General features: G+C 39.2%; 61 protein-coding genes (2 of these 61 running past the window's edge). 42 read left to right on the top strand and 19 right to left on the bottom strand.

Annotated elements, in window-relative coordinates; translation table 11 throughout:
* From TW85_RS23055 to TW85_RS23045, 3 genes are all read left to right on the top strand, one after another.
* Positions 1–869, top strand: partial view of a sphingomyelin phosphodiesterase gene (locus TW85_RS23055; RefSeq protein WP_046019500.1) — the 3' portion only. 481 nt of this gene lie to the left of the window's left edge; only the last 869 of its 1,350 coding nucleotides appear in the window; its start codon lies off the left edge, out of view; its stop codon occupies positions 867–869.
* Positions 870–1,071: 202 nt separating this feature from the next.
* On the top strand, positions 1,072–1,710 hold the full coding sequence (locus TW85_RS23050; RefSeq protein ID WP_046019499.1) for a DUF998 domain-containing protein: 639 nt from the start codon (positions 1,072–1,074) through the stop codon (positions 1,708–1,710).
* A 71-nt stretch (positions 1,711–1,781) separates the two neighbouring features.
* Positions 1,782–2,309, top strand: a complete 528-nt coding sequence (locus TW85_RS23045; protein WP_046019498.1) for a GNAT family N-acetyltransferase — start codon at positions 1,782–1,784, stop codon at positions 2,307–2,309.
* A gap of 169 nt (positions 2,310–2,478) precedes the next feature.
* On the opposite strand, the gene TW85_RS26625 is transcribed toward TW85_RS23045, so the two are convergent.
* Positions 2,479–3,408, bottom strand: coding sequence for a fused MFS/spermidine synthase (locus TW85_RS26625; protein ID WP_272947181.1), 930 nt, complete (start codon positions 3,406–3,408; stop codon positions 2,479–2,481).
* Positions 3,392–4,036, bottom strand: coding sequence for a fused MFS/spermidine synthase (locus TW85_RS26620; RefSeq protein WP_046019497.1), 645 nt, complete (start codon positions 4,034–4,036; stop codon positions 3,392–3,394). Before TW85_RS26620 ends, TW85_RS26625 begins: the two co-directional genes overlap by 17 nt.
* Before the next feature lie 254 nt (positions 4,037–4,290).
* Here TW85_RS26620 and TW85_RS23030 point away from each other — a divergent pair, with 254 nt between their 5' ends.
* The 4 genes from TW85_RS23030 (at position 4,291) to TW85_RS23015 (ending at position 6,369) form a co-directional block, all read left to right on the top strand.
* Entirely contained in the window at positions 4,291–4,638 is a 348-nt protein-coding gene (locus tag TW85_RS23030) for a cupin domain-containing protein (protein WP_046019496.1), read from the top strand.
* 176 nt (positions 4,639–4,814) lie between these two features.
* A complete protein-coding gene (locus tag TW85_RS23025; RefSeq protein WP_046019495.1) occupies positions 4,815–5,486 on the top strand; it encodes an HAD family phosphatase in 672 nt (223 codons plus the stop codon).
* 183 nt (positions 5,487–5,669) lie between these two features.
* Positions 5,670–6,128, top strand: coding sequence for a hypothetical protein (locus TW85_RS23020; protein WP_046019494.1), 459 nt, complete (start codon positions 5,670–5,672; stop codon positions 6,126–6,128).
* Positions 6,129–6,135: 7 nt separating this feature from the next.
* Positions 6,136–6,369, top strand: coding sequence for a hypothetical protein (locus TW85_RS23015; RefSeq protein ID WP_046019493.1), 234 nt, complete (start codon positions 6,136–6,138; stop codon positions 6,367–6,369).
* 162 nt (positions 6,370–6,531) lie between these two features.
* Here TW85_RS23015 and TW85_RS23010 read toward each other — a convergent pair whose 3' ends face one another.
* Both TW85_RS23010 and TW85_RS23005 read right to left on the bottom strand, forming a co-directional pair.
* Entirely contained in the window at positions 6,532–7,098 is a 567-nt protein-coding gene (locus tag TW85_RS23010; protein ID WP_238326283.1) for a type II secretion system protein, read from the bottom strand.
* Positions 7,099–7,168: 70 nt separating this feature from the next.
* Positions 7,169–7,750 carry a TetR/AcrR family transcriptional regulator gene (locus tag TW85_RS23005; RefSeq protein ID WP_046019491.1) on the bottom strand — a complete coding sequence of 194 codons (582 nt, stop codon included), beginning with the start codon at positions 7,748–7,750 and terminating at the stop codon, positions 7,169–7,171.
* Positions 7,751–8,444: 694 nt separating this feature from the next.
* Between TW85_RS23005 and TW85_RS23000 the strand changes: the two genes are divergently transcribed.
* The 4 genes from TW85_RS23000 (at position 8,445) to TW85_RS22980 (ending at position 11,619) form a co-directional block, all read left to right on the top strand.
* Complete coding sequence (locus tag TW85_RS23000) at positions 8,445–9,095, top strand: hypothetical protein (RefSeq protein ID WP_046019490.1); 651 nt, start codon at positions 8,445–8,447, stop codon at positions 9,093–9,095.
* An 813-nt stretch (positions 9,096–9,908) separates the two neighbouring features.
* The gene (locus TW85_RS22990) at positions 9,909–10,238 is read left to right on the top strand and encodes a hypothetical protein (RefSeq protein WP_046019489.1); all 330 of its coding nucleotides are present in this window, start codon (positions 9,909–9,911) and stop codon (positions 10,236–10,238) included.
* Positions 10,239–10,493: 255 nt separating this feature from the next.
* Positions 10,494–10,973 (top strand): GtrA family protein, encoded by a 480-nt coding sequence (locus TW85_RS22985; RefSeq protein WP_046019488.1) that lies wholly within the window; start codon positions 10,494–10,496, stop codon positions 10,971–10,973.
* A 70-nt stretch (positions 10,974–11,043) separates the two neighbouring features.
* A complete protein-coding gene (locus TW85_RS22980; RefSeq protein ID WP_046019487.1) occupies positions 11,044–11,619 on the top strand; it encodes a YdeI/OmpD-associated family protein in 576 nt (191 codons plus the stop codon).
* 35 nt (positions 11,620–11,654) lie between these two features.
* On the opposite strand, the gene TW85_RS22975 is transcribed toward TW85_RS22980, so the two are convergent.
* Complete coding sequence (locus TW85_RS22975; protein ID WP_046019486.1) at positions 11,655–11,939, bottom strand: hypothetical protein; 285 nt, start codon at positions 11,937–11,939, stop codon at positions 11,655–11,657.
* Between the two features lie 141 nt (positions 11,940–12,080).
* On the opposite strand from TW85_RS22975, the gene TW85_RS22970 reads away from it, so the two are divergent.
* Positions 12,081–12,314, top strand: coding sequence for a hypothetical protein (locus tag TW85_RS22970; protein ID WP_046019485.1), 234 nt, complete (start codon positions 12,081–12,083; stop codon positions 12,312–12,314).
* A 163-nt stretch (positions 12,315–12,477) separates the two neighbouring features.
* The gene (locus TW85_RS22965; RefSeq protein ID WP_046019484.1) at positions 12,478–12,885 is read left to right on the top strand and encodes a GFA family protein; all 408 of its coding nucleotides are present in this window, start codon (positions 12,478–12,480) and stop codon (positions 12,883–12,885) included.
* 17 nt (positions 12,886–12,902) lie between these two features.
* Here the strand turns inward: TW85_RS22965 and TW85_RS22960 are convergent, their stop codons facing one another.
* Positions 12,903–13,457 (bottom strand): nuclear transport factor 2 family protein, encoded by a 555-nt coding sequence (locus tag TW85_RS22960; protein WP_046019483.1) that lies wholly within the window; start codon positions 13,455–13,457, stop codon positions 12,903–12,905.
* Positions 13,458–13,591: 134 nt separating this feature from the next.
* Between TW85_RS22960 and TW85_RS22955 the strand changes: the two genes are divergently transcribed.
* From TW85_RS22955 to TW85_RS22935, 5 genes are all read left to right on the top strand, one after another.
* The gene (locus TW85_RS22955; protein ID WP_046019482.1) at positions 13,592–13,975 is read left to right on the top strand and encodes a helix-turn-helix domain-containing protein; all 384 of its coding nucleotides are present in this window, start codon (positions 13,592–13,594) and stop codon (positions 13,973–13,975) included.
* Between the two features lie 32 nt (positions 13,976–14,007).
* Complete coding sequence (locus TW85_RS22950; protein WP_052702383.1) at positions 14,008–14,514, top strand: DUF1566 domain-containing protein; 507 nt, start codon at positions 14,008–14,010, stop codon at positions 14,512–14,514.
* A 429-nt stretch (positions 14,515–14,943) separates the two neighbouring features.
* On the top strand, positions 14,944–15,813 hold the full coding sequence (locus TW85_RS22945) for a nuclear transport factor 2 family protein (RefSeq protein ID WP_046019481.1): 870 nt from the start codon (positions 14,944–14,946) through the stop codon (positions 15,811–15,813).
* A 441-nt stretch (positions 15,814–16,254) separates the two neighbouring features.
* Positions 16,255–17,025 (top strand): class II aldolase/adducin family protein, encoded by a 771-nt coding sequence (locus TW85_RS22940; protein ID WP_046019480.1) that lies wholly within the window; start codon positions 16,255–16,257, stop codon positions 17,023–17,025.
* Positions 17,026–17,140: 115 nt separating this feature from the next.
* A complete protein-coding gene (locus TW85_RS22935) occupies positions 17,141–18,316 on the top strand; it encodes a mandelate racemase/muconate lactonizing enzyme family protein (protein WP_046019479.1) in 1,176 nt (391 codons plus the stop codon).
* A gap of 35 nt (positions 18,317–18,351) precedes the next feature.
* Here TW85_RS22935 and TW85_RS22930 read toward each other — a convergent pair whose 3' ends face one another.
* Together TW85_RS22930 and TW85_RS22925 are read right to left on the bottom strand one after the other, a co-directional pair.
* Entirely contained in the window at positions 18,352–19,299 is a 948-nt protein-coding gene (locus TW85_RS22930; protein WP_046019478.1) for an amidohydrolase family protein, read from the bottom strand.
* A 43-nt stretch (positions 19,300–19,342) separates the two neighbouring features.
* On the bottom strand, positions 19,343–20,068 hold the full coding sequence (locus TW85_RS22925; RefSeq protein WP_046019477.1) for an SDR family oxidoreductase: 726 nt from the start codon (positions 20,066–20,068) through the stop codon (positions 19,343–19,345).
* Between the two features lie 236 nt (positions 20,069–20,304).
* Between TW85_RS22925 and TW85_RS22920 the strand changes: the two genes are divergently transcribed.
* Complete coding sequence (locus tag TW85_RS22920; RefSeq protein WP_046019476.1) at positions 20,305–20,778, top strand: GNAT family N-acetyltransferase; 474 nt, start codon at positions 20,305–20,307, stop codon at positions 20,776–20,778.
* A 90-nt stretch (positions 20,779–20,868) separates the two neighbouring features.
* Here TW85_RS22920 and TW85_RS22915 read toward each other — a convergent pair whose 3' ends face one another.
* The 3 genes from TW85_RS22915 to TW85_RS22905 all read right to left on the bottom strand — a co-directional run bounded on the left by TW85_RS22915 (position 20,869) and on the right by TW85_RS22905 (position 22,983).
* Positions 20,869–21,456 (bottom strand): YceI family protein, encoded by a 588-nt coding sequence (locus TW85_RS22915; protein ID WP_046019475.1) that lies wholly within the window; start codon positions 21,454–21,456, stop codon positions 20,869–20,871.
* 404 nt (positions 21,457–21,860) lie between these two features.
* On the bottom strand, positions 21,861–22,544 hold the full coding sequence (locus TW85_RS22910; protein ID WP_046019474.1) for a glutathione S-transferase family protein: 684 nt from the start codon (positions 22,542–22,544) through the stop codon (positions 21,861–21,863).
* Between the two features lie 67 nt (positions 22,545–22,611).
* On the bottom strand, positions 22,612–22,983 hold the full coding sequence (locus tag TW85_RS22905; protein WP_046019473.1) for a VOC family protein: 372 nt from the start codon (positions 22,981–22,983) through the stop codon (positions 22,612–22,614).
* Positions 22,984–23,130: 147 nt separating this feature from the next.
* On the opposite strand from TW85_RS22905, the gene TW85_RS22900 reads away from it, so the two are divergent.
* Both TW85_RS22900 and TW85_RS22895 read left to right on the top strand, forming a co-directional pair.
* Positions 23,131–23,994 (top strand): LysR family transcriptional regulator, encoded by an 864-nt coding sequence (locus TW85_RS22900; protein WP_046019472.1) that lies wholly within the window; start codon positions 23,131–23,133, stop codon positions 23,992–23,994.
* Positions 23,995–24,077: 83 nt separating this feature from the next.
* The gene (locus TW85_RS22895; RefSeq protein ID WP_046019471.1) at positions 24,078–24,305 is read left to right on the top strand and encodes a DUF1289 domain-containing protein; all 228 of its coding nucleotides are present in this window, start codon (positions 24,078–24,080) and stop codon (positions 24,303–24,305) included.
* A 40-nt stretch (positions 24,306–24,345) separates the two neighbouring features.
* Here TW85_RS22895 and TW85_RS22890 read toward each other — a convergent pair whose 3' ends face one another.
* Both TW85_RS22890 and TW85_RS22885 read right to left on the bottom strand, forming a co-directional pair.
* Entirely contained in the window at positions 24,346–25,605 is a 1,260-nt protein-coding gene (locus TW85_RS22890; RefSeq protein ID WP_046019470.1) for a HAMP domain-containing sensor histidine kinase, read from the bottom strand.
* A gap of 11 nt (positions 25,606–25,616) precedes the next feature.
* Positions 25,617–26,294 (bottom strand): response regulator transcription factor, encoded by a 678-nt coding sequence (locus TW85_RS22885; RefSeq protein WP_046019469.1) that lies wholly within the window; start codon positions 26,292–26,294, stop codon positions 25,617–25,619.
* Between the two features lie 154 nt (positions 26,295–26,448).
* On the opposite strand from TW85_RS22885, the gene TW85_RS22880 reads away from it, so the two are divergent.
* Together TW85_RS22880 and TW85_RS22875 are read left to right on the top strand one after the other, a co-directional pair.
* Entirely contained in the window at positions 26,449–27,474 is a 1,026-nt protein-coding gene (locus tag TW85_RS22880) for a glycosyltransferase family 2 protein (RefSeq protein ID WP_046019468.1), read from the top strand.
* Positions 27,465–28,925 (top strand): glycosyltransferase family 39 protein, encoded by a 1,461-nt coding sequence (locus tag TW85_RS22875; RefSeq protein WP_238326282.1) that lies wholly within the window; start codon positions 27,465–27,467, stop codon positions 28,923–28,925. The genes TW85_RS22880 and TW85_RS22875 overlap by 10 nt, the downstream gene beginning before the upstream one ends.
* A 78-nt stretch (positions 28,926–29,003) precedes the next feature.
* Here TW85_RS22875 and TW85_RS22870 read toward each other — a convergent pair whose 3' ends face one another.
* On the bottom strand, positions 29,004–29,687 hold the full coding sequence (locus TW85_RS22870) for a DNA-3-methyladenine glycosylase I (RefSeq protein ID WP_046019467.1): 684 nt from the start codon (positions 29,685–29,687) through the stop codon (positions 29,004–29,006).
* 23 nt (positions 29,688–29,710) lie between these two features.
* Positions 29,711–30,628 carry an alpha/beta hydrolase gene (locus TW85_RS22865; RefSeq protein ID WP_046019466.1) on the bottom strand — a complete coding sequence of 306 codons (918 nt, stop codon included), beginning with the start codon at positions 30,626–30,628 and terminating at the stop codon, positions 29,711–29,713.
* A gap of 277 nt (positions 30,629–30,905) precedes the next feature.
* On the opposite strand from TW85_RS22865, the gene TW85_RS22860 reads away from it, so the two are divergent.
* The 5 genes from TW85_RS22860 (at position 30,906) to TW85_RS22840 (ending at position 35,297) form a co-directional block, all read left to right on the top strand.
* Entirely contained in the window at positions 30,906–31,631 is a 726-nt protein-coding gene (locus TW85_RS22860; protein ID WP_046019465.1) for a pyridoxine 5'-phosphate synthase, read from the top strand.
* A gap of 23 nt (positions 31,632–31,654) precedes the next feature.
* Positions 31,655–32,233 carry a tRNA-uridine aminocarboxypropyltransferase gene (locus TW85_RS22855; RefSeq protein ID WP_046019464.1) on the top strand — a complete coding sequence of 193 codons (579 nt, stop codon included), beginning with the start codon at positions 31,655–31,657 and terminating at the stop codon, positions 32,231–32,233.
* 25 nt (positions 32,234–32,258) lie between these two features.
* A complete protein-coding gene (locus TW85_RS22850; RefSeq protein WP_046019463.1) occupies positions 32,259–32,555 on the top strand; it encodes a DUF1244 domain-containing protein in 297 nt (98 codons plus the stop codon).
* A gap of 62 nt (positions 32,556–32,617) precedes the next feature.
* Positions 32,618–33,268, top strand: a complete 651-nt coding sequence (locus TW85_RS22845; protein ID WP_052702382.1) for a transglutaminase-like cysteine peptidase — start codon at positions 32,618–32,620, stop codon at positions 33,266–33,268.
* A gap of 76 nt (positions 33,269–33,344) precedes the next feature.
* Positions 33,345–35,297 carry an EAL domain-containing protein gene (locus TW85_RS22840; protein ID WP_046019462.1) on the top strand — a complete coding sequence of 651 codons (1,953 nt, stop codon included), beginning with the start codon at positions 33,345–33,347 and terminating at the stop codon, positions 35,295–35,297.
* A 62-nt stretch (positions 35,298–35,359) separates the two neighbouring features.
* Here the strand turns inward: TW85_RS22840 and TW85_RS22835 are convergent, their stop codons facing one another.
* On the bottom strand, positions 35,360–35,719 hold the full coding sequence (locus TW85_RS22835) for a hypothetical protein (RefSeq protein ID WP_052702381.1): 360 nt from the start codon (positions 35,717–35,719) through the stop codon (positions 35,360–35,362).
* 145 nt (positions 35,720–35,864) lie between these two features.
* Between TW85_RS22835 and TW85_RS22830 the strand changes: the two genes are divergently transcribed.
* The 14 genes from TW85_RS22830 (at position 35,865) to TW85_RS22765 (ending at position 54,894) form a co-directional block, all read left to right on the top strand.
* Complete coding sequence (locus tag TW85_RS22830; RefSeq protein WP_046019461.1) at positions 35,865–38,231, top strand: type I secretion system permease/ATPase; 2,367 nt, start codon at positions 35,865–35,867, stop codon at positions 38,229–38,231.
* Between the two features lie 6 nt (positions 38,232–38,237).
* Entirely contained in the window at positions 38,238–39,566 is a 1,329-nt protein-coding gene (locus tag TW85_RS22825; RefSeq protein WP_046019460.1) for an HlyD family type I secretion periplasmic adaptor subunit, read from the top strand.
* 108 nt (positions 39,567–39,674) lie between these two features.
* Complete coding sequence (locus TW85_RS22820; protein ID WP_231870445.1) at positions 39,675–40,379, top strand: LuxR C-terminal-related transcriptional regulator; 705 nt, start codon at positions 39,675–39,677, stop codon at positions 40,377–40,379.
* A 219-nt stretch (positions 40,380–40,598) separates the two neighbouring features.
* Positions 40,599–41,189 carry an ANTAR domain-containing protein gene (locus TW85_RS22815; RefSeq protein ID WP_331709781.1) on the top strand — a complete coding sequence of 197 codons (591 nt, stop codon included), beginning with the start codon at positions 40,599–40,601 and terminating at the stop codon, positions 41,187–41,189.
* Entirely contained in the window at positions 41,186–42,388 is a 1,203-nt protein-coding gene (locus tag TW85_RS22810) for an ABC transporter substrate-binding protein (protein ID WP_084616479.1), read from the top strand. The genes TW85_RS22815 and TW85_RS22810 overlap by 4 nt, the downstream gene beginning before the upstream one ends.
* 361 nt (positions 42,389–42,749) lie before the next feature.
* Entirely contained in the window at positions 42,750–44,153 is a 1,404-nt protein-coding gene (locus TW85_RS22805) for a CmpA/NrtA family ABC transporter substrate-binding protein (protein WP_046019459.1), read from the top strand.
* 83 nt (positions 44,154–44,236) lie between these two features.
* A complete protein-coding gene (locus tag TW85_RS22800; protein ID WP_157197011.1) occupies positions 44,237–45,229 on the top strand; it encodes an ABC transporter permease in 993 nt (330 codons plus the stop codon).
* Positions 45,230–45,289: 60 nt separating this feature from the next.
* Positions 45,290–46,165 carry an ABC transporter ATP-binding protein gene (locus TW85_RS22795; RefSeq protein ID WP_046019458.1) on the top strand — a complete coding sequence of 292 codons (876 nt, stop codon included), beginning with the start codon at positions 45,290–45,292 and terminating at the stop codon, positions 46,163–46,165.
* A 53-nt stretch (positions 46,166–46,218) separates the two neighbouring features.
* Positions 46,219–47,484 carry an FAD-dependent oxidoreductase gene (locus TW85_RS22790; protein ID WP_052702380.1) on the top strand — a complete coding sequence of 422 codons (1,266 nt, stop codon included), beginning with the start codon at positions 46,219–46,221 and terminating at the stop codon, positions 47,482–47,484.
* A gap of 65 nt (positions 47,485–47,549) precedes the next feature.
* On the top strand, positions 47,550–50,147 hold the full coding sequence (nirB, locus tag TW85_RS22785; RefSeq protein ID WP_046019457.1) for a nitrite reductase large subunit NirB: 2,598 nt from the start codon (positions 47,550–47,552) through the stop codon (positions 50,145–50,147).
* 10 nt (positions 50,148–50,157) lie between these two features.
* Positions 50,158–50,487 (top strand): nitrite reductase small subunit NirD, encoded by a 330-nt coding sequence (nirD, locus tag TW85_RS22780; protein WP_046019456.1) that lies wholly within the window; start codon positions 50,158–50,160, stop codon positions 50,485–50,487.
* 93 nt (positions 50,488–50,580) lie between these two features.
* Positions 50,581–53,286 (top strand): nitrate reductase, encoded by a 2,706-nt coding sequence (locus tag TW85_RS22775; RefSeq protein ID WP_046019455.1) that lies wholly within the window; start codon positions 50,581–50,583, stop codon positions 53,284–53,286.
* A gap of 22 nt (positions 53,287–53,308) precedes the next feature.
* A complete protein-coding gene (locus TW85_RS22770; RefSeq protein ID WP_046019454.1) occupies positions 53,309–54,298 on the top strand; it encodes a glycosyl transferase family protein in 990 nt (329 codons plus the stop codon).
* 17 nt (positions 54,299–54,315) lie between these two features.
* On the top strand, positions 54,316–54,894 hold the full coding sequence (locus TW85_RS22765; protein WP_046019453.1) for a molybdenum cofactor guanylyltransferase: 579 nt from the start codon (positions 54,316–54,318) through the stop codon (positions 54,892–54,894).
* Positions 54,895–54,907: 13 nt separating this feature from the next.
* On the opposite strand, the gene TW85_RS22760 is transcribed toward TW85_RS22765, so the two are convergent.
* The 3 genes in view from TW85_RS22760 to purM are tightly spaced (at most 29 nt apart) and all read right to left on the bottom strand, a layout consistent with a single transcriptional unit that may run on beyond the window.
* Positions 54,908–55,627, bottom strand: a complete 720-nt coding sequence (locus TW85_RS22760) for a DUF3108 domain-containing protein (protein WP_046019452.1) — start codon at positions 55,625–55,627, stop codon at positions 54,908–54,910.
* Between the two features lie 29 nt (positions 55,628–55,656).
* Complete coding sequence (purN, locus tag TW85_RS22755; protein WP_343251991.1) at positions 55,657–56,304, bottom strand: phosphoribosylglycinamide formyltransferase; 648 nt, start codon at positions 56,302–56,304, stop codon at positions 55,657–55,659.
* Positions 56,304–56,901, bottom strand: partial view of a phosphoribosylformylglycinamidine cyclo-ligase gene (gene purM / locus TW85_RS22750; protein WP_046019450.1) — the 3' portion only. Its footprint extends 455 nt past the window's final position; 598 of the gene's 1,053 nt are visible here — the last part of the coding sequence; its start codon lies off the right edge, out of view; it ends in the stop codon at positions 56,304–56,306. Before purM ends, purN begins: the two co-directional genes overlap by 1 nt.

Below are 56,901 nucleotides of genomic sequence, written 5' to 3'. Positions count from 1 at the left end.
ATGTGATCCACGAAAAGTTTAATCAATCAGAAAAGTCTCAATACGCTAATGAGCTAAATGTACTGACTTACAATACCTGGGCATTACTGCCACCGCTTGCCTCAAAAAATACGGGTGATAGGTTAGGCACTATCGCTGAGTATATGACCCATTACGATGTAGTGGTCTTTCAAGAAGTGTTCGACCCCATTTTAACTGCGAAATTTAGAGCAAAAGTTGCTCAGACTTACCCCTATATGACGGAGATCCCATGGCAAGTGGGTAAAATTTTGACGGGAGGTTCATTTATTGCGAGCCGCTGGCCTATCGAAGCTCAAGACGCGGTAGTCTATGACGCGTGTCGAGGAGACGGATGTTTCGCTAGTAAAGGGATGAATTATGCGAAAATAAGAAAAGGCAGTAATGCGTTTCATATTTTTGGGACCCACACACATGCCTATACCAGTGAGCAAGATGTCACGGTGCGTTTTGAGCAATTGGCACAGTTGAAACGCTTTATTGAAAGCAAGCAGATTCCATATCAAGAGCCTGTGATTATGGCGGGTGATTTTAATGTGGATAAAATTAACTATCCGCAAGAGCACTTAGACTTTTTGGCCTTGTTGAATGCCACAGAGCCTGAAGCCACTGGCGCTTATCCATATTCATACGCTGGCCCAGTTAACATTTATGCTGATGAAGCCTTTAATGAATACTTAGATTACGTTTTATATAGTAATGACCATATTGCACCTTACGCTTCAGAAAATAAAATGCTGACACCGCGTAGTATCGACAGCCAGCATTGGCAAAGCTGGGATTTGTCTGACCACTATCCCGTAGAAGGGCGTTTTGCATTTCCATTGGCACCAGAATACATGCTTTTCTAAAAAAGCTGCACAGCACACAGCGGGCTAACTTTTGTGTGGAAACGTGAGGATAAAGGCCGTCAATTTTGGATGGGTGTTATTAAGCGATTAGGTTGAATGAGAATTCTAATCGGGCACCCATTTCAATTCTGCTGAAGTTATTTCTGATCTCTTTTAATATGGATGTCATATTAAAAATTTAGACAAACCATCTGAGGCTCGTATGTTGAATAGACAAAATTTACTTTTAGTTTTCCCAATATTGAGCCTAGTTTGGTTTGCTGGAACAATCATTGTTGCAGGCTTATATTATCCTGAATATAGCCATATAACTCAGTTCATCAGTGAGCTTGGCGCAACTGGCTCTCCACATGGCGGGTATGTTAATTATTTAGGCTTTATTCCTACCGAGATCTTTATACTGGCATTTGTATTTAGTTGTTTTTCAGTCGCTCCTAAAACAAGGAAAAGTATAACAGGGCTTAGCTTTATTGCTGCTTATGCGGTAACTCTTTGTATTTCTGCATTATATCCATGTGATTTTGAATGTAGGCCTGTTGAACCTACGATTTCCCATAATATTCATATGTTGTCTGCTTTCCCTGGTTATTTATGCGGAATAATCTCAATATTTATTTTGTCATCTGGTTCGTCATTTACAGGGCAACTTAACGTTTTTAAATATGTAAGCTTTACCATTGGAGGCGTTTGTATTTACGCATTCTTAAATTTAGATCCTAATTCCCCCCTTGTCGGTGTGTATCAACGATCCTTAGATTTAATGATATATTTATGGTTTATATATTTTGCTTATAGCCTGAATCAAAGTGTGTCTAACAAAGCCATTAAGTCTAACGCGTAACAGTTTATTCAGCTTCGCTTTACGTTTAAGCAAGCTATCGGACGGGGCGTTATAAAGCCTAAGGAGATGTCATGCAATTTTCAGATGAAAGAATCAAACTTCTACCATTTCAAAACTCTGATTTTGAGTGTTTTCTAGAAATTATTACCTGCCCACAAATGATGAAACATGTTTATGACCCTTTGACTTATGATGAGGCTAAATCTTCTTTTGAAAAAAGATTGCCACCTTGGGAGCTTGATAGTGATAAATGGCGCTCTTTTAGTATCAGTGAAATTATAAATGGTGGAAAATTGGGGTTCATATCTATCAGAATTGTTAATCATGAAGCTAAAATTGCTGAAGTAGGCTTTATGATTAAAGCAAGCGCTCAGGGTAAAGGCATAGGTCGTAAAGCGCTTAAACTTATTAAACAGTATGCATTCGATACTTTAATGCTAAATAAATTGGTTGCTTATTGTTCTGTAGATAATGCTGGCTCATCTGGCTTACTAGAGAAAGAAGGTTTTATCCGTGAGAATCGTTTAAAACAAAACACCTTAATAAATCATCAATACAGAGATGATTATGCGTATGGGTTAAGTAAGCCTGCTTTATAGCAAGTTGTTAGGTAAGGAAAAAGAATCGGCTTTGTTAAATTTTATCTACTTTCAATAAAAACAGGTCTCAACTTTAAAGTATTTAGGATTCAAGCAACCCGCTATGCTTCTTAAAGAGCTATAGCGGGTTGTTTAAAAAATGTGTCGCACTTAGAGCTTGGAGTCGAGATTATTTAAGCAGTAAATTAGCGGGTGAATATTGGTCTGTGAGAATACGAGTGTCTGCAGGCCAAAGTGAGTTTAGTGTGGCGAGTTCCATTGCTTTCACTAAGTCTGATACATCGATGCCAAAGGGGCTCAAAGCTTTTATTAATTGGTTAATACGTTGCTCAGAAACATTGAGCTTGGTTAAAGGTTTTTTGCCCGCCAAAATCACTCGATTTTGCTTAAGGTCATTTTTAATACTAAAGAAGTCACCAAATACCGAATGGTAGGTAGCAGATTCATGTAAGAAGAGTTGGCTGCCTATAAAGGTGTTAGAGGACAGGAGGCCGTTAGGTTTTAGTATGTCCTTCGCTTCTGATAAAAACTCTTTCGTCAAAAGGTGTTCCGGAATATATTCGCCATTAAAGGCATCTAGAATTATCCAATCAAAGTGCTGCTTTTTTAAGCGTGCCCGTTTGATATAGAGGCGACCATCTTGGCTGATGGTTTTAACTTTCTCGTTTTCAACTAAATTAAAATGATCTCTTGCCACTTTAATCATAGCTGGGTCAATTTCAATATTGGTGATGTTAGTTTCGGGTAATAATTGATGTAATGCGTTTGAAAGGGAGCCTCCACCAAGACCAATAATGAGTATATCTTTTGGTTGATCGTTAAGTAGTAAAGCACTGAAAAGTAACTTGGTATAGTTAAAAACAAACTTATTGGGCTGGTCCTTAAACATGCAAGATTGGTTGATATTAATGGCCTTAACATTGAACTTTATGCAGCGAATATCATTTTCATCCTCTACTAGAATTGTGTGATACAAGGAAGGCTCTTGATGAATGACTTCTGCACTAAGAGAGGCTGTTGAGGCTACAAGGCAATAGATTAAGAGGTATCGAATTAAAGTCATCATATAGCCTTTCGTTATTTTATTTTTTATAAACATGGGATGCCTCATTTTCAATCCTAGCGCCTTTGCTTACTGCAATATTCATAGTAATGAGGCCAAGGCTTATGAGTACTAAGCTAAAACCTAAAACAATTTGGTTAATATCAAAGAGTAATACGAGATAGAAAGAGGTAATGATGGTTCCTAAAGCACTGCCTAAGGTTGAGACGAAATAGAGTTTGCCTGCTATTTTTCCACTTTCATTGTGGTTATCAACTAATAAGCGAACACTATAGGGAGATATCATGCCTAGAATGATGGTTGGGATTAGAAATAGGCAGGATGAGGCAAGGAGTGAACCATAACGTGTATCTTCAATATTGATGAAAATTAGTTCCATTATATTGTTTGAGTAGAAAACAATAGGCAGCACCCAAAGGCCTGCAAAGATATAAATAAAAGCAAACATTTTGAGGGATCTGGTAGAGACCGACAGCTTTCCACCTAATAAATACCCTATGGATAGACTCACCATAAAGACAGTAATAATGCTGCCCCAAATATGAATACTGGAACCAAAAAAAGGCGCTAGAATTCGTCCACCTAACAGCTCAATCCCCATGATGCTAAAGCCACTACAAAAACAGAGTGTGTAGATGAGGGCGCGCCTACGTAAATCATTCATATGAAAACCTGATTGAATTAGGGTTAATAAGCTAGATGCTTAACGAATAAGCTCTTTTAAAAGTTAGCCTAAAAATAAGTGATTGCTTTATATGATAAAATCAAAAAACGAATTCCAATATTACGCTGCTTAATTTATTTTTAAAAGTGACATAAATGCGAAGTTATTAGAACAGGCACTCCAAAATTAAATGCTTTATCAAGGCTGTCTATTTCAATTAGCATAAAATGTTATATGCACAGGGAAACTTATAGATGATTCGCAACTTTCTTGAAACAGAAAAACAAATTCGATCAGCTCACGATGGAGAGGGGGTTACAGAATTATATGAAATCTGGAGTAAATCAGATTTCATAAGTAGTTGCGACTTTATTGATAGGCAGGTGATACCCCCTAATTCTACCGTTGGTTATCATAAACACGGTAATAACGAAGGAATGTATATTATCCTTGAAGGCACAGGAACAATGACTATTGCTGGCCAACAAGTTAAAGTGAAAAAGGGGGATATGATAAAAAATCCACCTTATGGAGAGCATGGTTTAATTAATGATTCAGGCGCTAATATAGATATTTTAATCATTCAAATGGGCCTTGAGTAACGGGTTTTATCTAGTTTCTATCTATAGTTTCTATCCAGACATCACTCCAATTTTTAATCCTAAAGTGAAACGCTTTATCATGATTGCCCTTTTAATAACTTTTATCTTAACAAGAAGTTTTACGGTTTCTATGCGAGAATGGCGCCTTTAATTTTTGATGATAGACTTAGATAAAAATGAATTTTGACGCTGCTATTTTTGATATGGATGGTTTGCTACTCGATACCGAGCGAGTATGTATGAGGGTGTTTAAGCAGACATGTGCGACACAAAACGTTCCTTTTCTGGAAGATGTCTATTTATCTATTATTGGCTGTAATTCAGCAGGTATTGAGAAAATACTACGCGATGGTTATGGGGCAGGGCTTGATTACCCTGCGCTACATAATGAGTGGAAAGAGCGCTATAAAGCGATAGTGATGCATCAAGCTATCCCAGTTAAAGAGGGTGTTATTGAGCTACTTGAATGGTTTAATCATCACAAAATTGCGTTAGCCGTCGCGACTTCCTCTAATAAAGAAGTGGCATTAACTAAGCTTCGCTTAGCGAAACTTGATCACTACTTTTCAACGATCACAACCGGTTGTGAAGTTAATCATGGCAAACCTGACCCTGAAATCTACCTATTAGCCGCAGAGCGGTTAGCGATTGAACCTTCTCGTTGTCTTGCATTTGAAGATTCAAATAATGGAACCAAGGCTGCGGTCGCAGCAAATATGGAAACTTACCAAGTACCTGATCTTGTTAAGCCTTCAGACGAGATTATCGCCCTTGGACATGAAGTTTATCCTTCGTTGTCCCATGTGCTGCAAAAATTAAAAGGAGCTTTATCCCTCGACCTTGTTTAAATACCTATTCTTATTTATTACGCGCTGCACAGTTTAAAGAAACGATCTCTCTTAGAGTCGTTGTCTTAATTAAAACAGAAGCTTATCCTGATGAATTATTAAAATCGAACATGGATGGTATCCAATGAGCTACGAGCATAAAGGAAAAAAGTTAAAGTAAAGAATGGATGGATGGAAATAACAATGCATTATGAAGATTTGAGCGAATATAAGTATTATCTCACCAAACCATTAAAGAATGTAATAAATATTGGATGGTTAAATAGTGTGAGCAGTCATACAGAAAAGCCATTTTATAAAAGTGAAGGCTTTTTATTAAAACTAAAGGATATTATAATTGGTAATTCTGTTGTCAACGCTCATGTAAACCTTGTTCGATCAACAGAGCCTTGTCTAGTTAGCGGTTGCGAACCCATTTGGATTGAAAATGATGAGTCTAAATGTTGCCTAGGGGCTTCAGAAATTTGGATTCCCACTACTAAGAAAGGATTTTATTTTGCCTCACCATCTATGATCTATCACTATATCTCTGACCACAATTATATTCCGCCTAAGGCTTATATTGATGCGGTAATACGATTTGATTTAGCAAAAAAATATAATGCTCAAAAAATTTACTTAATTGAATCTAATAAAAAGTGATGCCATTTTGAGACAAAATGAAGCAAATAAAAAATTAAAAACTTTAATTGATAGAGTGATTTTACATAAATTTGAGAGAGATAATATACTAAATATTTTAATAAATAGTGATGATGAAAGAGTTCCTATTAGAGTAGTTCATACTAAGATTGTTGAATATAGAAAGAAGTACTCTATATATATCCCATTTACAGATGATGAAAGAGAAATGATTGATATTATTTTTCATTATTGGGGGTGAAAAAATATCAAGACGCATGAAGGAGCTCTGTGTTGTAAAAAATAGCAGCTCAAACAATTATTCTATCTTGAAATTTAATCCTGCTTATATTTAAGCCACGCTTACATTAATAATAGTGTCAAATTATGTTGGTTCTATCACTTTCATTAGCTATGCAAGTTGTTATGGTAACTTGTATTCATTCCCTGTCATGCAAACTATCCATACGAAGCGTCCGCCGTTGTATCTCACCACGCCTTTTGAGTCGATATTAGCTTCGTTGCTCACACCATCAATTTTTTCATTAATGCCTTTGGCCACTTCTTCAGGCACTCTCCATATACAGGCAGCAATTTTGCACGAAGTTGAGTTTGCATTGCAGCCTTCTGGTGTACTGCCTTTGCTCCATTCGGTATCTTCTTTTACAAGTAATTGAGCTGCAGTGTAATCGGGATGGCTCACATACTGTTCAAACCCAAACCAATCATTATTGTATGGCAGGTACGGACCGTTCCAGCCTTTTGTTCCTGGGTCTTCAATGAGATAGTCGATTGCAAGATAACCATATTCAACATTCGTATCTGACGTAATGGGAAGCACGTACCCTGTATCTTGCTCGTATCTATCCGCTGCCTCAAGCATTGCTCGCAATTCATTAATAACCTTGTCTTGCTCAGTATCAAAGTTTTCATTGGCTGTTACTGAAAGTGATAATAAAGCAATCAGAATTGTAGAAAGCGTTTTTGTCATTCTTATTCTCATGGTTCTAATTAGGATATTTGATATGTTTAAAGTCGTCTTGCGGGCTACTTAATTAGGGTTATATGCCACCTAATTTTACACCTGCTTCTCGTCTACAAGCTGAGAGTAAACTCTCAATTGAATCTTGATCCTGAAGCGTTCTGGCTATAGCGACTGAGCCAATCATCATTGCTGTTACTGATAAAATATCTTCTTCGTCACAGTTAATATAACTGCTGGCATGCTCCATAACGGCTGCATTCATGCCATTGTAAACGTCGGCATAGGCTGTTTTGATTGTTTTATCCTGCATATTGATATCTGTGGCCAAGAAGGCTAAGGGACAAGATAAAGAGCTCTCTCCTTGAACGTGTTCCAAACTTAGGTATTTATCTAACAGTAATGACAGCCACTGTTTATTTGATGTTCCCTCTGGTTTAGGGCTGGCAATTTTAGTCTTGCTTGCTCTAAATTTTAATGCCTCACGGTAAAGTTCTGCTTTACTGGTAAAGTGGGCATAAAAAGCGCCTCGAGTAAGCCCACAGTTGCTCATTAGATCGTCGATTGTTACACCTTCAAAGCCTTTTGTTGCAAATAGACTGAATGAGTTATCGAGAATGTTTTCGCGAGTTTTATTTTTGTGTTCTTTTGTATAGGGCATGGAAATAAGCCTTCCTTTTCTTATTTATGTTTTTAATCATATATAAGGTTTATTCTAAGGTGAAGTGTCATTTTTATAAAGGTAATAGACCTAATCAAGGCAAGTTCGTTAATTTAAATACATAAAAACTTTAATATGCTTATCTATTTATTCTTATTTAGTCACTGTAAATCCCCTATTGGTCCTAAACTCATTTCTCAATAAAAATGCACTTTGGTTCATAAAATATTCTTATTTTAAAAAATCCGTCAAAAACTAAGGAAGTGGGTTTTACCTAGGTGAAACTTTAAATCCTATCTCATAGAATGGCGATCTTTAATGATTCCTTAATAATTTGTTAAGAAAACTGTGTTAGGGGCTGCGTTAGATACGGATATCAATGCTGGGCAATGAGTACTTGCTAAAGTCATTTAGCAAGGGCGTTTTGAAATTCGTGATTTGAGATGACTAAGAAAAAAGAGCCTTGTTGTGGAGCAAGCGCGACGAACTAACTTTGGTAATGATACTTGGTTATTCACTTTTATCTTTTTGTATTTCTGACATTAGACACTTTATGAATCTAATCTTAGGGGCATTTGCTCTAGTGCAATGATGTCTGTCTTAAATATTGCGTTTTATACATAGAACGAGCTCATTAACTCATGGGGAGTGTTGGCATTGAAAAATGGACTTTTTAAAATTTTGAGGAATATATATGTTCTTGCTTCGTGGATTAATTTATCTTTTTTTTATTGTAGGGGTTGCTCAAGTCATTTCCCTTGAGGGGTTTGAGTTAGGGCCGAACGCCAAGTATTCGGAAGACTCACTGACGGAAACGCTTCAAGATGCGTTTGCAGGGTTCAGTGCTATCTTGTTTTTCATCAGTGCTTACTTGAGTGTTAAGTTCCGCTATGCAGGCATTTTACTTGGTGCTTTGATGTCTATGATGTTTGTACGTGAGGCGGATGCATTTCTGGATGAATATGCATTTGATGGCGCTTGGCAAATCATTGTAACGGCCATTATCTTAACGGTTTTATTATCACTAAAAGGTAAATTTGGCCAAGCGTATACTTCTCTAAAAGAGTACGCTACGACGGCAAGCTTTGGTTTTATGTCCGCTGGGATTGTGATTATTATTGCTTTCTCTCGCCTAATGGGTAGAGGCTCTCTGTGGCAAGCTGTGATGGATGATGCCTATATGCGTGTAGTAAAAAACATGGTGGAAGAGGGTACTGAACTATTAGGTTACACCATTGTTGTGCTAGCTGCAGTTGAGTTATTAGTCTACGTTTATCAACGCCGCGATCAAAGTGTTAGAGCGATTATCAAGTCGAATTTAGTTAGGCTTCCTAAACTAACTTAATGTTTATCTGCCGAGAAGCACAACTGAATGAGTTGTGCTTCTATATTATTTTATAGATAGGGTATTTATTTTCTTATCTAAATACCTATCAAGAAAACCTTAATTTTTATAACTATCAAATTAAATAAAACACCTTTAAAAAATCGGCTGTTAGAAACCTTTTTTTGTGAAAAATATTTCCGTTAACCTAAGTGTTATGTTTATAATTGCATTCACTTTTTAATTTTTATAAGAGAGTTTGTCGTTAATATGGGTGATAGAAGTAATAATTTACCGGATACGTCTTTTGAATCAGAAAAATCAACTTGTACTAATACAAGTTGTTGTCCGCCGCCACAATCCCCTGTTATGAGAGCGACACCAAAAGTTGGGCGAAATGATCCTTGTATTTGTGGTAATGGTCGCAAGTATAAAAAGTGCTGTGGTAAGAATGTATAAATGTTCATTTATAAAATGACTTTTAGTGTTGTTCTATTCAAAAATTAAATAGGACTAGCACGCTTATCTCTCCCTATGGACTGTGGGTCAGTGTGTAAGTCATGATTGATGATGCTTATATATCATCTAATAGAGAGCGTCCAATAGATAGGGCGCTTCTTACCCTATCTAAAGGCCTATCAATAACGCCTTTATCTTCTTATTTAGCTTCACCTGTGACTGTTTTAGAATTTAATATAGTCAGTAGCAGTTGTCTTATTTTTCCAAATGACAAGTTAAATAGTCGCTTAAATAAGACACTCACTTCAGATTGCTAATCACTTCAGGTTGCAAATATGCGCTATAGTTTTAATCGCCAAATTCTCAGAGGTAAATATGAATCGAAAAATATCTGATTTGCTATTTCGCTCTTTGGGAACTCACGCTCTCAAGGCGCTATCTGTTTCAGAAAGTGAGCTTACATTGATAGTGGCGCCTTGGGATAACCTTGAGAATGAAGCTGTCGCAACCTTTGAAAACGTGAAAATCATTTATATCGAAGGAGACAGTGGTGAAATGGGTGTAACTTCGTATCTCAACCTCCCTTGGGACATCATTAGGTTTGATTCAACTGAGAAAGCTGACTCAATCTGGGAATTTGGTTTGTGTTGTGATGAAGTTAAGCTTGGTTTCAGAGCGCCAATGCCTAAAATATCCTTTGGATAATGTTAAAACATTAAAAAAACCATTTAAGCGCTCTTTAAAATGGCCAATTTAGCTATGGGTATAAGGAGCAACAAGGTGTTTAATGGGTGGACAGTGTGCATTCACGGATGGTGAGAGATCATACTAGAAAACATATTGTCTGAAGACTTAGGTGCTTAATCTTAATAAATGGTTTAGTCACAGGCGCTTACTTAACGCTTTTTTGACAGCGCGTCATTTAGGCTTCAGTTTTTCAGATTGTTTTGGCGTTTTCACATGTCTTCCTTTTTTCGGTTTGCCCTTGTTGGCGGTCTAGGTTTTATTGTTGATCTAAGTATCTATGCTTTGCTTTCGCTTATTATGCCGCCACTTTATGCCAGAGCCATTGCTTTTTGGTGTGCAGTGACATCAAACTGGTATCTGAATCGACACTTCACCTTTGCTACAAAAATAGCAACTGAAAGTAACGAGGCTGATAAGCTCAAACAATGGTCTTTATTCGCTATCTCTTCTTTAATGGCCTTCGTTCCCAATATGGGAATTTATTATCTTATGATGCAATTGGGCCAAGTAGGTAATTTACAAACATTCTTGCCTGCCTCTCTCTTACCTGCATTTGTTGAAACTTCATTGCTTGTTACTATATGGCCTTACTTTGCAATTGTTCCTGGCGTAATTGCAGGAATGTTGGTTAATTTTATTGCGGCTAAGTACTGGGTTTTTAAACCAAAAGCTAAGTATGGGAATGCTATATAAAGACGGTTAATTTATTATGTCGGTATCGGTAAATTAGTTGGCTTGAATCGCCTTAAGGAAAGAGAGCGTCATGACAAAACCTTTTTCATCTAACATGGTGGCTTTTGAGAACTCAGAGGCTCTTTGCCAATGGTTAAAAGCTAACCATGCAACGCAAAGCGAATTATTAGTCAAAATCTACAAAAAAGGATCGGGTGTTCCCAGTGTGACCTGGAATGATCTTGTCGTTGAATGTTTGTGTTGGGGCTGGATTGATGGGGTTAAAAAGTCACTTGATTCAGACGCATATATACAACGCATAACCCCTAGAAAGCCACATAGTAATTGGTCTAAACGAAATACTGAGCACGTTGAGCGCCTAATTAAAGAAGGGCGAATGCAAGAATCTGGCATGCTGCATGTTAGAGCTGCAAAAGCCGATGGAAGATGGGATTCGGCATATACAGTGAGTGATATACAAGTACCAAAAGATTTCATCGAAGCACTAAAAGATAAACCTGAAGCAAAGGCATTCTTTGATACTTTAACTAAATCCAGCCGTTATGTGATTGCTCTTGGGCTAACGTCAGCGAAGAAACCTGAAACAAGACTAAAGCGATTTTCGAAATATTTAGATATGCTCGTGAATAAAGTAAAGCCTGTATAAATTAATTTTTCAGAAATAGTGCTAATGTCTAAAAATCATCTTGCATAATAGTAGGCTCCTTGATTAAGGGATTCGCAGCCAGCTTTTTGCCCAATGCGCCAAACATTGTATTGATCATCACCTTTTTCAAGCCATTGCCAAGATTGCTTTACAATCCCTTTGTATTGTCCGACTAAAGGTAATACTTTTGTTAGAGTTGCATTGTTTTTATGAGCTGTTTTTACTTGATCAAGCGTCGTTTCCATAACTTTACACGGATCACTATTAGCGAGTGCTAAGCTTGGGCACAGTAAAGTAATCACTAATAAGTGTTTATACATCTTGTAAACTCGGTAAAAAATAGAAGAGATTTTTCTGGTATTTTATCCAAATTAAATAACTATTCATTATTATTTAGACTCGTTTTATCTTTCTCGGTGTTACTCTAATCTTAAATTAAAAGGACTTACCAAGGGGTAAAAATGACTCAATATAAAGAAGAGTTAAAAATCGCAGAAGAATACCTTAGAGAAATGCTAAAAGCCGATGATACAAAAGATTTTGAGCTTTATATCAAACGTTATGAGAAAGATCGCATCGCAGGCTTTAGCCAAGAGCGGTTTCATAAGGATATTGAGTGCATGCACCAAGATAATGGTATGAATCTTGGTTATGAATTTTTAAGTTCACTACGGACTCAGCTTTCGATGAATTAGAGGTTTAGTTCAGTTTGGAAAGGTGTATGAAAAGCGAGATGCGGTGATCAAAATTGGCATCTATAAAAAAAGAAGGCATTTGGTATTTGATTCGGTCGGCTGTTTATTAGTTAATCGTTAACAGCTTATTTGAACTCTTGTTTTAATCATTTAGGAAGATTAGATGTACAAAGGCAGCTGCTTGTGTGGCTCTATTCAGTTTGTGTTAAAAGGTGGGGTAGTTGATCCTATTTACTGTCATTGCTCGCTGTGTCGTAAGGCAAGTGGTAGTGCGTTCGCAACGAATGGCTTTATCAATGCCTCAGATCTTGAATTAAGCGATACTAAATCTAGCCTCACTTATTATGAAGCTAACCAAGGTAAGCGAAAGTATTTTTGTTCAATCTGTGGCACTCCGATTTACAGTGCTAATGTGGCTAACCCTGAGAAGCTAAGAATTCGTTTAGGTGTGTTTGATACGGATATTGAAGAACGGCCTATTTCACATAATTTCATTACTTCAAAAGCAAACTGGGAAGAGCTAGATGCAGATCTCCCCATGTATGAAAAACATGAACCTTCACGAAGCTAAGTAGAGGCTAGACTCAATTAAAATACCCCGTTAGCGTTCTCGATATTGCCGCCTACCATTAATGCGTATAAGCGCATAAAGCTATCAAGGGCTTGAATTGAGTCCCAATGCTCGACAATTCTGCCTTGATCCAGACGCCAGGTATCTATGATATTCATTCCTTTTTGATCATTGCCTCTATCTTCTTTTTCTAGAGTGGCATGAGAGTGGAATATGACGTAATTACCGTCAACATAGATGTGCTTAACGTCATAGGTATAATCTGGGTAATCTTCTACAAAATCTTTTAGAAAGCCCACTAACCCTTGGACTTTATCTGGTAGGTTTCTATTGTGCTGCACATACGCACTATCATTATAGTTTTCTAACACATAATCAAAATCATGATTGTTCATTAAGTTTTGAACAAAATCTGCGACAAGTTTTGCGTTTTGGTGCTCTTCATTGGACCAATTCTCTTTTTGTAAAGATTTAAAATCTATCACGAGTGTTTCTGAATTCTGGCTTGAGCTATCTGCCAGAGTAACGCTCGCGATTAATAAAAAGCTTAAAAAGGCGGTGATTTTTAACATGGAACTCTCCTAAGAAATACAAATAAAGTTACTAATGTATACTAGGGTATGGTATTGAATGTTGAATAACAATAAGGCACTATATTGTCCCTAAGTCACATTTTGGTAACTTCTGAAGGAATAAGAGAAAGCTTATGGCAGACGATAAAGCTGAAAAACGCGTATTTTATAACAATGAAGAGTGTCCAATCCGTAATGTTGTTGCTCAGATCGGTGACAAATGGTCGGCGTTAATTTTATTTGCTTTAGTTGATGGTGCTGATAGGTTTAACTCGCTTAAATCAAGAATAGAAGGTATTTCACAACGTATGTTGACGCAAACATTGCGAGATTTAGAGCGTGATGGTTATGTTAACCGTACCGTCTTTCCAGAAGTACCCGTTAGGGTTGAATATGAGCTCACACTAATGGGGCGCGAATTAGTTAAGCCCTTGTATCAATTGGTTTCTTGGGCGGATACTAATCATCAAGCGATTAATCAGGCACGTAAGTCTTATGACGAGAGGCAGCAAGGGTAGGCGTCTTAAATTGCTTTAAAGGAAGATAGCAAATGAAAAAAAGTATTTACGGTTTGCTAATAACAACTTTGTTGTTAAGTAATTCCGTCGTTGCTGAGTGTCGATATCAGCACTCTGAGCAAGCTTCAGAAAAACGTTTTACCATAAATGAGGGCCAAATTTTTGATGCTAAAACAAACCTAACTTGGCAGCGCTGTAGTCTAGGTACTCATTGGTCTTCTGCTGAAAGTTGCACTGGAAAGGTTGAATATTTAAGTTTGAGAGAGGCTAAAGAGAGAGCTGCCTTATTCTCAGATGGTTGGCGATTACCTAATATTGAAGAGTTGTTTAGTCTTTTAGATATGGATTGCACTAAGCCAAGTATTAATACGAAATACTTTCCAGATCTTGTGGAGTCAGTAGAAGGTTCGCCATACTGGAGTTCGACTGAGGTAAGTGATTTACCCATACTCTTCTATTTTATTGATTTTTGGAATGGTAACGCTGATGGCCACACTGAAGGTTTTCATCTGGCAGTGCGTTTGGTTAAATCGTCTTAAGGCGGTATCAGGTGTTGGTTTTCAATAGTGTACTTCAATCTCAATAGTGCACTCCTCAGAGTTTATTCAGACAAATAATATCTTCTTCTAAAAGCCTTCAAGTATCTTTCTTTTAGCTCCTTTCTTTTGCTTCTCATTATTAAACGTTTTTAGGAATAACCTTAAGTTGAAACGATAATATATTTTGTTGTTCTAACTTGTCCGAAATAAGAAATAATGTATTTCATTAGCCCTAGTATAAGTAACTTCTAATGCAAGGGTATACTGCAGGTGAGCTTATCTAGCCACTCATTAATAGCCAGAAAAACTTACTTCCTCATTTCTAGAGTAGGAATTGTAACGTCTAAATTTTGTTATTTATCCCTATGTTTAGCAATTGAAATGTATTAAACATTTTCATGATTCTAATGTTTCATGGATGAAAAGATTATGGAATTTAAATTAGGGTTAACCATGTTTCAAAAACTATGTTTTATTTGTATCACTTTAATTAGCAGCATGCTTTTGCACGCTCAAATTAACATTCACAACAAAGCTAATCTAGATGTGGTAAAAGGGGCTTTGACTGAGATGTTTGATCAGTCTAATGTGGGCCTTGTTGATGAGTATTATAGTGACAATTACCGACAGCATTCTCCTAGTATTAAAGATGGTAAAGCGGGCTTAGTCAGTGCAATTAAGGGAATGAAGGATAATAATGTTTCGATCAAAAGGGATATTATTCGAACGTTAGCAGAGGGTGATCTGGTGTATATCCAATCTCGGGTGTCTTTTGCTGGTGGCCCATCAAAGGTTGTGGTTGATCTATTTAAGCTCAATAAAGGTAAAATCATTGAGCATTGGGATGTTGTGCAAGATGAAATTGCAAAAGCGAAAAGTGTTAACGGCAACAGCATGCTAGATGGTGATGCTAATCGCCAAGTATCTAGTCATTACCTTGAGAATAACAAACAAGTGGTAAAAGACTTTATTGAAAAGGGCTTTGCAGGTGATGTGAAACTGCTAGATAGCTTGTTTGGTGATGAATATATTCAACACAATCCTTATGTACCTAATGGTAAGGGCGCTGTCTTGGGTTTTCTTAAAAATGGTGGTTTTGTTGCAGATATAAAGCAAATTATTGCTCAAGGAGATTTAGTCTCAGTATTGGTTGAGTATGGTCGTGATGGTGATAAATTCCATAATGCCTGTGCGGACCTATTTCGCTTAGATACTAACAGTAAGGTAGTTGAGCATTGGGATACTTGTATGAGTATGCCGGATGAAAGTGAATTTGCTCACGAAAATGGTATGTTTTAGGCTAAACACCTACCCCATAAGAGTTGCTGTCTTGTGTTCTTTTTTCACTTTCTTCTTTTCTTAGTTGCTTTTTTCTAGGCTAACCTAACATAGGATCTGATTTTAGTTAAAAATCAAGATTAAACTATTCATGTATAGGAAAAAGGCTAAATGACAGTTTTTAGTAATCTAGAACCCTAAAGGTGATCTGCTTAATAATAAGTTTCTTAGTTGTTTATGTTGTAGCTTAATTGTTGATGATGTCTATCTAGAAGAGTATGAAATACTAAATTTAAGGCTCCGAGCAAAGTTTTGATGTTGACCTTTAGGTACCTGATCATTTTATTAGTAATTTTAAAACAATGAATTGGATGCTCATGTTACTATTTGGATAGTTAAAGAGATGGTGAACAAGGTCTAGGTTTACCTCTATTTCTATATGTTTATTACAGAGGCTTATTCATGTTTGAACTACCTAAAATAAATCTTAAAGGCAAGGTATCAGCCCAAGAGTGGCAGACACGAGTTGAATTAGCTGCGTGTTATCGTTTGTTTGTGATGCATGGTTGGGATGACCTTATTCATACTCATATTTCAGCGCGCATTCCTGACTCTGATCATTTATTGATTAATGCCTTTGGTTTGAGTTTTGATGAGGTTACAGCATCGAATTTAGTTAAGATTGATATAAATGGCAATGTTATTGATCCAAATTGTCCGTTTGAGATAAATCCTGCTGGGTTTACGATTCACAGTGCCGTTCATGAGGCTCGTCATGAAGACCAATGTGCCTTACATGTCCATACTAATGAGACGATTGCGATTGCCAGCTTAGAAAAAGGCCTTTTGCCTCTAAGCCAATATTCAATGTTCGCTTTAGCATCCATGAGTTATCACGACTATGAAGGTCTTGCTGTTAATCATGAAGAGAAACTTAGATTACAAGAAGACCTAGGTACGGCTAACTTCATGTTATTACGAAACCATGGGGCGCTTACTATGGGTAAAACCATAGGAGATGCCTTTATGCATATGTATGATTTAGTGCGAGCATGCCAAGTACAGTTACAAGTAATGTCTACTGGCATGGCGCCTATTTTTGTGGATCAAAGCATTGTAGATGGCATTAAAGCACAAGCAAATATTGTTCACTCAGGGTTAACAGGCGGACAAAAAGCTTGGCCAGCGATGATGCGAAGAGTATCTCGTCAATATCCAGATTTTGCCGATTAAGCTGATGCGAATATCAGTTTAATTGCTTTTTTGAAATATAAATTAATACTATCCATCTAAGTGTCTGTTGAGGGCACTTTTTAGAGCTTTTTTAGATAATGGTTGAGAGAAAGTTATGAAAATCACTCATGTAGAAATTTTTGATATTGAATGTCCTAAGCGACCTGCTTGGAACCCTGTTTTTGTCCGTATTCATACGGATGAAGGCATTAGTGGTGTTGGTGAAGCTGGCCTTGCTTATGATTGGGGACACAGTGCAGCTGCCGCAATGATTAAGGAAATTGCAGAAGCCGTATTGATCGGTTTTAACCCATTTAATACCGAGCTTTTATGGTCAAAAATGCTGCGTGAAAGTTTTTGGGGATTAGGTGGCGGACCTGTAATTTATTCTGCTATGAGTGCGATCGATACCGCACTTTGGGATATTAAAGGTAAAGCATTAGGTGTTCCGGTTTATCAATTATTAGGCGGTAAGGTAAACGATGAACTTCGTACCTATGCCAGCCAATTACAATTTGATTGGGATACCACAATTAATAAGTTAATCGAGCCAGAAGAGTACGCTCAAGCGGCGCTTAAAGCGGTTGCTGAAGGTTATGATGCTGTGAAAGTTGACCCAATTGTTTATAACCATGATGGCAGCTCTTCATTTGACCGTACTAAGCTTTTCACTAAGCCACAAATGCGTTTATTTGGTAATCGTTTAAGAGCCATTCGTGATGCGGTGGGTGAAGATGTTGATATCATTTTCGAATCTCACTCATTAATGGGAGCAGCGTCTGCGATTCAAATGGGCAGTGTGATCGAAGAAGTTGGCTGCATGATGTATGAAGAGCCTGTAAACTATTTGAATCCAGCGGTACATAAAAAAGTCGCTGATAATGTCAATGTGCCTATTGCGGGTGGTGAACGCTTGTACCACAGATGGGATGTACGCCCTTACTTTGAAGATCAAAGCATTGATGTTCTGCAACCTGATGTTGGTCTATGTGGTGGCTTCACGGAAGCGAAGAAAGTGTGTGACTATGCGGATGTATACGATATTCGTGTTCAAGCGCATGTTTGCGGTGGACCTGTTGCAACAGCGGCATCATTGCATTTAGAAACCGCGATTCCTAATTTCTTAATCCATGAGCACCATACTTATGCGACTAAAGACTGGAACCGTGAACTGTGTATTCAAGACCCTCAGCCTACAAACGGTATCTTCAAAGTGACTGAAGTACCTGGTATTGGTATTGAGTTAAACGATGAAGTGGTTAAACGCTCGCCAAATGTAACGGTTAAATAAGCTATACATTATGCTGTAAATACTCAAGGTTAGACTTAAATAGGTTTAACCTTGAGTTTGTACCAGTAAGCGGCATTAGCGCAGGTTAATGCTGTGACTTGTTCTTCGTTCAGTGTTAAGGCTTGTTCCCCAGTTGGAGTTGATTCGACCTTTAAGCCAATGTTTAAGTAGCTTTGCCATAGTTCGCTGTATTCTTTAGAAAAGAGCACTAGAGGAAAGTTACTGGCCAGCATCACCCGTTTATCTCCAAATGCTTTTATGCAATCAGCGATGACCCAAAATTGCCAAGATTCTTGATAGTCCCTTGCTGCCATTTCCCAGCCTGAACATTTAATGGCGCACTGTTCTAACTTACTAAAAGCAATGAGGCCTGTTTGCCATTCTTGCCACTTTTTCTTAAATAACACATCTTCCGTATCAAATGATGCATCTGAAGAGAAGGGCGGCCAACCCGCGTGATTAATAATCAATCTGAGTGTGGGCAAGTTCGCAAGTATCTCTAGTAATAAGCTAACAGCGACTTTATCACTAAGTGACATTTGTAGGTCAAAACTTAATTGGCTCTCAGCAAGGTAGGCTAGGTTGTCTTGCACACTTTTTTGAGAAAGCAGTTCAAAGGCTTCATCATCTAATATATGCCTACAACCCACTACTGATTGATAACTTTTAAGTTGTTGAACTTGTGCAATAAAGGCATCTTTTTTAAGGGTTAAATCAATGCCAGCAACCGTCCTAAAGGGCAGAGAGCAACTAGATTCTAACCACTCGATTTCTCGCCAAGGCTTTGCATTATCAAAGCCAGCTTCGATATGAACAAAACCTGTTAACTCAACATATTGATCGAGCAAGAGAGACTTCTCGTGAAAGTTGTGACGCAGTTTGGCTTTATCTGACCAAAAGGGCGCTTCCTCTTCCTTTAACCATTGATAATGGCCTTGGGTCAGTTCAAAAAAATGTAAATGAGGGTCAATAATTTGCTTCATTTAATTCACTCAATCAGTTGAATTTAATCAGGTTAATATAGTGTTATTGAGTAGTATACCCGCCATCGATTACTTGTAGGCTGCCTGTAATAAATGTTGCTTTATCAGAGGCTAAGAATAAGACAAGCTCTGCAACTTCCTCCGGCTGTCCTAAACGCCCTAGAGGCTGCAGCTTAGCCTCTTCTTGGTGTACTTCTTCTTTATCTGCCCCAGACTTCTCGCAGTAGTTACCGATTGCTTTGTGATAAAGCGGTGTTTCGATTGTGCCTGGACAAACTGCATTGGCCCGAATGTTAAACGCGGCATAATCAAGAGCCGTTGTTTTAGCCATCGAAGCGAGCGCTGTTTTAGTTAAACTGTAAGCAAAAGAATTAGGTTTACCCACTAACGCTTGTTCAGAAGAGATTAAAATAATAGAACCACTCTGATTATGTTTCATATTAGGTATGACAGCTTTCATAGCTGCATAAGCACCTTTTACATTGATGCTAAAAATCTTATCGAGCTCTTCTTCGCTGGTATCTTCTATTGTTGCTGAGAAATGTATGCCAGCATTCGACACTAATGTATCAACATTATGGCGTTGAGTGATGCCATCAATAATTTTATTGACTTGCTCTAGATTGGTTATGTCACATGAACAGAATTGTCCAAATTTACTCGGTTGCATATCAAGGTTGAATACTCGATAGTTGTTGGCTAAAAAAAGTTTAACGACACTTAAGCCAATACCTGAACTTCCGCCCGTAACAATACATGTTTTTTTCATTTTGATGACTAATCCTTTGTCGGTTTGAATTTGCTTGACGATACAGTATTTGCAACTAGTGCAAAAGCTTTCCCTTTAGTGTTTAGATTAATATTTTAAAGGCTGTTTAAACTTTATACTGAGGAGTGAAATTACTCTTCAAAATACTTTCATTTTTACAGTATTGTTTATAGACATCACTTTACGAAAATTTATATTCTTGTTCATAACTTCCTATGCAGTTCAAGGAGTAGGGAATGCAGATTAGTAATACCTTAGAGGTTGGTGATTTAGGCGAAATAGTAAAACAGCACGGTATTTTATATAGCAAAGAGTATGGCTATGATGCTTCATTTGAAGCTTATGTCGCCGAGCCTCTTGCGCAATTTGTGAAGCGTAAAAGCCCTAGAGAGCGTATTTGGTTAGCGAAACTAGATGGTAGGTTGTTGGGCTTTATTTGTATTTGTGAGTTATCTAACTCTCAAGCACAACTACGTTGGTTCTCGATAAAGCCTGAAGCACGAGGAAAAGGGCTTGGTAAGCAATTGATGGATAAAGCCTTATCTTTTTGTGTAGAGCAAGAATATCAAAAGGTGGTGCTCTGGACAGTAAAAGGTCTAGAGGTGTCTACTGCTATTTACTTAAAGTATGGCTTTAACATCACCCAGGAGATTGAGCATAAACTCTGGGGGAAAATACAGCTAGAGCAGTGTTATGAGAAGGTTTTATGACTCAATTTATGGCTAAAGACATAAAAAAGGCAGTCTCTAAAATGAGAGCCGCCTATTGTCTATGAGTTTAATCCTGTCTTTTCAGCTAATTTAATCTTCGGAAAAGGTAAGTGTAAAGCTAACAGGCACCGCTGTAGCGATAGAAGGTAGCTTAGCAAGCTCTTGTAGTTTTTTGATGCCTTTGGTGACTTTAAAATCTTTACTATTAATGATAACAGGCTGTAATGAGGAAACGGTTAAATCACCATTTTCTAAACTGGTTACTAGGACATCAATTTTTAATGCTTTCTTTTGGCCATGGAAATCTAGCTCAGCCTCAATCCCTTTTATGATATGTATCCCTTCTTCACCTATATTCGAAAGCTGATTACTTAAGTCTGCTGTCAGAACCGCGCTAGGGTAGTTTAGTGTTTCAAATACAAATTTAGTCAGTCGCTCGTTACGAATAGGTATCATAGTCTCAGCTGAGGCTAGGTCGATATCAATTCTTAAAGCTCCTTGATCAGAAACCTTTCCTGATAATGTTTTAAAGTGGTGTGCTTCTGCAACACTGCCTTTTTTAATGGAAACAAAGCTAAGTTGGCTTTTGTCATTTTCTAACTGCCAATCAGCCTGAGTAAGTCCAGAAGCAGCAAGACATGAAAGAGAGATACCTAAGTTAGCGAACATTTTTAACATAATAAAACCTTTTAGAATTATTTTGATGATTAAATATAGACTTAAATTAAATAACCAATATTGTTTTCAAATAAAATATAAAAAAATTCGAATATAACTAATTTAGTGAAAAGTAAATTAAACTAATTTTATAAGTATTAAATTCAATTTATAAAATAAATATCAATGCTTATTATTTATGTCAAAGTGTTTGTTTTTTAGATTTTAATTTTTTCAAGTGACCTTTAGCGATTAAGTGTGGATTTTTATCCATAATTAGGCTTTATATTAATGATTTATGAAATATGTGATGGTAATGTTTGAAAATATATATTATTTAATTACGTTATATTTCTACCTTTATGTTAAAGATAATATTTAGAGTGGCTGGTTTTTAACTAGGTTTTATTTTTTAAGTGAAAGTATTAAGCAGAATTTTTCTTGATATTTTTTGAAATATAAGCCCCATTCTCTTTGATAAAAGTTAGCAATAACTCGTTGTAATTTATGGGTACAGCATTTTGGATGGATTGACGTTTAGCAAGAGTGTTGTGCCATTTTAGTATTCTTGGAAGACCGTAAAATAAGTTTGAGTTTGTGAGTGAACCAAGCACATGGAAGTATCGGAAAATGGTGGCGAAAACAGCGTCTACCATATAAAAACTATCTTCAAAAAAACCGCCTTCATCTGAAAGCCTTGATTCTATGATTGTTAATTTGTTCTCAATACTTGCTAAGGTTTTATTTACCTCGTTGAGGCTTTTATCTTGGTAAATCAGTTTTGCAACTAGGTTTAAAATATCAGTCGCGAATGCGATCCAAGCACAATGGCTAGCTTTTAAAAATGTATTTTTTGGATAGAGTGAATTGGGTGACACGGTATCAAGGTATTGGCAAATAACATCTGATTCAAAGAGTATCTGTTTCTCATTTATGACTAAAATGGGTACTTTTTTGATCGGAGAAAGTTTAGAAAGCCAGTCTGGTTTATTGTCTAAATCAATATTGGTTCTTATATAGGGGATTTGTTTTTCTATCATGAGAATAATAACCCTTTGTACATAAGGGCAAATTTGATGGCCGATGAGATGAAAATTTTGTTGAGTCATAATTTAGTGCCTTTAACTTTTTTAAAAAGCCGCTCTGCTTACTTTTTCTAAGCAGAACGGGATAGTCTTAAGTCATGCAATGGATATTTAATTTATTGCCATCTAAATCACGAAAATAAGCGGCATAAAAACCTGTATCACCACGAAACCCTGGATCTCCTTCGTTTTTAGCGCCTAGTTTTAATGCTTGCTTATGTATGGCGATGACCTGCGTTTTGTCTTTTGCTGCAAGTGCTATCATGACGCCATTACCCACACTTACTTCTTTTAAATCAGCAGGCGTATGAATCGAAAACATGGGAGTGTTAGGTGCTGCTGCCCAAGCAATAAAGTCGCTTTCTTGCATTGCCCTTGTCGCGCCAAGTAATTCAAATAGCACATCATAAAATGATGCCGAACGGGGTAAATCATTTGTTCCAACGGTTGTATAAGCAATCATGAATCTAGTTCCTCTTTCTTTTAATTTTTACCAAAAAGATGTTTTTTGGCTGCTTCGTAATCAAGAATTAAAATCATAGGGGTTTGCAAAAATGAAAACAATTTGTAAATATGACAAGCATTTTTTCATTTTTGACAAAGGTGTTTTATGGATTGGAATGCCATAAAAATTTTTACGGCTGTGGCTCACAGTAGAAATTTAGTGGCAGCAGCCGCATCTCTGGGTATGAGTCACTCGACTATCTATCGGCGTTTGAATGATTTTGAAGATGAGGTTGGCCGTTTATTTGAACGTTTAAATGGCAATTATGAGCTGACAGAGCTCGGTGAAAATATGCTGATTCGGGCACAACATATTACCCATTCATTTGAAGATATTGAGCGTGATATTGTTGGCATGGATACTCAGTTAAAAGGGGTTGTGAGAATCACTGCGCCAAGCAGTTTTTCATATCATATTTTACCCAACCATATTGCTCAATTTAATGAAAAATACCCTGATATTCATATTGAGTTATTAGTCACAAACTTAGAGCTAAATATGACTAATCGTCATGCAGATATTGCTATTCGAGTGACATCAAAACCGCCTGAACATCTTGTGGGGCGGGAAGTGCGGCGTATTAAATGGGGACTATATGCGAGTCTAAACTACCTAGATAAATTTGGCCAACCAAAGCAAATTGAGGACTTAGAGCAACATAGTCTCATTGGGGCTGCTGGCTCATTAAGAAGTCATAAAATATTTCTAGAATTGGATAAATCTCATTCATTGGCTATCCAGCAAAGAACGGATGATCTGATTGCTATGTCATCGATGGCAAGCAGTGGATTAGGCATTGCTATATTACCAGATGACCTTGCGAAACCAGGATTAGTGAGACTCTTTACTTATGAACAAGGTAACGAGAATCAGCTATGGGTATTAACGCATCCAGATTTACGAAAAGTCGCACGGATAAAAGAAGTGATGAGGTTTTTAAATGACGTTCTTTCAAGTGACGCTCTATAATTCTATAAAGTAAGTTTGGTTAACGCTTTTATTAAATCGGCCTAGACTTAAGGTATAGATGTAAAAATGTAAGAGAGGTGTTTATGTCTGACCATTTAGACGTAAAGAAAGAGGGTGATTTAGTTGATGATATCCCTTCGCCTTGTGTGCGTAATTGTTGCTTAGATAACGCCGAAATTTGTTTAGGCTGCTTTCGATCTCTTACCGAAATACTGCTATGGAATAGAGCAACACAGATTCAGAAACGGGCAATTCTTGCCCAGTCTCTTTCACGTAAAAATTCTCGCGAAGCCGCTCTAAAAGGTTTTTAGTATTAGCGCTGGCCATATGACTTAACAGCGCGGCATCTTTTTATACAAAATCTATGCTGGCGGTACAGCCTTTATCTGAATTGTCTATCAAGCTAAAGTGCCAATCGTATTTCTGGCAAATATCTTTAACGATTAACAAGCCTAGCCCAAAGCCATCGGCCTGCTCTGGTTTATCTTTGAGCCCTATGCCTGTATCTATTACCTTGATGCCATTTTTATCCAATATTATGGTGATACTGCCCTCAAAAGTGCAAGAGAAGGCATTTTTAATCATATTGCCTACAAGGATTTTAATAATACTTTCTGGCACCTTGATCATACAGGGGGATTGGCTCTGAACCTGATAATTTACTAACTTATCTTCTAGTAAATGCTGATGGGTCTTGATTATGGATTCGATACACCTCTTGCTGAGTTCGTAAGCTTTTGGTGCTTCGATTTTTTCTTCCCGTGTAAGCGAAAGTAAGGTGGTGACGAAGATGTCCATTTCTTGAGTCGAAGTATCTAATCTTAATCTTTGGCGCTCAACAAAATCAGGCTCGCTAGAATGCCCTAATAAAGAAATAGCACCTTTCATTACCATTAGCGGGCTGCGTAATTCATGGCTTGCATAACGGGTGAATGCTCTTTCTCTTTCCACTAATAATTTGATCTTTTCTTGGTATTCATTGATTCGGCTAGTTAATTGCCATATCTCTTTAGTGGCACCGCCGTCAGGTAAACTTAAGGGCTCAAAATGGTTAACCGAACGCTGTTTTAATTCTTTTGAAAGCTTAGATAGGGGGGACGTAAGTCGATCAGACACCTTCAAAATAATAAACAAACTAATGCCTAAGAGAATAAGCGAAAATAGCATCTGCTTATACTGAGTTTGAAACATCTGTTCTTCGCTTAACTCATAGACATCGTCGTAATGGAGAAGGTAAATATCTTGCATTACGCCCATTATTTGACGTTTTGTTTTCATAATAAAAAAGTCGTAATACTGAGAGCTGTAGTCATCAATTTCATGCAGAGTTTCAAATTCAAGTGAATCAGGTAATCTCACATTTTCAGGTAGCGAATCAATGCCAACAAACACTGAGCTGTAAGGCGAAACGGTTAAGCTTTTTGTTCCTAGGTGTAGCGCTGGTAGAGCTAGCTGTAAATCTTTGTTTAAGCGATTTTTAGCATTGAGAACTTCTAAGTCTTCCAAGGTCGAGTTAAACAGTGAGAAGTGAAATACTATGATAGCAAACGCCAGCCCAGCAAAATAAACAAAGGTAAGCTGTTTAGCTGAGCGTATGTTATTAAAATTCAAAATAAAATTACCTAGTTAGCACTGGAGATAAGTTGATAGCCAAGTTTTGGTACAGTTTTGATATAAGCGTGATTAAAAGGCTTATCTATCAAGCTTCTAAGCTGATACACATGGCTTCGTAGTATGTCTTTTTCAGGCTCATTTTCTTGCCAAATGAGGGCAGAAATCTCATCTTTACTGACAACTTCAGGTGCTCTTAACATGAGTATTTTAAGCAGGTTAAATAAAGTCGGGTTGAGAGGAAAACGGCAGCCATTTCTTTCTACAGTATGGTTATTTATATGCAGCGTTAGCTCTTCAAATTCTAATTTTTTAGTGGCTATCATGCCTTTCTGACGACGACATAGGGCTGTAATTCGGGCTTCTAGAATTTCCAAATCAAAGGGTTTAACAAGATAGTCATCTGCACCTTGATCAAAACCAACGAGCATATCTTCTCGTGTGTCTCGTGCGGTGAGCATGATAATAGGCGTTGTAATGCCTTGCTCTCTCAGCTTCTGGCACACACTAAGCCCATTCATTCGCGGTAACATAATATCTAAGATAATCAGGTCATAATGATTTTGGCAGGCTAGATCATAACCTTGTACACCGTTATTGGCGTAATCTAGTTCGTACCCCTTAATTTCAAAATATTCAAAAATAACAGCCGCAATGTCTTTGTGATCTTCAATCAATAATAGGTTCAATTTGGGTTACTCTTTGACGATAAATTAAGGGGATTGTGCGAAGGTTAATGATTGAACCTTAAGGTAACCTTAAGCTTGTCAAAAAAATGTCGCTGACCTTTTGCTGACATCTGTCTCTTTATTCTGATGCTTCTATCAAGTTAAGGCGTCAGTTATGTCTATCATTGCGTTATCAAACAAGCTCCCTCAGTTAGGCCGTCACTACCAAGAGCCCAATATTTTGTTGTCAGTCATTGTGCCTTTTTATAATGAGGAAGCGGTTCTACTTCAGTGTCATCAAAGATTGATTAAGGTCTTGGATGAAATAGGCCAGCAATGTGAAATTGTTTATGTGGACGATGGCAGCAATGATGCTAGCTGGCCGTTAGTGAGCCAACTTAAGAGCCAGCATCATCAAATTCAAACCCTAAGTTTGAGCCGTAATTTTGGTAAAGAAGCGGCGATGACAGCTGGGCTTAAGGCGAGCCAAGGCCGAGCAGTTGTTTTAATTGATGCTGACTTACAAGACCCGCCAGAGTTGATATTACAAATGTTAGAAAGCTGGAAACAAGGCTTTGATGTGGTCGATATGCAACGACGCGTACGTCACGGTGAAGGTTGGTTTAAGCGTAAAAGTGCGGCTTTATTTTATAAACTGATGAGCTATTTAAGTGACATTCCCATTCCTGAAAATGTAGGGGATTTTCGTTTACTAGATCGCAGAGTCGTTGATGAAATTAATGCTTTGCCTGAAAAAACACGCTTTATGAAGGGCTTGTTTGCTTGGCCTGGTTTTAAACGGACTTGCTTACAGTTCGATCGTGACCCAAGACTTGCGGGAGAGACAAAATGGAATTTCTTAAAGTTATTGGATCTTGCTTTTGAAGGGGTGTCTTCTTTCAGTATTAAGCCCTTAAGAATTGCCACGGTTGCAGGTGTGATGACCTCTTTGTGTGCTTTGGCCATGCTGATCGTTATCTTGGTGAAAACCCTCATGTTTGGAGAGGCGGTGGCAGGCTATCCTTCACTAATTACCGTTATCCTCTTCTTGGGTAGCGTACAACTTTTATCCATTGGGTTATTAGGTGAGTACATAGGCCGGCTCTTTATCGAAGCCAAGCAAAGACCTGTGTACCTGTTGATGGAGCATAATAAGCAGCAAAAAACCAAGCAAGTTGAGGGTGAGCTTTCATGTCAGTAATGGAATCTGGATCACCTTCTATAAAACAGACAAGTCGTTTTAGTTTGCAACAAAAAGTCGTTGCACTCTTGCTCTTGTGCTTATTAGTCAGGTTTTTTAGCCTTGGTTTGTACCCTTTGATGGATACAACTGAAGCTAGGTATGGAGAAATGGCACGTATCATGTTTGAAACGGGGAACTGGATCACCCCTATGTTTGATTATGATATTCCATTTTGGGGTAAGCCTCCTTTGTTTAGTTGGCTTAGTGCGCTGGGCTTTTCCGCCTTGGGTGTGACTGAGTTTGCTGCCCGTGTGCCACACTTTCTGGTCTCTTTGCTGGTTATGATATTGGTTTTTAAATTAGCGAAAAGTGCTCATCAAAAAACTGAAACGGCTTATCTTGCGATATTGGTTCTTGCCTCTACTTCGGCTTTTAGTTTGTATTCTGGTGCTGTGATGACAGACACAGCTTTAACCTTTGCGATTACTTTGAGTATGGTGAGCTTTTGGCAAGCTTGGCAATTAAAGTCGCGCTTGTGGGGTTATGTATTTTTTGTTGGTCTAGCTATCGGTTTATTATCTAAAGGGCCTTTAGCACTTGTTCTTGTAGGGATGAGTGTCTTCTTGTGGGTATTATTTGGCAATCATTGGCGCAGGCTATACCAAGCTTTACCTTGGTTTTCAGGCAGTATACTCATGCTTGTGATCAGCTTGCCTTGGTACATTATTGCTGAATATGAGAGCCCAGGCTTTTTAAATTACTTTATTGTTGGAGAGCACTTTAAACGCTATGTGGTGAGTGGCTGGAGTGGTGATCTTTATGGAACAGCGCATAAGCAAACTCGTGGCACTATTTGGTTGTATTGGCTGGTGGTAATGTTGCCTTGGACACCAATATTAGCCTATCAGGTTATACGTTTATTTAAGCAGGGCAAAGAGACTCAATCCTCCAATAGCGGCTACATCAGTTTCTTATGGTGCTGGGTGTTAGCGCCACTTATCTTATTTAGTTTTGCTGGCAATATTTTACATAGCTATTTGATGCCAATATTACCGGCAATTGCCTTATTAATTATGGCTTATCATGAAAGACAAAATCTCTCAGAGCGTGTGTTTAAACTGGCGTTGTTTACACCCATTCTATTATCTGTATTAATTTTTGCGATAAGCAATGGCTGGACATCAAAGCAATCAGAAAAAAGTTTGATGCAAGTTTGGAGTAAACAGCAAGAAGCAAATAAAAGTGATCTTGTTTATTTAGGGAAACGTCCATTTTCGGCCCAATTTTATTCGAATGGGAAAGCCGTGAGTCAAGTAGAGAGCTTTACTTCGTACCGTTCTAAACTTAAACGTCCTAGTTTTATAGTTTTAGCAAAAAAGTCTATGGCAACTAAGATTAAGCGATTTGGCTGTGAGGTGAGAGGGGAGTCTAAAAAACGTTATCTGCTTTATTGTATAAACCCAGAATAGGGCGTTGATAATTTATTTATCTTAAGCAGTATAAGAGCATGATTAAATTGAACATGCTCTTTTTTAAAGTTATTGGTTTTAGTGATTAACACTGTAGGCAATAATCTGGCTGATTTGAGTCATTGGACGCTGACTCTCTTGCTGCCAATGGTTGAAGGCATTTTGAGCTGCACGCCAAGCGGCTTGGGTGTCACGACCAGTGGTAATAATCTCTCTATTTCTAAGATAGCCTTCCACATCACGGCTTAGAATAAAGGTATCTTTACCCATAATACGTAATGAGTAAGGGCCTGTGTTACCACCTAGACGTTTACCTTCTTTTTTAAGGTATGCCCAAAGTCCAATAATGTCTGAACTTGGCCAGTTAGCAACCATATTGGCAAAACTGCCATGTTTAAGACTAGCTTCGTACATCATCAACGCATTTTCTCTGATGGTCATAACCTTGGTGAAATTACGTATGATGCTAGCGTCTCTGGCTTTTTCTTCCCACATTTCGTCACTGATTAGCAGCATTTTTTCAATATCAAAACCAAAAAAAGCCGCTTCAAAGTTTGGCCATTTATTACGTACGACTTGCCAACTAATACCTGACTGAAAGATTTTCTGCGTCATGGCGGCTAACCAGCGATCATCGCCAATTGCAGCAAGCGCTTCTTGGCTTAAAGGTTTATCTAATAAGGTTTCCAGTGCGGCTTCACCCTGATGACGTTGGGCAGCTCTTTGATAAATACTGTCAAATGCTTCGTAAGCTTGACTCATTTCTAATCCTTTTAAAACTTAGGTTAAAGCAAGGAAGTTGGCATTGGTTTACCGGCAATGCTAAAAATGGCGGCATTAACATCTTCTTGATGAGTCATGTTAATAATATGTCCAGCTCCTTCAAGCCAAACAGTATTTAGCTTGGCTTTAGGGAATATTTTGTCTGCCATGGCAGCACTGCCAGGACGTACTAAACCGTCTTCCGTACCCTGTACTATGGTGATGGGCATGGTAATTTTTGCGAATTGAGATTGCAAGTTAGCCAAACTAGGTGCGATGTCTAGGACTTCTTCATTGGAGTTATACCAGGTGTCAGGAATCAAAAAGTTGGGAATAAAAGAAAGCAGGTTATTAAACCATCTTGCTTCTGCCATTACTGGGTCTAAATCTCCAGCTAGGACGACAATCGCTTTTACAAAATGTGGGTAATCAGCAGCAAGTTTTGGAACAAGAGAGCCACCTAAAGAGTGGCCGACAAGAATAAGCTTCTCTTGATTGTTATCACGCCATATCTCTTCTAACAAAGGGCCTAAAAGGGCTGATTGGCTACTTAAACTGGTTGGGAAACGTTTGCCTGGGTAGCTAGATTCACCCCAGCCCGGGCGGTCGATCGAATTAATAGTGAAGGCGCTAAGTAGGGTTTCATCTTCAAAATAACGAGAGAAAGTACCCCAGCCACCTGGTGTCCCGTGGACAAATACAAGGCTGTCTTTTGCTTCAGTATGAGCAACTGCAGAAGTATTAGAGACATAATGTAATTGATAACCGGGTAGCTTCAACGTTCTCTGATTTATCTGGGTTTGACTCACTCTTTCTGTGATTAACTCGTTCTTGCTGATTTGATCAAGCTGGTCAGTACCAGAGCAAGCCGCTAAGACAAACGCAATAAGGCTGGTTAAAGACAGCTTAATGAAGGATGAGAGTTTTTTAAGTGAGCGCATTAAGATTTATTTCCTACCCTAAGTTTTGATTAGACTGTGACATAAAAAAGGCGAAGAAAGTTCACTTCTGTGTGATCTTACTAAATATTTGCTTAATTCAGCATGTATGGATGAGGGTTGGAAAAATATTGAACCATTATCAGTTTCAGTAGGTGTTAAAAATTCCTTTTTTAAACAAAAACCTATAAATAAACCAGATTATAAAACAATTGATTGAAAGTCAGGGTATACATTGTCATATAATGAGATCAACTCAGTCTCAGTAGATAGAAATAACATGACTCATTTAAGTGTAAATTTAAATAAAATCGGCCTATTAAGAAACTCTCGTGGTCGTGATTACCCTAATATGGTTCAAGTCGCTAAAAAGACGCTGGATTTAGGGGCATTTGGTATTACGATTCATCCTCGTCCTGATCAACGTCATGCGACTTATCAAGATGCAAGAGACCTAAAAGCCCTATTGGCCCAATACCCGGGCAAAGAGCTTAATATTGAAGGTTTCCCTGACCAGGCTTTCTTGGATGTGGTGCTTGAAGTTGTCCCAGAGCAGTGCACGCTAGTGCCTGATGATCCGAACCAGCTTACCTCAGATCATGGTTGGAACTTAGGTCGTGATTCTGAAACCCTTGTTCCTATTATCAATAAGCTTCAAGCTGCTGGAATTCGTGTGTGTCTCTTTATGGATCCAGAAGCAGATGCAATGAAAATGGCAAAAGATACCGGTGCAGACCGTGTCGAGCTATACACAGAAGCGTATGCGAACGCTTATGCAAGCGACGACCAAGAAAAGGTATTAGCTAAATATAATGAAGCGGCACAAGCTGCCGTTGATGCAGGCCTTGCGGTAAATGCAGGACATGATCTTGATTTAGAAAATGTAAAAGCATTGTGTGATTCAGGCTTAATCACTGAAGTGTCTATTGGCCATGCGCTTACTGTTGAATCCTTGGATATGGGTTGGAACAATGTGGTGCAGGCTTATCTTGATCGACTATCCTAGGGTTAGACGAACACATTAAGTATATGGCACGAAACTATTGTGAAAAATGTCACTATTTAGTCAAGCAATGTATCTGTGATTTGATTCCAAATCTGGTACAGCCCTTGAAGATAGTGATATTACAGCATCCTAAAGAAGCCAAGCATGCCAAAAATACGATTAAGCTGGTAGCGCAAGTTTGGCCTGATGTGCAGTGTATTATCTTGCCCGAAAATGATGTTGAAAATACGGACTATTTTGAGGCAATTAATCATAACTGGTACTTGTTGTATCCAGGTGAAACTAGCCAAGCATTAGAGTATTTTCCTGAGCAGGATAAAAAGCGAATAGAAGGTATTGTCCTCATTGATGCAACTTGGCGTAAAGCTTATAAATTGCTTCAACTTTATCCTGAGTTACAGGCGCTACCTAAAGTAAGTTTTGCTACTAGCCCTCAAAGTGTTTATGAAATTAGAAAAGCACCTAGTTTAGATGCTTTGTCTAGTTTGGAGGCTTTGGCTCATGCCAGCCAATTAATAACGGGTAAAGAGACGAAACCCTTAGTGGATTTTATGGTCAAAGCCCAAGCACGTTTATGGCAGCAAAGGCCAACACATGAATAACTAATCCCTTTAGATGGAAACGAATATGTCAACTGATAAGCAACAAACAGAAATAGAAGCCGCTGTATTAAGACGTTTATTGGCTCACTTAGATGAGCGTAAAGATGCCCAAAATATTGACCTAATGAACCTTGCTGGCTTTTGCCGTAACTGTTTGAGTAAGTGGTATTTGGCTGAACATGAAGCGCGTGATCTAGAAATGGATTATGACAAAGCCCGTGAGTATGTTTACGGTGAACCTTATGAAGATTGGAAACAAAAGCATCAAGTAAGCGCTAGCAAAGAGCAATTAGCAAAATTTGATCAAGTCACAAAGAAGTAATGTCTTAATAGACTAAAATTACCTCAATGCTTTTTAAATGACACATAGGATTAGAGCCTTTTATGACTCTAGCTTCACTTAAACGCTATTTTCTGCCAGTGATAATTGGGGCGCTCAGCCTAGTAATTATTGCTGCGCCAGAAAAATATCAAGCCTTGTTCGCCTCGGTTGAGGTGAAATATGGCGAAAGAGCGGTGAAGCGTGTTAGAACTTGGCGAGATTTAGTCGCCGAGAATCAAGATGCGAGTGAACTGCAAAAGCTCACTCGTGTTAATGATTTTTTTAATCAGATGGATTTTGTCGATGACATTATTCATTGGGGGCAAGAAGACTATTGGGCCACCCCAGTTGAATTTCTTGGAACCATGGCGGGAGATTGTGAAGATTTCACGATAGCTAAGTACTTTACCCTAAGGGAGCTTGGCATCAGTGATGACAAACTGCGTTTAGTCTATGTTAAATCTTTAAGCCTTAATCAACACCATATGGTGTTGGCTTTCTACAACAAGCCCACCTCAGTCCCTGTCTTGCTTGATAATCTAGACAAGCAATTAAAACCTGCATCAAAGCGTAGAGACCTTTTACCTATCTATTCATTCAACGCTAAAAACCTTTGGTTATCGAAAGCTAAAGGGCGCGGTGAATTGGTTGGTGGTTCCTCTCGATTAAGTTTATGGACAGATTTGAATAATCGGTTGGAGGACTTCAATTGAAACAAACAACGATAAAAGAATGGGTATTGGTGTTTATGTTTTTCAATGCCGCTAAATTAGACCATGGAGCAGCAAAATGACGTTATTTAGGCAGTTAATGTTCACCATAGTCGTGATATTTACCCTGATGTTAGTTGTGGTAATGGCGATTAACTTTAATACCACTAAAGAGTATTTGGTTAATCAACTGGCATCGACTACTCAAGACTCTGCGAACTCACTTTCTATGTCTGTCTCTGATTTTATGAGTATGGAAGATTACACCGCCGTTGAGTCTAGTATTCTGGCAGTCTTTGATAGTGGTTATGTGGCTGAGGTTAAGATTCATGTTTATGCCAATGATGAGCATATTGTGAGAGCTGAGCCAACTCAAATTCAAGGTGTGCCTGATTGGTTTATTAACGCCATAGATTTTGATGTGCCAACGGCTAATGCCATCATTTCTAATGGTTGGAATGAGCTAGGCCAAGTCTATATCACAGGTAATGCTGGTTACGGTTATTATCAGTTGTGGCTGGCCAGTGGCGAGCTGCTTTTTTGGTTTGGCTTGATTGGCTTTCTAACCCTTGCTGTGGGGGCTGGTACCCTTAAATGGATCTTTAAACCTTTGGTGGCGGTTGAAAAGCAAGCTGAAGATATTCAGCAAAGACGTTTTGTTAAGATGCAAGAACTACCAAAAACACGTGAGTTAAAGCGTGTAGTAGAAGCCATGAATAGAATGGCAGAAAAGTTAGAAAAAGAATTTGAATCAGAAGCCGAAACAGCCCAATGGTTACAGGCAAAAGCTTTTAAAGACCCGGTAAGTGGCTTAGGTAATCGACACTTTTTTGATAGCCAAGCATCGGCACATTTTGCAGAAACGGATAGGGCGACTGATGGTCTAATTTTAATCAGCTTAATTGATCTAGCTAAACTGAATAATGAGAGAGGCTTTGAAGCGGCTGATGCCTTTATTCGTGCCTCGGCTGATCTTGTCTCTTATAAACTAAGCGAGTGTGCCAGTAGCAGTACGGTAGCTCGTTTATCTGGGGCTGACTTTATTGCTCTAGTGCATCATATTGATCATGACTCTCTCGTTAAGCTGGTGGATAACATCATGGCTTCGCTATATAAGCTTGTGGCGACTCAAACAACCTATTCAGAAGGTGTGGCAAATATAGGGGCTGTCATTCTCGATGACTCTGTTGAGAAGTCCAAAGCCATGGCGCAGGTGGATAGTGCTTTACGTTCTGCTAGAAGTATGGGTATTAACCAAGTCAAAGTATTTGGCTTAGATGATGATAAGCAAGTGGCGATAGGCCGACTTGCTTGGAAAGAAATGCTTGAGTTTGGTATCGAGAATAAAGCCTTTCGTTTGCGTAAGCAGAAAGTGGCGCAACTCGAAAATCAACAGGCACTTCTTCATGAAGAAGTATTTGCAAGTTTAGAATATGAGGGCAAGCAATATCATGCGGGTTACTTTATCAGCTTGGCAGAACAGTTTGATTTAGGTGAGCAGGTCGACCAAGTCATTATTGAAAAAGTTATCGACTATATTGAACAAGCACAAGAGAAAAACTCACTTACGATTAACTTATCAGCATCGGCATATGTTAAGCCTAGTTTTATTAATTGGTTAGATAAAAAGTTAGATACCTTATCAGATCAAGTGAAAGAGCACCTGTGTTTTGAAATTTCAGAACAGAGTGTATTGAACACAGAAGACCATGCCATTATTTTGTCGAAAACCTTCAAAAAACATAAAGTTAAGTTTGGTATAGATAATGTGGGTAAGCAGTTTTCAGCATTCCAGTATCTGCAAAATTTAATGCCAGATTATGTCAAAGTGGATGCGTCATATACTCGTATGGCGGTAGGCAATAAATCTGAATCCTTCTTTATGCATACTCTGTGTAAAATGTTTAATTCGTTACATATCCAAGTGGTTGCAACTGGGGTGGAAAGTGAGGAGCAGTGGGAAATCCTTCAACGCTTTGATATCTATGCTGCTCAAGGTTATGTGCTTGGAAGTGCGGTGGATATGGACTGATTAAAAACCAGACAGGGCGGTGTAAAAAAATGTAACTCCGTTCACTGTCTGGGTTTGGTTAATTAGATCAAAGAATCGTTATTATCAGGTAAGTCCGACTCGCCAATTAGACTGTCTTCATTACCTGTGTGTATGCCACGAACCCATTTACGACTCAGTAGTTTCTTCTGTGCTGCCATAGGTAATTCGGTGAACTGAATAATTCTTTTTTCGGTAAGTAGGTTCACCAAATCTTCGAGTACCCGCATCATCTCTGAGTCAGAGGTTTCTAGCATACTTTGAGTATCGTGAGTTTGGATTTTTTTCTCGAGTATCTCAATCACGTTTTCATCATGTGGAGAAACCAACGTTTTGTATTCATCAGAAGGTTCTGTTGCCACATCTAAAATATTATTGTTTTCATCTAGTTTGGCATACAACATGACTAATTCCTTGATTTATAGAAAAATTTAACTGAACTGAAAGGTAAACAATTGTATAAAGTCTATTATTTACGACACTTAAACTCTATTCTAGAGTAATAGCATAATCAAAAGTAGTTTAGAACTTTAAATTAAGAGGTATTGGATGTCAGATTCGAAGCGTACGTCAGATTCCGACTCTTCACCACACCACACTCAAGATATAAATCCAGCCTCTGAGAAAGCCAGCAGTTTAGACGATTCAATTGCAGCAACCTATGATAGAAAGAAACAGGAAGCAGGTTTAAAGCAGCTCGCTTCAAATTCAGCCGAACCGGTAGAAACGAGTATGACGGCAGATGAAAAGACTACAGCAGAAGAAAAAGCACAATGGGATCTAACTGGGCAAGGCGTCGACTATCCTAACCCACTGTTGGATTGCTTGGTTTTATTGAGTAAGTTTTTCAATAACCCTTATACACCTGATGCTGTACGAGCAGGGCTCCCTATCACCGATGATTTGATGACGCCTGACTTGTTTGCCAGGGCGGCCAATCGCATCGGTATTTCTTCACGCTTTATTAAACGTAAAATTTCTAAAATTTCCCATATGGTCTTGCCTGTCGTTCTGTTACTGAAAGATCAGGATGCTTGTGTTTTATTGGAAATAAATGAGAAAGAGCAAGTTGCTAAGCTCTTTCGTCCTGAATCCGGCGAAGGTGAAGTTTTTGTTAGCCTTGCTGAATTAGAAGAAAGCTATACGGGCTACTGCTTTTTTGTAAAACCTAAGTTTCGTTTTGATGATAGGGCGCAAGAAAACCAATACTCTAAGAACCATAAACATTGGTTTTGGGGGACGGTAACTCGTTCTTGGCGTATTTATCGTGATGTTTTTGTTGCCTCTTTATTAATTAACTTATTTGCAGTGGCAAGCCCATTATTTGTCATGAACGTATACGACAGGGTCGTGCCAAATAATGCTTTTGATACCCTCTGGGTGTTGGCTGCTGGTGCGGCGGGCGTTTATTTATTCGATTTTTTACTGCGTTCTTTACGAAGTTACTTTATCGATCTGGCGGGTAAGAAATCAGATATCCTTATCTCTGCCAATATTTTTGCTAGGGTTAACGGCATTAAAATGGCCGCTAGGCCGCGTTCTGTGGGGGCGTTTGCGAAAAACCTGCAAGACTTTGAAAGTATTCGAGACTTTATCACTTCGGCCAGTATTACCACCTTGGTAGATGTGCCCTTTATGTTCCTGATTATAGGTATCATTTGGTTGATAGGCGGCCCTGTCGCTTATATCCCTATGATTACTATTTTCTTGATTATTGCTTATAGCCTGATGATTCAAGTGCCTCTGCGCCGTTCTATTGAAGAAGGGCAGAAAACAGCGTCTCAAAAGAATGCTTTATTAATTGAAAATCTCTCTAACGCTGAGTCAGTGAAGCTTAATAACGCTGAAGGTGTGATGCAGCGTCAGTGGGAAGAATCAGTGGCTAATATAGCTAACTGGGGTGTGAAGACGCGACAGCTAGCGCAATCTTGTTCTAACTTTGCCATGGTGACTCAACAAATGACCACTGTTGTTATGGTGATTATTGGGGTTTATCAGATCTCAGCAGGCGAGATGAGTATGGGGGCCTTAATTGCAACCGTGATGCTGACAGGTCGTGCTCTTGGCCCTATGGCACAAATAGCGGCCTTGGCGACTCGTTATAATCAGGCAAAATCAGCTTTCACCTCTATTAATGAAATTATGAGTTCACCTGTCGAACACTCAGATGATGTGAAATATGTCCATAGACCAAGATTTGAAGGTGAATTCCAGTTTGATACTGTGACCTTTGCTTACCCAGAGCAAGAGCAAGCGGCGATAAGTAATGTGAGTTTCACCATTAAAAAAGGTGAAAAAGTGGGCATTATTGGCCGTATTGGTTCAGGTAAGTCTACCGTGGGTAAAATCATGACAGGCTTGTATGAGCCGATGGATGGTGCGGTTCGTGTCGATGGCGTTGACGTTAGGCAGGTAAACCCAACGGATTTACGTCGTAACATTGGTTCAGTGTCTCAAGATGTCAGCCTTTTTTATGGTTCTATCAAGGACAACATTGTTTTAGGTGTGCCTTATGTTGAAGATGAGGCCGTTATTCGCGCTGCAAACCTTTCAGGTGTGTCTGAGTTTGCTAACCGTAAACCAAGTGGGTTAGACAGTATGGTTGGTGAACGCGGTATGCTTTTATCTGGTGGACAAAGGCAAAGTATTGCGATTGCCAGAGCGTTGTTATTCGACCCATCAATTCTTATTCTAGATGAACCAACTGCCTCAATGGATAACACTACAGAAACACGTATGAAGCGTAGGTTACAAGCTGGTATTAAAGACAAAACCTTGATCCTGATTACCCATAAGTCATCCATGTTAGATATGGTGGATAGGTTGATTGTTATGGATAACGGACGAATGATTGCAGATGGGCCTAAGGCTCAAGTACATGAAGCTTTGCGCCAAGGGAAACTAAAGGTAAGTTAATTAATCATGAAACAACCCAATATTTCTCAAGAGGATTTAGCCTATTCCTCAAATTACAACGCAGCATTAATGCTTAAGTCACCAAGAGGTGGCCGAATTATTTTGTGGAGTGTATTCCTATTTGTTGTGTTCGGTGGCCTTTGGGCTAACTATACCGAGCTAGACGAAGTGACTGTGGGTGAAGGTAAGGTAATTCCATCAAGTCAGGTGCAAATCGTACAAAACCTTGAAGGCGGTATTTTAAAAGAAATTCACATTGAGACTGGTGACAATGTAGAGCGTGATCAGTTATTGATGACAATCGAAAATACAGCGGCAGTATCCTCTTTGCGTGAACAGCAGGCAGAAGGGATAAACTTAGCCGTTCGAGCCGCTAGATTAAGAGCCGAAGCGAATGGTAGTGAGCCAAGCTTTGATGCTGACTTAAGGGCTTTGTATCCAGAAGTGGTTGATCGTGAGTTGCGTTTGTATCAAAACCGTTCTGAATCCTTAAGTACTAATCAGTTTGTTTTTGAACAGCAAGTTGCCCAGAAGCAACAAGAAATTGTCGAATTAAGTGCCAAGTTAGATAACCTAAGAACCAGTTATGAATTGGCTCAGGAAGAGTTAAGCCTTACCCGCCCTGCATTTGAGCAAGGTGCTGTATCTAAGGTTGAATTATTGCAATTAGAACGCCAAGTAAACCAAATGGAAGGGGATATGAAGGCGAGTCAGTTGGCGTTACCTAGGGCTGAGTCTTCCTTAGTTGAAGCGAAAACTAAGCTTTTAGAAAGTAGTGCTAAGTTTAGAGCAGAAGCGCAGGAAGAATTAACGAAAGTACAAACCACGCTAGATAAGATCAAAGAGGCGAGTGTTTCTTTAGAGGATAAGGTATTAAGGACACAGGTGAGATCTCCTGTAAAAGGGATAGTAAAGCAGCTTCAAATTAATACTGTGGGTGGTGTTATTCAACCTGGTCAAAGTTTGGTTGAGATAGTGCCACTAGAAGACTCGTTATTGATTGAAGCGAAGATACGCCCTGAAGATATTGGTTTTATCAAACCTGAATTAGTCGCAATTGTTAAGCTGTCTGCTTATGACTTTGCCATCTATGGTGGATTGACTGCCACCGTTGATAATATCAGTGCTGACACCATTATTGATGAAGAAGGGAACAGCTTTTATTTGGTAAAAGTAAGGACGAATAAAAACTTTCTTGGCACGGAAGAGGCTCATCTACCAATCATTCCTGGCATGCAAGCAACTGTTGATGTGATTACGGGTAAAAAGAGCCTGTTAGATTATTTATTCAAACCTATCCTAAAAGCGAAACAGAATGCCTTAAGGGAAAGGTAAGTTACCATTTCATAACAATAATATTGTCTAAGCTATTCATTTTGAAACGAAAATTAACACTATTACATTACATGGAAAGTAGAATAAATAATATGTATGGACAATTTGATGGTAGATAAAGAATTGAAAATAGTGTGTTGGAATACGGATCCTGTTGTGATTGCGCATTGGCAAAAAGTTGTTTCAAATCAATATGAAATGAGCTTTGTTGCATCATTGAATGAAACGCGAGCGGCGCTTTCAGAAACCGTTGAGCCTATTGCTTTTTGCTTTATTCATCTTGATGATGAAAACTTTACCTCCATGGTTGAACATGTTGTAACGGTAAGAAACCTGTTTCCTGAACTTAAGATCATTGCTTTTCCAAATCAAACAAGTCAAAGCGCGGCATTAAGAATGTTTTCACAGGGTGTTAACGGTCAGTGTGCGCCTTTTATTGGTGTTGAGCAGTTAGCCTTAGTGTTATCTGTGGTAGAAACCGGTGAGATTTGGGGTGGTAAAACCTTTATTGAAAACCTGATTAATGAGTCTGCGCGCAAAGCCTCTTCTGCGCCTAATGGACAAAATCGTGGGCAAAGACGAGGTGATGATAAACGCCTTAAAAATGATGAGATTTTATCTCAATTAAGCCAGCGTGAAATGGATGTAGCAAAACTTGTTGGCCAAGGTCTTAATAATAAGAAAATAGCACAAGACCTAGATATCACTGATCGCACGGTAAAAGCTCACCTGACAGCTATCTTTAAGAAGCTAGAATTAAAAGACAGACTTTCGGTCGCTCTTTTGGTGCAAAACTCTTCTCATCATGATTAAGCAGTGCATAAAATTCGTTTTAGTACCTGCTTTAGATAAAAAACTCCCTTCAAAACTCGATTTTAGTTAACTTTTCTCAGATTTTAGACGCCTTTATGGCCACTTTCTTTAAATGGCTTAACAATTGCATTTTTAATCCCGAATGAGGTTTATGGCATAGGTGTTTCTTATTGTTTGCTCTAAACGGCGGAATAAGGTGCATGCCTAGGAGAAAAGAAAGTGACAGAACTGACCGTAATGCTGGTTGATGATGAGCCTGCAAGAGCAGCGATTGTTGAGCAAGCACTGACAGATAATGGTTATCGAGTGATAAGGCGACTTGAAAATGCACAAGGGCTTAATCAAGCGGTAACACGTTACCAACCTGATATTGTCATCATAGATGTAGATAGTCCAGATCGAGATACCTTAGAGAATATGTCTCGTCTCACCAAAGATAACCCTAGACCTATTTTAATGTTTTCTGAGCAAGAAAATGAACAGCATATGGAGGCGGCGATTAGAGCGGGTGTAAGTGCTTATATTGTAGATGGTCTGCAAACTAATCGTGTAAAACCGATTGTTCAGGTTGCTGTTGCGCGTTTTAGGGAGTTTCAAGCGCTTAGGAATGAGTTGGAATCCGTAAAAACACAACTAGAGGATAGGAAGTTAATTGAAAAGGCAAAAGGCCTAATTATGAAAAGTCAGGGCTGTGATGAAGCTGCTGCTTATCAAGCGTTGCGTAAGTTGGCTATGGATCGGAGTCAACGTATGGCAGACGTTGCGCAGAATGTCATTGCTGTGATGGATTTGATGGGAGAAATAAAGTGATTGAAACAGACAGTAAAGGGCCAAATACCATGACAGATATTAATATTGGCTTTATTCCTCTTATTGATTGTGCACCATTTGTTATTGCTAGAGAAAAAGGTTTTTTTGAAGCGCTTGGTGTGAGTGTTAAGCTACATAAAGAAGCTTCTTGGGCAAGTATTCGGGACAAGGTAGCATTTAATGTTTTAGATGGCGCTCATATGTTAGCAGCCATGCCGATAGCAACCACCTTAGGCGTTGGTGCTGTTAAGACATCTCTAAAGTCACCTATCAAAGCACCTATGCAAACTGGTTTTACCGTGAGCCAAAATGGTAATGGCATAACGGTATCTAACTCTCTATTTCAACGAATGAATGACTATGCTAATCATGGCGCCGAAATTCGAAATGGCATAGCATTACGTCGGCTATTAATGGATAAACCTGAGCAAAACATTCGTTTTGCCAGTGTGTTTCCTTACTCATCGCATACCTATCAACTTAGAGATTGGCTTTCAAGAGCAGGTATAGATGCGGATAAAGATGTTCAAATTTTGGTAATACCACCAACCAAAATGATCAGTCACCTTATTAAGGGTGAAATTGATGGTTATTGTGTGGGAGAGCCTTGGAATAGCTTAGCGGTGCAACAGGGTGTTGGCCATATGTTGATGACAGGTTATGACCTTTGGGGGAGTACACCAGAAAAGGTTTTTGCGGTTAACTCTCAGTGGCAAGATGAAAATCAGGAAACCCATCTTAAGCTTATTAATGCCTTACATCAGGCATGTTCATGGGTTGATAATGAAGCTAATCAAGAAGATTTATTAACCATCTTGGCAAAACCAGAGTATCTAGATTGTGACCCAGATGGATTAAGATATGGTTTTAATGCGGTTAAACCAGCGGGTAACTTTGCTTGGCCCAAAGAGGCGTATCAGACATTTTCGGGAGCTAAAGTAAATCGACCTAATCCTGAATATGCTCTTTGGCTCATGTCTCAGATGGTTCGTTGGCAAGAGCTGGGGTATAAGTTTGAGGTGACAGAGGTGATCAACCAAGTGTGTCGTCAAGATTTATACTTTAAAGCATTAGGGTTGGTTGAAGGGGAGCACCTTTATAGGAACCCTTCATTTAATAGCAATAAATGGTTTGAAAGCTCTTTAGCGGGTGAAACCATTATTCATCCTGATGGTTTAGATAAGGGGCTAATCTACTAACGCTATATTCGTGTGCATCTGACGATAATAAAAATCACTAATAGTGCACTTTGTTACTGATATCGAGTTCATAGTGACGAAATAATGAGACTAAAACTGAACTTTATAATAGAAAACAAGGGTTTAAGTTTTTTGGCATGGCAAGTGCATTATTAATATCAAGAAATTAATTTAAAGTTATTAAGAAGTTAACGACGATTTCACGATAACAAACAGTACTCATAATTTATTTAAATCTTATGAGACACCCATTAAAGATGATGGGATTAAAGGCAAAGGCGCCAGCGATACTTAATTTATTTTAGGTATTGCTTGCGCCTTTTTTGTTGTCCAAATTTTAGAAACTAATAGGAAGTAAAACATGTATAAAGCATCTAGAGTCACATTATCTACTCCCAAGCGCTTTCCACTTAAAGCAGTGAAAGCCGCGCTAGTCTCCGCTGTTTTGCTGCCTTCCTTGTCTCTTGCGAGCAGTATTGGCGATCCAGAAAAAGAAGATTTAAAGTTTGGCTTTATTAAGTTAACTGACATGGCACCTTTAGCCATTGCTTATGAAAAGGGTTACTTCGAAGATGAAGATCTGTATGTCACTTTAGAGGCACAGGCAAACTGGAAGGTGTTATTAGATAGAGTGATTGATGGTGAGCTAGATGGTGCTCATATGTTGGCTGGACAACCTTTAGGAGCAACGCTAGGTTATGGCACACAAGCGGATATTATTACGGCTTTTAGTATGGATCTAAACGGTAATGGTATTACTGTTTCAAACGAAATCTGGCAGCAAATGAAACCTCATCTTAAAAAAGATGCTTCAGGTAAATACATTCACCCTATTAGTGCCAGTGCTTTAAAGCCTGTGATTGAAGATTATAAAGCCCAAGGTAAGCCATTTAATATGGGGATGGTATTTCCGGTATCGACCCATAACTATGAACTGAGATATTGGCTTGCAGCCGGTGGTGTTAACCCTGGTTTTTATGCACCGGCTAAAGGTGACATAAGTGGCCAAATTTCTGCAGATGCACTTTTATCAGTAACCCCTCCACCGCAAATGCCAGCCACCATGGAAGCAGGAACCATTTATGGTTATAGCGTGGGTGAGCCTTGGAATCAGCAAGCTGTTTTTAAAGGCATTGGTGTGCCAGTTGTGACAGATTATGAAATCTGGAAAAACAACCCTGAGAAAGTTTTTGGGGTAAGTCAGGCATGGGCGGATGAATACCCAAACACTCATTTACATGTGGTAAAGGCCTTGATTCGTGCGGCGAAATGGTTGGATGAGGATAATAACGCTAACCGTAAAGAAGCCGTAGAGATCTTATCTCGTAGTGAATATGTTGGCGCTGATTACGATGTTATTGCTAACAGTATGACAGGCACCTTTGAATATGAAAAAGGTGATGTTCGTGAAGTGCCTGATTTTAATGTGTTTTTCCGCTATAACGCTACTTATCCTTACTATAGTGATGCCATTTGGTACCTGACTCAAATGCGTCGTTGGGGTCAGATAGATAGCTTTAAGCCTGATGCTTGGTACATGGACATGGCGAAGAAGGTTTATCGTCCTGATATTTACGCACAAGCTGCTCAATCTTTAATTGAAGATGGTGTTATGGATGCATCTGACTTCCCTGACTTCAAAACTGAGACAGGATTTAAGCCTGAGCAAAATGAATTTATCGACCATGTTAGCTATGACGGACGTTACCCGAACAAGTATTTAGAAAGTCTAAACATTGGATTGAAAGGTTCTCAAACCCCTTAATTGTTTTGTTTTAACTCTCACCCTTTTGGGTGAGAGTTAAGCTTATTGCGCCATTTTATTGAGTTTTAAAAAGTGAGAACCGAATGAATACGTCTCTTTCTAAACCTGAGTCTAAACAAAGTGCATCCATTGCTTTAAAGCGAATTTATGATGCTATCTCGATTAAATCTATTTTATTGCCCTTGCTAGGTAGCTTGCTGTTTTTAGTTTTTTGGCATGTTGGAGCAGCGAAAATTGATACATCGTTAGGTGTTTTCCCTGGTCCTAATGTTGTTTATCAGCAATGGCAAAGCTTAGTTGATGATCATGTAAGAGAAAGGGATAAAGAAATCGCTTTTTACGAAAGGCAAGAAAAGCGTAATGCTAAAAAGTTAGCGAAAAATCCAGACTATGTGGTTAAAACCAGACCTTATACAGGTAAGCCTACTTTCTTTGATCAAATAGGCACTAGCTTATATACGGTGGTTGCAGGTTTTGCTTTGGCATCCTTAATTGCTATTCCTCTTGGGATTTTGATTGGTTTAAACTCTTCTATTTACAGTGCTTTAAACCCCATTATTCAGATATTTAAACCCGTATCTCCTTTGGCTTGGTTGCCTCTTGTCACCATGGTGGTAAGTGCTACTTACGTAAGCACGGATCCTATGTTTTCTAAATCATTTCTAACTTCCATGTTTACTGTGACCTTGTGCTGTATGTGGCCAACCTTAATTAATACTGCTGTGGGTGTTGCTGCCATAGAAAAAGATTTACTCAATGTATCGAAAGTATTGCGTCTTAATTGGTTAACCCATGTGAGAAAAATTGTTGTGCCATCTTCCATTCCTATGATGTTTACCGGATTGAGGTTGTCCTTAGGCATTGCTTGGATGGTATTGATTGCCGCTGAGATGCTGGCGCAAAACCCTGGGTTAGGTAAGTTTGTTTGGGATGAGTTTCAAAATGGTAGTTCAAATTCCTTGGGTCGCATTATGGTGGCTGTACTCATGATAGGTTTTATCGGATTTGTATTAGATCGTGCCATGCTTTCTCTACAAAAAATTGTGTCTTGGGATAAGAGTCAGGTGCTTAGATAAGTTGTAGCGATAAACGCGAGTTAGATAAGACATTCATTCATTTTAATTGAGGTTATCAAGATGCAAACCCATTTGGATATTAGCCAAGTTTCCATGTCCTTTCCCACTGATAAGGGCAGCTTTAAAGCCTTAGATCAGGTTTCATTAAAGATTAAGAAGGGCGAATTTGTCTCTCTGATTGGCCACTCTGGTTGTGGTAAATCGACAGTACTTAACTTGGTAGCAGGTTTATATGATGCAACCGAAGGTGGCATTGTTTTAGATGGTAAAGAGGTTAATGGACCGGGGCCAGAGCGAGCGGTTGTGTTTCAAAACCATTCTCTTTTGCCATGGTTAACAAGTTATCAAAATGTTGAGTTAGCCGTAAAACAGATTTTCTCAGGTAAAAAAACGAAGCAAGAGATGCATGACTGGATTATGCACAATCTTGAGTTAGTTCACATGACACATGCTAAAGATAAGCGCCCTGATGAAATTTCAGGAGGGATGAAGCAAAGGGTTGGTATCGCAAGAGCGTTGGCAATGGAGCCTAGTGTACTTCTGTTAGATGAACCTTTTGGCGCTCTAGATGCCTTGACCCGAGCGCATTTGCAAGACTCACTTATGCAAATTCAAAAACAACTAAATAACACTGTCATCATGATTACTCATGATGTGGATGAGGCTGTGCTTTTATCTGATCGTATTGTCATGATGACAAATGGCCCTGCAGCTACTGTTGGTGAGATTTTGGATATTGAGCTGGACAGGCCAAGAGACCGTCTAGCACTAGCTAATGACCCTCAATATACGGATTACCGTTCACAGGTTTTGACCTTCTTATATGAAAAACAAAACAAGGTTGAGCCTATGTTTCAACCAAGTACCGACAAAGATGAAAAAGTAGAAACGGCCAAGGGTGGAGCAGAGGAATCTCCTACCAAAAAAGCCTCATAAGGGTGTTGGTTTTACGTTTTTTAAATTGAGATTTCTCGCTACGGGGAGACATTATGAGTCAAAGTGACATGCCACAATTACCAAAGACAAGAAAGAGATTAGTCATCATTGGCGCGGGTATGGCGGGTAGTAAACTTGCTCATGCTGTGGCAACTGAACATGGAGAGGCCTATCAAGTTACCTTAATTGGTGAAGAGGCCCATGTTGGTTATAACCGCATTATGTTGTCTTCTTTGTTGGCGCAAGAAATTAGTGAAAAAGAAATGTCTTTGGTGGATCTTGAGGCAATGACCCAAAGTGGTGCGTCAATTATAGCGGCTGACCCTGTGGTAGACATAAGTCTTTTGCAAAAGCGTTTGAGTTTGCAAAGCGGTAAACAGATTGAGTTTGATAAATTAGTTTTTGCAACGGGTGCTAGGGCGAGTAAATTGCCTATTTCTGGTGTTGAGTCCACTAATGTAACTCAGTTTAGAGATTTATCTGATGTGGAGTTTATGTCAAAAATATCAGCTAAATCAGAGGTTTGTGTAATTGGTGCAGGCCTTCTTGGTTTAGAAGCTGCGGTAGGTATGGCCAAGCGTGGTCATCAAGTTTCTGTGGTGCATAGGGCTGACTATATTTTAAATCGCCAGCTAGATAAAGATTCGGCACGCTTGTTGCAAAATAACCTAGAGAAGATAGGCATTCGCTTTCATTTAGGCTCAGCGCCAACCGAATTTGTTTCAACTAACTCTGATGTAAATGAAAAGGTTGAAGGGGTTAAGCTCGCATCAGGTAAATGGATTGAAACAGATTTAGTGGTACTTGCCACTGGTATCAAACCAGAAGTTGAGCTTGCAAAGGCTGCAGGGCTCACAGTGAATAAAGCAATTTGTGTTAATCAGGTGATGCGAACATCCCATCAGGATGTGTATGCCTTAGGTGAATGTAGTGAATTTGAACAGGTGACTTTTGGCTTGGTTGCACCAATTTGGCAACAGTTTGATGTTTTGGTGGATCATTTAACCCAGAAACAGAGTCAGTTCAAAATTGAACCTGTAGCAACCAAGCTTAAGGTGTCAGGAGTAAATTTATTTTCTGCTGGTGAGGTAAATAACAATGCCTCATCCGAGTGTATTACTTATCGTGATAGCGCTCACAATCAATACCGAAAACTAGTCATCAAAGAAGGTGTGCTAGTTGGGGTAATATTATATGGCAACGTCGCCGATGCTAGCTGGTATTTCCAGCTGATTCAAAATAAAACCAAAGTATCAAAGATCTTAGATCAACTGGTTTTTGGCGAAGCCTATTGTCATGCTTTAGTCCAAGGTGCTTAGCAGCACTCTCATCCAGTTATCTCTTTGATTATTTGCCGCTAAGTACGGCATCCGCGAAGGGTATCATGATGAATAAGAATACAAATTTAGAGGTTAAACAAAACTTAGCTGAGCCTAATCCAAGTGCCAACACTCATATTATCGTGGTAGGTAATGGTATGGTGGGGCATCACTTTGTTGAGCAGTTGGTCCAGCATGAAGGGGCGAGTGCTTGTCAGATAAGTGTATTCGGTGAAGAACCTCATATAGCCTACGACAGAGTGCATTTAAGTGAGTACTTTACCGGAAAAAATGCACAAGACTTAGCATTAACTGATGCAGACTTTTATCTGCAAAATCGCGTTGATTATTACCCTAGCCAGAAAATAATTGAAATAGACCGTGTTGCTAAAAAAGTTGTCTGTGAAACAGGCGAAACGGTTAGTTATGACAAACTTGTACTTGCAACTGGCTCATATCCATTTGTCCCGCCTATTGATGGCCATAAACGCGCCAATACCTTTGTTTATCGTACCTTAGAAGACCTTGATGCCATACGAGATTGCGCTAAAAATGCCAAAGTGGGAGCCGTTGTTGGTGGTGGTTTACTGGGTTTAGAAGCCGCGAATGCCATAAAAAATCTTGGTCTAGAGACACATGTAGTCGAGTTTGCACCTAGATTAATGCCTGTTCAGTTAGATGAAAAAGGCGGTGATCTACTTAAAGATATGATTCAAGAACTTGGTGTAAAAGTGCATGTGGCGACAGGAACACGAAATATTGAAAATGGTGAGCAGTGCTTTCATCGAATGAATTTTTCCGAAGATGGTCAGGAGTATTTAGAAACCGATTTAATTGTGTTTTCAGCCGGTATTCGACCACAAGATGCTTTAGCAAAATCGTCAGGATTAGTGCTTGGTGAGCGAGGTGGTATTCAAGTGGATAGCCATTGTTTAACCAGTGATAAGGATATTTATGCCATAGGTGAATGTGCTCTTTATGAGGGTCGTATTTATGGTCTTGTGGCGCCTGGTTACAACATGGCAAAAGCGGCGTTAGATCATTTATTAAAGCAAGGTGAGCTTGAGTTTAAAGGTGCTGATATGAGTACCAAACTCAAATTACTAGGGTGTGATGTGGGGTCCATTGGGGATGCTCATGGACAAACACCTAGTTCAAAAACCATTGTTTTCCAAGATGGCATGCAAGGCTGCTATCGTAAAATGGTTGTCAATCAAGATGCGACGAAACTCCTAGGTGCCGTCTTGGTTGGAGATAATGCGAGTTACGATACGTTATTACAGTATTACCTCAATGAAATTGATCTACCAAGCCAAGCTGAATCTCTCATTTTACCTGTTTCTGATGGCGCTTCACCTGCGTTAGGTGTAGATGCTTTACCGAGTACGGCCTCAATCTGTAGTTGTCTGAATGTGACTAAAGCTGATATCAGCCAAGCCGTTGCCGAAGGGGCCTTATCCCTTGCTGATGTCAAAGCTGTAACCAAGGCCAGTACGGGTTGTGGTGGTTGTGCTGCTTTAGTTAAAAATGTGGTTGATAACGAGTTATTAGCATTGGGTGTTGAAGTAAGTACAGATGTTTGTGAACACTTTGCCTACACCCGACAAGATTTATATAACCTGATAAAAGTTGAATCAATTAAGAGCTTTGACGAGCTGTTAGAGAAGCATGGTAAAGGACACGGTTGTATTGTTTGTAAGCCTTTAGTTGGCAATATCTTAGCCAGTGTTTGGAATGACTATGTACTCAAAAAAGAGCATGTCACTTTGCAAGATACGAATGATAGATATCTGGCTAACATGCAAAAAGATGGTACTTATTCTGTTGTACCCCGAATTCCTGGAGGTGAAATCACACCAGAAAAACTTATTGTAATTGGTGAAGTCGCAAGGGACTACAAGCTATATACCAAAATAACGGGCGGTCAAAGAATCGATTTATTTGGTGCCCACTTAAATCAGTTGCCCGAGATTTGGGAGACCTTAATTAAAGCTGGATTTGAAACAGGCCAAGCTTACGGGAAGTCTGTACGTACAGTGAAATCTTGTGTCGGCAGTACTTGGTGCCGATTTGGTGTGAATGACAGTATGACTATGGCGATCGATATCGAAAATCGATACAAGGGGTTACGAGCACCTCACAAATTAAAGTTTGCTGTTTCAGGTTGTACTCGAGAGTGTGCAGAAGCACAAAGTAAAGACATTGGCATTATTGCGACAGAAGGGGGCTGGAACCTTTATGTGTGTGGTAATGGCGGAATGAAGCCGAGACATGCTGATTTGTTTGCCACGGATTTAACAGATAAAGAGTTAATTCAGTATATCGATAGAGTCTTGATGTTTTATGTGAAAACGGCTGATAGGTTGCAGCGTACCTCTGTTTGGATGGATAGCCTTGAGGGTGGTCTTGATTACCTTAAGTCGGTAGTAATTGATGACAGCTTGGGCTTGGCCCAAGAACTGGAAGATCAAATGGCATTAATTGTAGATACCTTCCAGTGTGAGTGGAAAACCACGCTCGAAGATCCGCAAGCAGTGAAGGCCTTTAGGCATTTTGTGAATCATGATGGTGTGGATGAGGAAGTCGTCTTTGTTGAAGAGCGAGACCAAATTCGTCCAGCTACTCAGTCTGAAAAAAACAACCTAATCGCCAAAGCCAGCTAAGGAGAAACGTATGTCATTCAATTGGAAAACAGTGTGTAAGCAAGAAGACCTTATTGAAGGTGTGGGTGTTGCGGCTTTATTTGAAGGTGAGCAAGTGGCTATTTTCTACCTTCCTAAACTTGAGCCACAAGTTTTTGCCATAGCTAATTGGGACCCTATCGCAAAAGCCAATGTATTATCTCGTGGGATAGTTGGTTCGATAAACGGCAAGCTTGTGGTTTCGAGCCCTCTTTATAAACAACATTTTGAATTAAGTTCAGGCCAATGCATTGAAGAAGACATTGTGATTCCTTGTTGGCAAGTGAGTTTAGAAAACGGTGACGTGAAGTTGGCAAGTTAGGTCTGGCCATCTGTAGAGGGTAAACAAAACCTTGGGGCTAAAGCATTATTTTTGCTTTTACCCCTAACGCGTTAGCCGATTTGGGAGCAAAAAATGCCAACAAAAGAAATGAAAACCACTTGTCCCTATTGTGGGGTGGGTTGTGGTCTTAAGCTTAATACGAAAAAAACTGAAGCAGGCGAATTTTTACCTGTGTCAGGTGATGAAGCACATCCTGCTAACTATGGACGTCTATGCGTAAAAGGGAGTAGCTTAGCAGAAACCTTAGTGCCTGATGGTCGTCTCTTAAACCCTTATGTTGATGGTCAACAAACGGATTGGCATACGGCTATAGATGAGGTCGCTGCACGAATAAATCGTATTATTACTGAGCATGGTCCAGATGCGTTTGCCTTTTATTTATCAGGCCAAATACTGACCGAAGATTATTACGTGGCAAATAAGTTGGCTAAAGGTTTTATCGGTACAGCTAACGTTGATACTAATTCACGCCTTTGCATGGCATCTGCCGTGGTCGGTTATAAGCGTGCCTTTGGCTCTGACACTGTGCCTTGCAACTATGAAGATTTAGAAAGCTGTGATCTTTTGATTATGGTGGGTTCTAACGCTGCTTGGACTCACCCTGTTTTGTATCAGCGCATTGTTGCAGCGAAAAAGTTAAGACCTTGGATGAAGGTCGTCGTGATTGATCCAAGAAAAACCGCAACTTGCGATATTGCAGATTTACATTTAGCCATAACGCCAGGAAGTGATGCAGCGATTTTTTCCTATCTGTTAGTGGCAAGTGCTGATACTAAACACTTAGATCAAGCCTATATTGATCAATACACCAACGGCTTTGAAGACTGTATTGCCCATGCAAGAGAGGTAACACCAAGTCTTAATTCCACTGCTGACTTTTGTGGTATAGCCCCTGATGATCTTGAGTTATTAGTAAGGTTTTGGTGCTCCACCGAGAAAACGGTCAGTTTTTATTCTCAGGGAGTGAATCAATCTGCAACTGGGGTTGATAAGTCCAATGCCATTATTAACTGTCATTTAGCTACAGGTCGTATTGGTAAGGAAGGTATGGGGCCATTTTCTATCACGGGTCAACCTAATGCTATGGGAGGAAGAGAGGTTGGTGGCCTTGCTAACCAGCTGGCTGCTCATATGGACTTCGCCACCCCAGGTGCCATCGATTTAGTAAAAGATTTTTGGCAAGCGCCCAATATGGCGAAAGAGAATGGTCTAAAGGCGGTCGATTTATTTAAAAAAATGGAAGAAGGTAAAGTTAAGGTGGTGTGGATTATGTCCACAAACCCTATGGTGAGCTTACCTAATACGGCACAAATTCAGCGTGCGTTAGAGGCCTGTGACTTAGTTATTGTCAGTGATATTCAAGCGAATACTGATACCTCAAAATTTGCAGATATTTTGCTGCCCGCAACGGGTTGGAGTGAAAAAGATGGCACAGTTACCAACTCTGAGCGTCGTATTTCTCGTCAAAGAGGGATCTTGCCTGCACCAGGTGAGGCGCGCCATGATTGGCAAGCAATTTGTGATGTGGCTAAGGCATTAGGTTTTGCGTCTAGCTTTAGTTATCGAGCGCCCCATGAGGTTTTTGCCGAACATGCGGCTTTGTCTTGTTTTAAAAATAACGGTAAACGAGATTTTGATATTGGCCATTTTAGCCAAATAAATCAGCAAGAGTACGATGCTTTATTACCTGTGCAGTGGCCTGTTCCTAAAGGACGGCCAGAAGGAACTAAAAGAATATTAACTGATGGACGCTTTTTTACAGCAAACAGAAAAGCAAACTTCATTAGTATTACGCCACAAAAACCTCTTTTAAAGGTTAATCAAGCTTTCCCATATTTGCTTAATACTGGGCGTATCCGAGACCAATGGCACACTATGACGCGTACGGGAAAAACAGATAAATTGTCACGCCATATTGATCAACCTTATTTGGCTATTTCGCCAAAGGATGCACAGGTGCTTAACCTGGTCGAAAAGCAAGTGGTGTCTGTGGCTAATGAGTTAGGTCTGCTTTTTTTAAGAGTGAAAATCAGTGAGGACCAAAAACAAGGGCAAGTTTTTACGCCAATTCATTGGTCTGAAAATTATGCTAGTAATGCTGTAGTTTCACGATTAGTTCAGCCTGTGGTTGATCCTTTATCTGGTCAACCGGAATCAAAAATAGCTAGGGTTAAAATTGAGGCGAAAGCGGATTTGACTTATGGCTTTGCCATCTTAAACCAAAATTTAGAAAGCTGTGTGTTTGAAGAAAAGGAAATGGAGTACTGGTGTCGGGTGCCTCTTAAGCAGGGTCAGCGTTATGAGTTAGCATTTTCTGGTCAGTATAACCTTGCTGCTATGGTGCGAGAGTTACTTGCTAAAACAGAAGTTGATTGCCATCAAGGGCAATGGATTGAATATGAAAACCCGATTAATCAGAGCAAGCGTTATACCTATTTAATTGATGATATCGTGCAAGCCGTGTTCTATTTTTCACCTAATTGTGAATTAGTTGATACCGCTTGGTTGGTAGATCTTGTAGAATCCGCACATAAAGTCACACAGCAAGAAAGATCGGCGATTTTAGTTGGGCGTCTTGCGAACATTGAAGATAAGGGTAAGTTGATATGCTCTTGTTTTGATGTAGGTGAAAAACAAATACGAAATGCGATTAAAGCAGGTGATAGAGACCTTGTCAGTCTGGGCAAACGTTTGAAGTGTGGCACAAATTGCGGCTCATGCGTTCCAGAAATTAATGCATGCTTAAGTGCAGATTCACTAGCGGTTAATTGCGGATAAAGAAAATAGGAAAACAGGTTTAATGAGTGCTGAGTTTGTCGAATTTATCAAAATTCTTGGAAAAGGACGCCATGGTTCTAGAAGTTTAACTGAGCAGGAAGCTGAGAAGGCAATGGATTTGATCCTGCAAGATGTAGTAAAACCAGAGCAAATGGGTGCTTTTTGGATGCTGATACGTATTCGAGAGGAAACGGTTGCAGAGGCGGCCGGTTTTACTCGTGCTATTCGTAAAAAAATGGCACCAGAAATTGATATTCAGCCTGATTTAGACTGGCCAGCATATGCTGGTAAGCGTAATGAACTACCTTGGTTTTTGCTGGTGGCTATTGCATTGTCTCAATCTGGTGTAAAGGTCTTTATGCATGGCCATAGCTTTCCTGAAGAGTCACGTATTTATGTTGATAAGGTGCTTAGCTTTTTAGGATTAGAGCCGGCGCAAAGTTTCGCCCAAGCGCAAACACAAATTGAAAGTCAAAACTTTGCTTATCTTCCATTAGATAAAATCTCAACTCAGCTTACTGACTTGATGGAGCTTAAGCGTCTATTGGGTTTGCGTTCGCCTGTGAATACCTTGGTAAGGTTGATGAACCCGTTAGCGGCTGAGCACAGTGTGCACGGGGTATTCCATAAGGGGTACGATGAGATTCATATTGAAGCCGCTAAAGTGCTAGAAGATAAATCTGTCTTGGTTTTTAGGGGGGGGAATGGTGAAGCCGAAGTAAACCCTGAAAGAGATGTGAGTTTGGCCTTCCTAAAAGACAAACAGGTTAGTTGGAGTCAGTGGCCTAAATCTAGCAAACAACATGTTAGGCAAAAAGATAATCTAGATTTAACTCGTTTACTTGATCATTGGTCTGGTGAAACCCTTGATAGTTTTGGTGAGCAAGCAATCATGCAAACGATGGCCTCGGTATTAGCCTTAATGAGTGGCGAGTTAGATCAAGAAAAAAATGTTGTTAAGGCCAAGGCGATTTGGCAACAAAGAAACAAGTTGGCTTTTGGCTCTAAATAACTAGGTATTCAAGCAAAATGAGTATTTCTGTCTTAGGTGTTATATTAGCGGGTGGTCAAGCTAGCCGCATGAACTATGTGGCTAAAGGTTTAACTCGTTATAAAGATAGGGTGCTCATTGAATATGCTTTAAAGAGCTTTGAAACCCTTGCAGAATATACTCTGATAAACGCTAATAAAGACATAAAAGCTTATCAAAATCTTGGAGTTAAGGTTTTTACTGATGAGGCTGATTGTCTTGAAAGAGGGCCTTTGAGTGGTGTTTATGCCGCACTGTTACAGGCACAAAAACTAGGGGTTAGCCATTTGTTATTAAGCCCTTGTGATACGCCACTTGTTACTCAAGCAGTCTTTGAGCGATTGAAATCAGAAGCAGAGAAAGAACCTGATTGTGCTTTCTATATTGAAAGTGACTCTGGTATTCAGCCTTTACATGCTATTTTGCCAGTAGCTGGAATGGCTGCAAGGCTAAAGCGCTATTTGGAAAATGAGGCGAGAGTCATGCTTTTTTATCGCCAGCTAGGGGCAAAAGCGGTATTTTGGCAAGAAGAGCAAGTATTTCTGAATATTAACTATTTGGAACAACTAGAGGGATAGTGCTACTCGTCTGCTATTTGATCGATTCTAATTCGAGTTTGTAAGACTCTTTCTTTTCTTGATGAACAAGCTTAACGAGAAGGAAGTCATACTTAGGTGCAAACCAAAACGTTGTGGTTTTTGCTCTTTTTCCTGTTCCTTCACGCTTTACCTTGATGGTATTGATATCACCTAATTGAGTGTTAATTTTCTCGCTTCCTAGGCGTTCAAAATGCCAAGGTTTGAGTTTGCCGCCGTCTGCGATTAAATAATCAAGTTTTGCTTTATTATGTTTTAAGTCTTGGCGTATCTGTAGTTGGATGCTGAGTTTGTCTAAAACGCCCGCTTGAATATCCATATTCCAAGGCTTGTTCTTAACATCGTTTCTCACACGATTTTTCTGCCAGTCAAAAGTTAATACCGCGTCACGTTTTTTACCAAATGCACTGGTGTGATACTCGTAAACAAGGGGAGAGATTTGCCCTTGATTAACATTGAACTTAACGCTTTCGTTAAGAGATGCAAAAAAAGTATCTGCTTCAAATGAGAAAAGCCATTGTTTGTCTGGCGTTTGAGAGAGGGTTTGAGTGCCTTCCACTTTTAGGCTGATGCCTTTTTTCCAAGTCGTGCTATAGGTAGCACTATAAGGTTTGATAAAGCTATCAGAGGGAGCTTCGCTTGGTGCCGCTTTGGCGAAAATAGGCCACCACATCATCAAGCAGATAAGATAGAAGCTTGTTTTTTGTGGTGACATATTAATACCTAATCTTAAATGGGGTTGCTTTAATTATAAGCAAAACCCGTTTCAGCTAAAGGGGTTTCATCAAGAATTGCTTTATTATTCACTTCCTTCAGTCTGTTTTGGCTAAACCATTTAACTGCTAGAGGGTAAATAATATGTTCAAGCTTATGTACTTTTTGTGCTAAAGAATCAGCTGTTTCTTCAGTATCAATGTCAGTTTTCGCTTGCACTATGACAGCACCAGCATCTAACTCTGCACTTACAAAATGTACTGATACACCATGAACCTTGTCACCTGCATCTATCGCCCTTTGATGGGTATTTAGTCCTTTGTACTTAGGTAAAAGCGATGGGTGAATGTTTAGCATACGACCCTGATAATGACGGGTAAAACCTTCACTAAGAATGCGCATAAAACCCGCTAGAACAACTAGCTTAGGCTGGTGTTGATCGATACAAGTTTGTAATGCTGCATCAAACGCTTCACGTGATTCAAATTCTTTATGATTCAGGTGATGGGTTGGGATACCTGCTTCTCTGGCTCTGGTTAAGCCATAAGCGTCGGCTTTGTTGCTGATAACAGCTTTGATCTCAATATCAAGATCCCCTGACAAGCTCTGATCAATCAGAGCTTGTAGGTTGCTGCCACTACCGGATATGAGGACAACAATAGGAAAACTCACAGTAATTAAGCCTCTAGGTCAGAGATTAATACTTCTACGTCATCCTGTTTGTCGCGAATTTCACCGATTAACCAAGCATCTTCGCCTGCGTCTTGTAGGATTTTTAGCGCTTCATCTGCTTTGTCAGCATCTAAACAAAGAACCATACCAACGCCACAGTTAAGTACGCGGTACATTTCTTCTTGCTCTACATTGCCTTGCTCTTGTAACCAGTCAAAGATAGCAGGGCGAGTCCAGCTTGATGCATCTATGTAAGCAGACGCTGATTCTGGTAATACACGTGGGATGTTTTCAAGAAGACCGCCACCTGTAATGTGAGCTAAGGCATTTACCTTGATGCTTTCCATTAGTTTTAAAATGGATTTAACATAAATTTTTGTTGGTGCCATAAGCGCATCTTTTAATGCCACACCATTAATCTCTAGATTAAGGTCAGCTTGGCTAACTTCTAGAATTTTACGAATCAAAGAGTAGCCATTCGAGTGAGGGCCTGAAGAGCCAAGTGCAATTAACTTGTCACCGGCTTTTACATTGGTACCGTCAATGATGTCTGCTTCTTCTACAACACCAACACAGAAGCCTGCAAGGTCATAGTCGCCGTCA

It is taken from the genome of Marinomonas sp. S3726 (assembly GCF_000967665.1).
Lineage (GTDB): Bacteria > Pseudomonadota > Gammaproteobacteria > Pseudomonadales > Marinomonadaceae > Marinomonas.
The sequence above is the reverse complement of the archived record's forward strand: the minus strand, read 5'-3'. Positions and strand labels throughout refer to the sequence as shown.

Excerpts from the sequence above, each read along its gene's own strand:
- TW85_RS22985 (WP_046019488.1), top strand. The coding sequence starts at position 10,494 with ATGTCTTCCTTTTTTCGGTTTGCCCTTGTTGGCGGTCTAGGTTTTATT.
- TW85_RS22925 (WP_046019477.1), bottom strand. The coding sequence starts at position 20,068 with ATGAAAAAAACATGTATTGTTACGGGCGGAAGTTCAGGTATTGGCTTA.
- TW85_RS22840 (WP_046019462.1), top strand. The coding sequence starts at position 33,345 with ATGACGTTATTTAGGCAGTTAATGTTCACCATAGTCGTGATATTTACC.
- TW85_RS26625 (WP_272947181.1), bottom strand. The coding sequence starts at position 3,408 with ATGTTTATAAAAAATAAAATAACGAAAGGCTATATGATGACTTTAATT.
- TW85_RS22760 (WP_046019452.1), bottom strand. The coding sequence starts at position 55,627 with ATGTCACCACAAAAAACAAGCTTCTATCTTATCTGCTTGATGATGTGG.
- TW85_RS22820 (WP_231870445.1), top strand. The coding sequence starts at position 39,675 with ATGGTAGATAAAGAATTGAAAATAGTGTGTTGGAATACGGATCCTGTT.
- TW85_RS22830 (WP_046019461.1), top strand. The coding sequence starts at position 35,865 with ATGTCAGATTCGAAGCGTACGTCAGATTCCGACTCTTCACCACACCAC.
- TW85_RS22895 (WP_046019471.1), top strand. The coding sequence starts at position 24,078 with ATGTCTGACCATTTAGACGTAAAGAAAGAGGGTGATTTAGTTGATGAT.
- TW85_RS22900 (WP_046019472.1), top strand. The coding sequence starts at position 23,131 with ATGGATTGGAATGCCATAAAAATTTTTACGGCTGTGGCTCACAGTAGA.
- TW85_RS23045 (WP_046019498.1), top strand. The coding sequence starts at position 1,782 with ATGCAATTTTCAGATGAAAGAATCAAACTTCTACCATTTCAAAACTCT.
- TW85_RS22945 (WP_046019481.1), top strand. The coding sequence starts at position 14,944 with ATGGAATTTAAATTAGGGTTAACCATGTTTCAAAAACTATGTTTTATT.
- TW85_RS22920 (WP_046019476.1), top strand. The coding sequence starts at position 20,305 with ATGCAGATTAGTAATACCTTAGAGGTTGGTGATTTAGGCGAAATAGTA.
- TW85_RS23050 (WP_046019499.1), top strand. The coding sequence starts at position 1,072 with ATGTTGAATAGACAAAATTTACTTTTAGTTTTCCCAATATTGAGCCTA.
- TW85_RS23025 (WP_046019495.1), top strand. The coding sequence starts at position 4,815 with ATGAATTTTGACGCTGCTATTTTTGATATGGATGGTTTGCTACTCGAT.
- TW85_RS23030 (WP_046019496.1), top strand. The coding sequence starts at position 4,291 with ATGATTCGCAACTTTCTTGAAACAGAAAAACAAATTCGATCAGCTCAC.
- TW85_RS22825 (WP_046019460.1), top strand. The coding sequence starts at position 38,238 with ATGAAACAACCCAATATTTCTCAAGAGGATTTAGCCTATTCCTCAAAT.
- TW85_RS22875 (WP_238326282.1), top strand. The coding sequence starts at position 27,465 with ATGTCAGTAATGGAATCTGGATCACCTTCTATAAAACAGACAAGTCGT.
- TW85_RS22880 (WP_046019468.1), top strand. The coding sequence starts at position 26,449 with ATGTCTATCATTGCGTTATCAAACAAGCTCCCTCAGTTAGGCCGTCAC.
- TW85_RS22970 (WP_046019485.1), top strand. The coding sequence starts at position 12,081 with ATGACTCAATATAAAGAAGAGTTAAAAATCGCAGAAGAATACCTTAGA.
- TW85_RS23005 (WP_046019491.1), bottom strand. The coding sequence starts at position 7,750 with ATGCCCTATACAAAAGAACACAAAAATAAAACTCGCGAAAACATTCTC.
- nirD (WP_046019456.1), top strand. The coding sequence starts at position 50,158 with ATGTCATTCAATTGGAAAACAGTGTGTAAGCAAGAAGACCTTATTGAA.
- TW85_RS22870 (WP_046019467.1), bottom strand. The coding sequence starts at position 29,687 with ATGAGTCAAGCTTACGAAGCATTTGACAGTATTTATCAAAGAGCTGCC.
- TW85_RS22805 (WP_046019459.1), top strand. The coding sequence starts at position 42,750 with ATGTATAAAGCATCTAGAGTCACATTATCTACTCCCAAGCGCTTTCCA.
- TW85_RS23000 (WP_046019490.1), top strand. The coding sequence starts at position 8,445 with ATGTTCTTGCTTCGTGGATTAATTTATCTTTTTTTTATTGTAGGGGTT.
- TW85_RS22770 (WP_046019454.1), top strand. The coding sequence starts at position 53,309 with ATGAGTGCTGAGTTTGTCGAATTTATCAAAATTCTTGGAAAAGGACGC.
- TW85_RS22860 (WP_046019465.1), top strand. The coding sequence starts at position 30,906 with ATGACTCATTTAAGTGTAAATTTAAATAAAATCGGCCTATTAAGAAAC.
- TW85_RS22910 (WP_046019474.1), bottom strand. The coding sequence starts at position 22,544 with ATGACTCAACAAAATTTTCATCTCATCGGCCATCAAATTTGCCCTTAT.
- TW85_RS22795 (WP_046019458.1), top strand. The coding sequence starts at position 45,290 with ATGCAAACCCATTTGGATATTAGCCAAGTTTCCATGTCCTTTCCCACT.
- TW85_RS22915 (WP_046019475.1), bottom strand. The coding sequence starts at position 21,456 with ATGTTAAAAATGTTCGCTAACTTAGGTATCTCTCTTTCATGTCTTGCT.
- TW85_RS22765 (WP_046019453.1), top strand. The coding sequence starts at position 54,316 with ATGAGTATTTCTGTCTTAGGTGTTATATTAGCGGGTGGTCAAGCTAGC.
- TW85_RS22905 (WP_046019473.1), bottom strand. The coding sequence starts at position 22,983 with ATGATTGCTTATACAACCGTTGGAACAAATGATTTACCCCGTTCGGCA.
- TW85_RS22990 (WP_046019489.1), top strand. The coding sequence starts at position 9,909 with ATGAATCGAAAAATATCTGATTTGCTATTTCGCTCTTTGGGAACTCAC.
- TW85_RS23010 (WP_238326283.1), bottom strand. The coding sequence starts at position 7,098 with ATGACAAAAACGCTTTCTACAATTCTGATTGCTTTATTATCACTTTCA.
- TW85_RS22975 (WP_046019486.1), bottom strand. The coding sequence starts at position 11,939 with ATGTATAAACACTTATTAGTGATTACTTTACTGTGCCCAAGCTTAGCA.
- TW85_RS23020 (WP_046019494.1), top strand. The coding sequence starts at position 5,670 with ATGCATTATGAAGATTTGAGCGAATATAAGTATTATCTCACCAAACCA.
- TW85_RS22965 (WP_046019484.1), top strand. The coding sequence starts at position 12,478 with ATGTACAAAGGCAGCTGCTTGTGTGGCTCTATTCAGTTTGTGTTAAAA.
- TW85_RS22955 (WP_046019482.1), top strand. The coding sequence starts at position 13,592 with ATGGCAGACGATAAAGCTGAAAAACGCGTATTTTATAACAATGAAGAG.
- TW85_RS22835 (WP_052702381.1), bottom strand. The coding sequence starts at position 35,719 with ATGTTGTATGCCAAACTAGATGAAAACAATAATATTTTAGATGTGGCA.
- TW85_RS22960 (WP_046019483.1), bottom strand. The coding sequence starts at position 13,457 with ATGTTAAAAATCACCGCCTTTTTAAGCTTTTTATTAATCGCGAGCGTT.
- TW85_RS22930 (WP_046019478.1), bottom strand. The coding sequence starts at position 19,299 with ATGAAGCAAATTATTGACCCTCATTTACATTTTTTTGAACTGACCCAA.
- TW85_RS22855 (WP_046019464.1), top strand. The coding sequence starts at position 31,655 with ATGGCACGAAACTATTGTGAAAAATGTCACTATTTAGTCAAGCAATGT.
- TW85_RS22850 (WP_046019463.1), top strand. The coding sequence starts at position 32,259 with ATGTCAACTGATAAGCAACAAACAGAAATAGAAGCCGCTGTATTAAGA.
- TW85_RS22940 (WP_046019480.1), top strand. The coding sequence starts at position 16,255 with ATGTTTGAACTACCTAAAATAAATCTTAAAGGCAAGGTATCAGCCCAA.
- TW85_RS22845 (WP_052702382.1), top strand. The coding sequence starts at position 32,618 with ATGACTCTAGCTTCACTTAAACGCTATTTTCTGCCAGTGATAATTGGG.
- TW85_RS22865 (WP_046019466.1), bottom strand. The coding sequence starts at position 30,628 with ATGCGCTCACTTAAAAAACTCTCATCCTTCATTAAGCTGTCTTTAACC.
- TW85_RS22790 (WP_052702380.1), top strand. The coding sequence starts at position 46,219 with ATGAGTCAAAGTGACATGCCACAATTACCAAAGACAAGAAAGAGATTA.
- TW85_RS22980 (WP_046019487.1), top strand. The coding sequence starts at position 11,044 with ATGACAAAACCTTTTTCATCTAACATGGTGGCTTTTGAGAACTCAGAG.
- nirB (WP_046019457.1), top strand. The coding sequence starts at position 47,550 with ATGATGAATAAGAATACAAATTTAGAGGTTAAACAAAACTTAGCTGAG.
- TW85_RS22950 (WP_052702383.1), top strand. The coding sequence starts at position 14,008 with ATGAAAAAAAGTATTTACGGTTTGCTAATAACAACTTTGTTGTTAAGT.
- TW85_RS22935 (WP_046019479.1), top strand. The coding sequence starts at position 17,141 with ATGAAAATCACTCATGTAGAAATTTTTGATATTGAATGTCCTAAGCGA.
- TW85_RS22775 (WP_046019455.1), top strand. The coding sequence starts at position 50,581 with ATGCCAACAAAAGAAATGAAAACCACTTGTCCCTATTGTGGGGTGGGT.
- TW85_RS22800 (WP_157197011.1), top strand. The coding sequence starts at position 44,237 with ATGAATACGTCTCTTTCTAAACCTGAGTCTAAACAAAGTGCATCCATT.
- TW85_RS26620 (WP_046019497.1), bottom strand. The coding sequence starts at position 4,036 with ATGAATGATTTACGTAGGCGCGCCCTCATCTACACACTCTGTTTTTGT.